The sequence below is a fragment of the Kutzneria buriramensis genome (assembly GCF_003387475.1).
GTDB classification, from domain to species: domain Bacteria; phylum Actinomycetota; class Actinomycetes; order Mycobacteriales; family Pseudonocardiaceae; genus Kutzneria; species Kutzneria buriramensis.
In genome coordinates this window covers 114262-171932 of record NZ_QUNO01000022.1, presented here as the reverse complement: position 1 = coordinate 171932, position 57671 = coordinate 114262, and the positions used below count along the sequence as shown (strand labels likewise).

Annotated in this window: 54 protein-coding genes (1 of these 54 running past the window's edge); 22 read left to right on the top strand and 32 right to left on the bottom strand. The window is 70.2% G+C overall.

Translation table 11 applies throughout. The features are described from left to right. Positions 1-762, bottom strand: the 5' portion of a protein-coding gene (locus BCF44_RS46425) for a UDP-N-acetylglucosamine--N-acetylmuramyl-(pentapeptide) pyrophosphoryl-undecaprenol N-acetylglucosamine transferase (protein WP_116180957.1). The gene continues 426 nt to the left of window position 1, outside the view; the window shows 762 of its 1188 coding nt (coding positions 1-762); its start codon is at positions 760-762; its stop codon lies off the left edge, out of view. 148 nt (positions 763-910) lie between these two features. Then, a complete protein-coding gene (locus BCF44_RS46420; RefSeq protein ID WP_170218123.1) occupies positions 911-2233 on the bottom strand; it encodes a helix-turn-helix domain-containing protein in 1323 nt (440 codons plus the stop codon). Positions 2234-3192: 959 nt separating this feature from the next. Between BCF44_RS46420 and BCF44_RS46415 the strand changes: the two genes are divergently transcribed. The 6 genes from BCF44_RS46415 (at position 3193) to BCF44_RS46390 (ending at position 8208) form a co-directional block, all read left to right on the top strand. After that, positions 3193-4188, top strand: coding sequence for a S1 family peptidase (locus tag BCF44_RS46415; RefSeq protein ID WP_170218122.1), 996 nt, complete (start codon positions 3193-3195; stop codon positions 4186-4188). Positions 4189-4535: 347 nt separating this feature from the next. Continuing rightward, on the top strand, positions 4536-4721 hold the full coding sequence (locus tag BCF44_RS46410; protein ID WP_116180954.1) for a hypothetical protein: 186 nt from the start codon (positions 4536-4538) through the stop codon (positions 4719-4721). Between the two features lie 296 nt (positions 4722-5017). Then, positions 5018-5983: an NUDIX hydrolase gene (locus BCF44_RS46405; protein WP_147328918.1), complete on the top strand. Its 966-nt coding sequence runs from the start codon at positions 5018-5020 to the stop codon at positions 5981-5983. An 11-nt stretch (positions 5984-5994) separates the two neighbouring features. Continuing rightward, on the top strand, positions 5995-6429 hold the full coding sequence (locus BCF44_RS46400; RefSeq protein ID WP_147328917.1) for a hypothetical protein: 435 nt from the start codon (positions 5995-5997) through the stop codon (positions 6427-6429). Then, positions 6426-7763, top strand: coding sequence for an AlbA family DNA-binding domain-containing protein (locus BCF44_RS46395; RefSeq protein ID WP_116180951.1), 1338 nt, complete (start codon positions 6426-6428; stop codon positions 7761-7763). Before BCF44_RS46400 ends, BCF44_RS46395 begins: the two co-directional genes overlap by 4 nt. Before the next feature lie 94 nt (positions 7764-7857). After that, positions 7858-8208, top strand: a complete 351-nt coding sequence (locus tag BCF44_RS46390) for a hypothetical protein (protein ID WP_147328916.1) — start codon at positions 7858-7860, stop codon at positions 8206-8208. A 7-nt stretch (positions 8209-8215) separates the two neighbouring features. On the opposite strand, the gene BCF44_RS46385 is transcribed toward BCF44_RS46390, so the two are convergent. Genes BCF44_RS46385 through BCF44_RS46375 form a run of 3 tightly spaced genes read right to left on the bottom strand, consistent with a single transcriptional unit; the run spans position 8216 to position 13418 of the window. Further along, complete coding sequence (locus BCF44_RS46385) at positions 8216-8920, bottom strand: hypothetical protein (RefSeq protein ID WP_116180949.1); 705 nt, start codon at positions 8918-8920, stop codon at positions 8216-8218. Then, positions 8917-9606 carry a hypothetical protein gene (locus BCF44_RS46380; protein ID WP_147328915.1) on the bottom strand — a complete coding sequence of 230 codons (690 nt, stop codon included), beginning with the start codon at positions 9604-9606 and terminating at the stop codon, positions 8917-8919. The genes BCF44_RS46385 and BCF44_RS46380 overlap by 4 nt, the downstream gene beginning before the upstream one ends. Further along, positions 9603-13418, bottom strand: coding sequence for a hypothetical protein (locus tag BCF44_RS46375; protein WP_116180947.1), 3816 nt, complete (start codon positions 13416-13418; stop codon positions 9603-9605). Before BCF44_RS46375 ends, BCF44_RS46380 begins: the two co-directional genes overlap by 4 nt. Positions 13419-13823: 405 nt before the next feature. Here BCF44_RS46375 and BCF44_RS46370 point away from each other — a divergent pair, with 405 nt between their 5' ends. The 4 genes from BCF44_RS46370 (at position 13824) to BCF44_RS46355 (ending at position 17502) form a co-directional block, all read left to right on the top strand. Continuing rightward, positions 13824-15092: a hypothetical protein gene (locus tag BCF44_RS46370; RefSeq protein WP_116180946.1), complete on the top strand. Its 1269-nt coding sequence runs from the start codon at positions 13824-13826 to the stop codon at positions 15090-15092. Positions 15093-15244: 152 nt separating this feature from the next. After that, positions 15245-15829: a hypothetical protein gene (locus BCF44_RS46365; protein ID WP_147328914.1), complete on the top strand. Its 585-nt coding sequence runs from the start codon at positions 15245-15247 to the stop codon at positions 15827-15829. A 77-nt stretch (positions 15830-15906) separates the two neighbouring features. Beyond that, the gene (locus BCF44_RS46360) at positions 15907-16545 is read left to right on the top strand and encodes a PDDEXK family nuclease (RefSeq protein ID WP_116180944.1); all 639 of its coding nucleotides are present in this window, start codon (positions 15907-15909) and stop codon (positions 16543-16545) included. Positions 16546-16716: 171 nt separating this feature from the next. Then, entirely contained in the window at positions 16717-17502 is a 786-nt protein-coding gene (locus BCF44_RS46355) for a hypothetical protein (RefSeq protein ID WP_147328913.1), read from the top strand. A gap of 72 nt (positions 17503-17574) precedes the next feature. Here the strand turns inward: BCF44_RS46355 and BCF44_RS46350 are convergent, their stop codons facing one another. Then, positions 17575-18192: a hypothetical protein gene (locus BCF44_RS46350; RefSeq protein WP_147328912.1), complete on the bottom strand. Its 618-nt coding sequence runs from the start codon at positions 18190-18192 to the stop codon at positions 17575-17577. Between the two features lie 432 nt (positions 18193-18624). Here BCF44_RS46350 and BCF44_RS46345 point away from each other — a divergent pair, with 432 nt between their 5' ends. Next, positions 18625-19326 (top strand): hypothetical protein, encoded by a 702-nt coding sequence (locus BCF44_RS46345; RefSeq protein ID WP_147328911.1) that lies wholly within the window; start codon positions 18625-18627, stop codon positions 19324-19326. A gap of 51 nt (positions 19327-19377) precedes the next feature. On the opposite strand, the gene BCF44_RS46340 is transcribed toward BCF44_RS46345, so the two are convergent. The 4 genes from BCF44_RS46340 to BCF44_RS46325 all read right to left on the bottom strand — a co-directional run bounded on the left by BCF44_RS46340 (position 19378) and on the right by BCF44_RS46325 (position 23906). Further along, positions 19378-20229: a hypothetical protein gene (locus BCF44_RS46340; RefSeq protein WP_147328910.1), complete on the bottom strand. Its 852-nt coding sequence runs from the start codon at positions 20227-20229 to the stop codon at positions 19378-19380. A 148-nt stretch (positions 20230-20377) separates the two neighbouring features. Beyond that, a complete protein-coding gene (gene ligA, locus BCF44_RS46335) occupies positions 20378-22366 on the bottom strand; it encodes an NAD-dependent DNA ligase LigA (protein ID WP_116181006.1) in 1989 nt (662 codons plus the stop codon). A gap of 104 nt (positions 22367-22470) precedes the next feature. Next, entirely contained in the window at positions 22471-22755 is a 285-nt protein-coding gene (locus tag BCF44_RS46330) for a hypothetical protein (RefSeq protein ID WP_116180939.1), read from the bottom strand. A gap of 149 nt (positions 22756-22904) precedes the next feature. After that, positions 22905-23906, bottom strand: coding sequence for a hypothetical protein (locus BCF44_RS46325; protein ID WP_147328909.1), 1002 nt, complete (start codon positions 23904-23906; stop codon positions 22905-22907). A 175-nt stretch (positions 23907-24081) separates the two neighbouring features. Between BCF44_RS46325 and BCF44_RS46320 the strand changes: the two genes are divergently transcribed. Beyond that, the gene (locus tag BCF44_RS46320) at positions 24082-27615 is read left to right on the top strand and encodes a ThiF family adenylyltransferase (RefSeq protein ID WP_116180937.1); all 3534 of its coding nucleotides are present in this window, start codon (positions 24082-24084) and stop codon (positions 27613-27615) included. A gap of 231 nt (positions 27616-27846) precedes the next feature. On the opposite strand, the gene BCF44_RS46315 is transcribed toward BCF44_RS46320, so the two are convergent. From BCF44_RS46315 to BCF44_RS46305, 3 genes are all read right to left on the bottom strand, one after another. Continuing rightward, positions 27847-28617, bottom strand: a complete 771-nt coding sequence (locus tag BCF44_RS46315; RefSeq protein ID WP_116180936.1) for a hypothetical protein — start codon at positions 28615-28617, stop codon at positions 27847-27849. Positions 28618-28643: 26 nt separating this feature from the next. Then, a complete protein-coding gene (locus BCF44_RS46310) occupies positions 28644-29357 on the bottom strand; it encodes a MerR family transcriptional regulator (protein ID WP_147328908.1) in 714 nt (237 codons plus the stop codon). Positions 29358-29517: 160 nt separating this feature from the next. Then, positions 29518-29850 carry a hypothetical protein gene (locus tag BCF44_RS46305; protein ID WP_147328907.1) on the bottom strand — a complete coding sequence of 111 codons (333 nt, stop codon included), beginning with the start codon at positions 29848-29850 and terminating at the stop codon, positions 29518-29520. A 510-nt stretch (positions 29851-30360) separates the two neighbouring features. Between BCF44_RS46305 and BCF44_RS46300 the strand changes: the two genes are divergently transcribed. Next, positions 30361-30930: a hypothetical protein gene (locus BCF44_RS46300; RefSeq protein WP_116180933.1), complete on the top strand. Its 570-nt coding sequence runs from the start codon at positions 30361-30363 to the stop codon at positions 30928-30930. Between the two features lie 74 nt (positions 30931-31004). Here BCF44_RS46300 and BCF44_RS46295 read toward each other — a convergent pair whose 3' ends face one another. Beyond that, positions 31005-31772, bottom strand: a complete 768-nt coding sequence (locus tag BCF44_RS46295; RefSeq protein WP_170218121.1) for an SAM-dependent methyltransferase — start codon at positions 31770-31772, stop codon at positions 31005-31007. Between the two features lie 438 nt (positions 31773-32210). Here BCF44_RS46295 and BCF44_RS46290 point away from each other — a divergent pair, with 438 nt between their 5' ends. The 4 genes from BCF44_RS46290 (at position 32211) to BCF44_RS46275 (ending at position 35325) form a co-directional block, all read left to right on the top strand. Then, positions 32211-33473 (top strand): NsdA family TPR-like regulatory protein, encoded by a 1263-nt coding sequence (locus BCF44_RS46290; protein ID WP_116180931.1) that lies wholly within the window; start codon positions 32211-32213, stop codon positions 33471-33473. Beyond that, positions 33470-34183, top strand: coding sequence for a 2'-5' RNA ligase family protein (locus BCF44_RS46285; protein WP_116180930.1), 714 nt, complete (start codon positions 33470-33472; stop codon positions 34181-34183). The genes BCF44_RS46290 and BCF44_RS46285 overlap by 4 nt, the downstream gene beginning before the upstream one ends. Before the next feature lie 207 nt (positions 34184-34390). Then, entirely contained in the window at positions 34391-34588 is a 198-nt protein-coding gene (locus tag BCF44_RS46280) for a hypothetical protein (RefSeq protein ID WP_116180929.1), read from the top strand. Beyond that, a complete protein-coding gene (locus BCF44_RS46275; protein ID WP_116180928.1) occupies positions 34585-35325 on the top strand; it encodes a hypothetical protein in 741 nt (246 codons plus the stop codon). The genes BCF44_RS46280 and BCF44_RS46275 overlap by 4 nt, the downstream gene beginning before the upstream one ends. Before the next feature lie 142 nt (positions 35326-35467). On the opposite strand, the gene BCF44_RS46270 is transcribed toward BCF44_RS46275, so the two are convergent. The 4 genes from BCF44_RS46270 to BCF44_RS46255 all read right to left on the bottom strand — a co-directional run bounded on the left by BCF44_RS46270 (position 35468) and on the right by BCF44_RS46255 (position 39457). Beyond that, complete coding sequence (locus BCF44_RS46270) at positions 35468-36013, bottom strand: RipA family octameric membrane protein (RefSeq protein WP_147328906.1); 546 nt, start codon at positions 36011-36013, stop codon at positions 35468-35470. A gap of 187 nt (positions 36014-36200) precedes the next feature. Further along, positions 36201-37127 (bottom strand): hypothetical protein, encoded by a 927-nt coding sequence (locus BCF44_RS46265; RefSeq protein WP_147328905.1) that lies wholly within the window; start codon positions 37125-37127, stop codon positions 36201-36203. 27 nt (positions 37128-37154) lie between these two features. Then, on the bottom strand, positions 37155-38084 hold the full coding sequence (locus tag BCF44_RS46260) for a hypothetical protein (protein ID WP_116180925.1): 930 nt from the start codon (positions 38082-38084) through the stop codon (positions 37155-37157). 59 nt (positions 38085-38143) lie between these two features. Further along, positions 38144-39457, bottom strand: coding sequence for an L-tyrosine/L-tryptophan isonitrile synthase family protein (locus BCF44_RS46255; protein ID WP_116180924.1), 1314 nt, complete (start codon positions 39455-39457; stop codon positions 38144-38146). Between the two features lie 96 nt (positions 39458-39553). On the opposite strand from BCF44_RS46255, the gene BCF44_RS46250 reads away from it, so the two are divergent. After that, positions 39554-40474: an ROK family protein gene (locus BCF44_RS46250; RefSeq protein WP_116180923.1), complete on the top strand. Its 921-nt coding sequence runs from the start codon at positions 39554-39556 to the stop codon at positions 40472-40474. A gap of 16 nt (positions 40475-40490) precedes the next feature. Here the strand turns inward: BCF44_RS46250 and BCF44_RS46245 are convergent, their stop codons facing one another. The 14 genes from BCF44_RS46245 to BCF44_RS46180 all read right to left on the bottom strand — a co-directional run bounded on the left by BCF44_RS46245 (position 40491) and on the right by BCF44_RS46180 (position 51906). Beyond that, positions 40491-41174: an SMODS-associated NUDIX domain-containing protein gene (locus tag BCF44_RS46245; RefSeq protein ID WP_147328904.1), complete on the bottom strand. Its 684-nt coding sequence runs from the start codon at positions 41172-41174 to the stop codon at positions 40491-40493. A 58-nt stretch (positions 41175-41232) separates the two neighbouring features. Further along, positions 41233-42201: a LysR family transcriptional regulator gene (locus BCF44_RS46240; protein ID WP_116180921.1), complete on the bottom strand. Its 969-nt coding sequence runs from the start codon at positions 42199-42201 to the stop codon at positions 41233-41235. Continuing rightward, entirely contained in the window at positions 42195-42404 is a 210-nt protein-coding gene (locus BCF44_RS46235; RefSeq protein ID WP_116180920.1) for a hypothetical protein, read from the bottom strand. The genes BCF44_RS46240 and BCF44_RS46235 overlap by 7 nt, the downstream gene beginning before the upstream one ends. 26 nt (positions 42405-42430) lie before the next feature. Next, on the bottom strand, positions 42431-42808 hold the full coding sequence (locus BCF44_RS46230) for a hypothetical protein (RefSeq protein ID WP_116180919.1): 378 nt from the start codon (positions 42806-42808) through the stop codon (positions 42431-42433). 127 nt (positions 42809-42935) lie between these two features. Continuing rightward, a complete protein-coding gene (locus BCF44_RS46225) occupies positions 42936-43541 on the bottom strand; it encodes a DUF6879 family protein (RefSeq protein WP_116180918.1) in 606 nt (201 codons plus the stop codon). 243 nt (positions 43542-43784) lie between these two features. Continuing rightward, the gene (locus BCF44_RS46220) at positions 43785-44453 is read right to left on the bottom strand and encodes a Scr1 family TA system antitoxin-like transcriptional regulator (protein ID WP_116180917.1); all 669 of its coding nucleotides are present in this window, start codon (positions 44451-44453) and stop codon (positions 43785-43787) included. Positions 44454-44491: 38 nt separating this feature from the next. Beyond that, the gene (locus BCF44_RS46215; RefSeq protein ID WP_116180916.1) at positions 44492-45145 is read right to left on the bottom strand and encodes a DUF5753 domain-containing protein; all 654 of its coding nucleotides are present in this window, start codon (positions 45143-45145) and stop codon (positions 44492-44494) included. An 83-nt stretch (positions 45146-45228) separates the two neighbouring features. Then, positions 45229-46464: a tetratricopeptide repeat protein gene (locus BCF44_RS46210; RefSeq protein ID WP_170218120.1), complete on the bottom strand. Its 1236-nt coding sequence runs from the start codon at positions 46462-46464 to the stop codon at positions 45229-45231. 101 nt (positions 46465-46565) lie between these two features. Beyond that, complete coding sequence (locus BCF44_RS46205; protein WP_116180914.1) at positions 46566-48713, bottom strand: tetratricopeptide repeat protein; 2148 nt, start codon at positions 48711-48713, stop codon at positions 46566-46568. A 286-nt stretch (positions 48714-48999) separates the two neighbouring features. Beyond that, the gene (locus BCF44_RS46200; RefSeq protein WP_147328902.1) at positions 49000-49515 is read right to left on the bottom strand and encodes a hypothetical protein; all 516 of its coding nucleotides are present in this window, start codon (positions 49513-49515) and stop codon (positions 49000-49002) included. Next, the gene (locus BCF44_RS46195) at positions 49508-50398 is read right to left on the bottom strand and encodes a hypothetical protein (RefSeq protein WP_116180912.1); all 891 of its coding nucleotides are present in this window, start codon (positions 50396-50398) and stop codon (positions 49508-49510) included. Before BCF44_RS46195 ends, BCF44_RS46200 begins: the two co-directional genes overlap by 8 nt. Further along, the gene (locus BCF44_RS46190; RefSeq protein ID WP_147328901.1) at positions 50391-51137 is read right to left on the bottom strand and encodes a DEAD/DEAH box helicase family protein; all 747 of its coding nucleotides are present in this window, start codon (positions 51135-51137) and stop codon (positions 50391-50393) included. The genes BCF44_RS46195 and BCF44_RS46190 overlap by 8 nt, the downstream gene beginning before the upstream one ends. Then, positions 51134-51568 carry a hypothetical protein gene (locus BCF44_RS46185; protein ID WP_246016205.1) on the bottom strand — a complete coding sequence of 145 codons (435 nt, stop codon included), beginning with the start codon at positions 51566-51568 and terminating at the stop codon, positions 51134-51136. The genes BCF44_RS46190 and BCF44_RS46185 overlap by 4 nt, the downstream gene beginning before the upstream one ends. After that, positions 51565-51906: a hypothetical protein gene (locus BCF44_RS46180; protein WP_147328900.1), complete on the bottom strand. Its 342-nt coding sequence runs from the start codon at positions 51904-51906 to the stop codon at positions 51565-51567. Before BCF44_RS46180 ends, BCF44_RS46185 begins: the two co-directional genes overlap by 4 nt. Positions 51907-52077: 171 nt before the next feature. Between BCF44_RS46180 and BCF44_RS56160 the strand changes: the two genes are divergently transcribed. From BCF44_RS56160 to BCF44_RS46155, 4 genes are all read left to right on the top strand, one after another. After that, positions 52078-53664, top strand: a complete 1587-nt coding sequence (locus BCF44_RS56160; protein WP_170218119.1) for a helix-turn-helix transcriptional regulator — start codon at positions 52078-52080, stop codon at positions 53662-53664. 4 nt (positions 53665-53668) lie between these two features. Then, a complete protein-coding gene (locus BCF44_RS46165; RefSeq protein WP_170218118.1) occupies positions 53669-54577 on the top strand; it encodes an aminoglycoside phosphotransferase family protein in 909 nt (302 codons plus the stop codon). Between the two features lie 163 nt (positions 54578-54740). Next, a complete protein-coding gene (locus tag BCF44_RS46160; protein ID WP_116180907.1) occupies positions 54741-55976 on the top strand; it encodes a hypothetical protein in 1236 nt (411 codons plus the stop codon). Between the two features lie 239 nt (positions 55977-56215). Next, positions 56216-57400: a tyrosine-type recombinase/integrase gene (locus tag BCF44_RS46155; RefSeq protein WP_147328899.1), complete on the top strand. Its 1185-nt coding sequence runs from the start codon at positions 56216-56218 to the stop codon at positions 57398-57400. Positions 57401-57671: the final 271 nt, after the last annotated feature.

The following is a 57671-nucleotide window of genomic DNA, read 5'->3' as shown; positions in this document are numbered from 1 at the left end:
GCCCCGACCGCACTGGTGGATCACGTTCGCCTTCGCCAGCAGCCACGGCAAGCCGTCGCGGATCATGTCGTTGATCTGCTTGGCGCCCTGGGCGCCGCCCGTCACGTACACCGTCGGCAGGCCCGCCGAAAACCCATGCAGCCCTAGCGCCTGCACCGCCTTGTCCGGCTGGCCGTGCAGCAGTTCGGGGCGCACCGGGTTGCCCGTGACCACTGCGTCTTCTGCGATCCCTGCCGGCAGCAACGGCAACGACGACTCGGAAGAGAGCGCGACACGCGTGGCAACACGGGCCAAGAGACTGTTGGTCAGGCCCAGCCGCACGGTCTGCTCGTGGATCACCAAGGGCCGGCGGCACACCTTGGCAGCCAGACCAACCGGCACCGCCACGTAGCCGCCAGTGGCGAGCACGGCGTCCGGGTGGAAGTCTGCGACCAACGATCGCGCCTGCAGCACGCCCAACGGCACGCGCCCCATGTCCGTGACGTTAGCCTTGGATATCATCTTCAGTGGATTCTTGGCGCGCCGGATCTTGCCGGTCGCGACCGGGGCGAACCGGATCCCTTCGGCTTCAGCGACCTGTTGCTCCAGCCCGCCGGCCTTGCCGATCCACAGCACGTCCGTTGTCCTGCCGGCGCCCGCGAGACGCGCCTGCAGCGTGCGGACCGCGGTCAGGGCGGGGTAGGTGTGGCCGCCCGTCCCGCCGCCGGTGACGAGCAGTTTGAAGGCCCGGTCGGGCCTTCCCGACCGCTGTTCGCTGTTCACAGAGACGTTCTCCACTGTGCGTTGTGGGGGTCGGAGCCGTTGCGCTGCAACGACCAGAATGTCGCATCGCTGCCTGCACACCCGTTAGGGGAAGCGGGCGTTGACGCGATGAACGGGTTGCCTGTGAGCCTGGAGATGTCGTATGGCCTCACGAGGCGGCACCGGAACGTGCCGCCCGGATGCTCTCGCACAAGCCGGCCACCTCGGAACGGCGAAGGAACGGTCCCGCGGCATCGGCGATCGGCTGCAAACGGGCGAACGCACGCGGCGAGTTCAGCCTGCTGATCGCGCTGACGGCCGCTTCGCCCGTGGCGACGGCCGCGTCGATGTCGCCGGCGTAGAAGTGGGCGGCAGCGAGGGATGCCTGGTTGACCGCACGGCTGCGCGCGAACGGTTCTCCGTAGCCGTTCACAGCGTGATGTAGTTGATCGACGGCGCCGGCCGCGAAGCGGGGGTGGATCTGCGCGAGTAGAAACAACGCGTGCCCCTGCTGGGCGGCGATCTCGGCGTCGTTTACGTGCCAGGCCCACGACGGTGTGGTGGCGGGATCGGCGGCAGCGAGGGCATCCAGGGCCTCCCCCATCGCTCGCCGGCAGGGCTGGGCCTGCCCAAGTGCTGCCCGGCACCAGCCCAGGCTGACCAAGATGTAGCTCCGGGTGATCGCGCTGATGGGCTGCTCTCGGTCCGCCGCGGTGTTCTCGGCGAGCTGGACTAGGCGCAGCGCCTCCTTCGGCCGCTGCCGGTGCAGGGCCTGGTGGGCTGCATCCAGCAGCACGTCCACGGCGAGATCGGTGCTGCGTTCATGGCTGCGAGCCTGCCACGCGGTTTTCAGGGCGAACGCCCACGCGCGTCGAGCCGCAGCGTGCTCGTCGACGTCGTAGGACATCCAGCCGACCATCATCGCCAAGTCCGCTGTCGCCATCAGCAGCCGCGTGCGCACCGGATCGGCGCATCTGGCCTTCTCCAGCTGTCGGACCTGGTGCAGCTGTGCGATGGCGGCCGCCCGGCACACGCCGCCACCGGACGCGAAATCGGACCGTCGGAACCCGTCGGTGATCGCCTCGATCGCGGCAACATCGGCGTTGCCGATGTGCAGGCGCCGAACCGGTTCTGCGCGGACGGGCAGCATCGCGTCCAGCCTCTCCAGCTCCGGGTACAAGCGTGACCCTGTCGCCGCCGCGGTGACGATGGCGATGTAGTCGCTTCGTTCGGCCCAATCCTCGTCGGAGTCCACCGAGGCGGACTCCGACGACGGCTGGCTGCGGCCCAAGCTAATCAGCCCGGGCGGGACGTCCAAGCCCGCCGCCACCCGAGCGATCACCTCACCGAAGCGGAGATGGTGTTGGCCGCGTTCGACGTCGCTGACTCGGCCTGCGCTCAGACCGCACCGGATGCCCAGTTGCTGCTGCGTCTCCCCCGTCGTTGCCCGCACAGCGAGGAACAGCTGACCGAACTCGTGGCTGGCCAGCATCTCCCGGATTTGAGGGATATCGAAGAACCCGCGCGGCAGCGCCGGGTGGCTAACAGCCACTGCGCGGCGGCAAGGATCGCACATTTGTTCGCAGTTGGTGGATCTCAGCGAACAGCCACAGCGGCTGCATTGTCTGGCGGCGGCCAAGGTTTCCTCCGTCACCGGGTGTTCCAGTGCGGGGTCAGAGCGTAGCCCCGTGCGAAAAGGCGCTGTGCCGCAGGTCACTGGACGCCCATACGTGCAGGTAGTGATCCACTTTTCGGCAACTACCCAAGTCGGGTACCCGACTCGGGATTTGCGCGAGAGACGCGGCCCGCCACGGTTGGTGACCGCATGAATTCCTGGCTCGACCAGTGGTCTTGGAGGCCCTGATGAGCTCGACCGCCGTCGACATCGGCGAGAGCGCGACCGCAACAACGTCCTCGGAATGCGGGCGTTTCCGGCCCGCCGGAAATGCCGACGGCAAAGTCGTTCGAGGGATCCGCTACAACGGGACTAATCGCTCCCAGGTCTACGACTTCCTCGGCCTTTGCGCCGTAAATCGGCCCGAGGTCACCGGACTGGTTGTCTGGCAACCCGAGGGCCTCATCTCGGTGAAGCCGGGAACCTGGGTCCTGGGATCCGATGGGGGTGGGCCCCTACGTCTGCTCGACCAGACCGAATGCTCCGCTCGATTCGACCGCGTCGACTCAGCGGTCTCGCGATGGACGTCGTGCCAGAGCCGGCACTCGGCGACGACCACCGGACCGCCAACACTCTGAGCCCTCGCGATGGAACCGACCCGTCCTCGTCGGGAACTCATGCGCACACAAGGAAAGGAGGCGCATTCATGGACATCACCGTCCGGGCGGCCAGCCAGCGCTGACCGCTGCTCGACGCCACAACGAAGGCGATTCCGTTACACACCAACAATTCGCGATACGAGAGACGAGATCGTGCGAAGAATTATCGCGGCAGTCGTGCTCGCGGCCACGGCCCTCGTGGGCCTGGGCGGCGCCCCCGCGAACGCCACTCCCACGCCCGCCGACCGGCCAGCGGCAACCACGCAGGCAACGCCGAACATCGTCGGCGGCCGTCCAGTGGCCAACCCCGAGTCCTATCCGTGGTTGGGCAACTTCCAGCTTCTCTACCAGAGCAACCCGAATTTCCTCGACTGCACGGCGTTCGAGGACTCGCCCTACAACGTGATCACGGCCGCGCACTGCGTCACCTACGACGACGGCACGCCCGCCGACCCGGCCCGGTTCGGGATGCACGTCCGGATCGGCAGTAACGACTACACCCGGGGCGGTGTCGACACCAAGGTCACCAAGATCACGGTGTTCCCATCGGCCCCGAACGGCGGCTTCGGGTGGCTCACTCCGGACGCCTTCTACGAGATCGGCGATCTCGCCGTGCTCCAGACCGCCGACCAACTGCCGTACGAGCCGCTGGCCAACGGCGTGCACAACCTGCCCGTGGGCGCCTCGGTGCGCCAGATCGGCTGGGGCCGCACCGACCCGAGCAACCGCGGCGACGTGCCCCACATCGCGCACTACGTCGACACCACCATCGACCCGGCAGGCCCGTGCAATACCAACTCGGCGTTTCCGATGGGCGTCGACGAAGTGTGCGTGCACAACGCTGATGGGTTCCGGGGCGACTGCGGCGGGGATTCCGGCGGCCCGCTGATCCACGAGGTCGAGGGCGAATGGCAGGGCTACGGCGTCGTCTCGCGTTCGCCGGAGCTGCTGCCCGGCTGCGGCGGCGAGGACGACATCTACGCCTCGACCGTTTACTACCTGGGGTGGATCAAGGCGGTCGAACGCGGTGAGAATCCGGTGTCAGCGGAGCGATACCTGCCGCGACCGGTCGCACACCACGGGCCCGGCCCGCAGACCCTGACGCCGGCGGTCGCGCAGCAGCGCACCGCAGCCATCGAGCAGTGGAAGAAGAACTACGCCCTGGCCGGCTGACATAGGGCCAGGACCGCAACCGTCAGCTTCCCGAGCCCACCCGCGCGCACTCCTGAGGGGTGAGTGTGGCCGGGAGGAGTCGCTGACCTTCGGCGGGTGACCGGCGAAGGTCCGAGCCGGACCGTTCTGGTCTGTGGCCCGAACGGCATTTCACGGAGCGACTGGTGGTGCGGGTACGCCCTGGCCGGAAACGGCCAGGGTGTACCTCGGATGCCGTGGGTGTTGGCTCTCGTAGGAAAGCCAACACCCACGGTGGCGATGACATCTGCCGCCATTTGTACAACCGCCCTCGGCGGGACATCGAGAATGGAACCGGAGCTATAAGCATGAGGATTGTTTTGCGAGCCGTGGGTGCCGCGGTCGTGATGGGGGCGCTGACCGTGGCATGCGCCGGGGCGGCCGAGGCCGCGACGGTGGCGAACCGGCCCGACGCGGTCATCATCCTGCCGCTGGACAACACCCACCCGGCGCCCGCGGTCGTGCCCGCGTGCGTCCCGGTGAAGGACCGCTGCCCGACCGGCGCCACGAACTGACCTTCGGTTCGGTTGCGCAGCAGCCGTGAGTTGTGTTCGGCGGTCGGGGCCGCAGGGCACCACTCACGGCGCCACGGCGGCGGCCGCTCTCCATCGCGATCGCCGCCGTGAGTGCGGGTTCGGACTGGTCAAGAACTGGGCGTCTGAGACCGAAACTGGACAATATTTGGAAAGCCCCGTGTCCTTCCTAGATTGCCGGCATTGACGTCGGTCACCATTGCGCACGTCACGCACCCGCATGGTGCGTATCCCAACACTGGATTGCGGAAAGGATGCGGACCACGGTGTTCGGTCGCATGTCGTTCGACTCGGCGTCGGTGCGCGCCCAGGACGTCGCTCTGGTGCCCGATGAGGCCGCATGGGCGGCGGGATTCGCCACCACCACCGGCTACACCGAGAACGCGCTCGACGAGTTCGGCCAGAACGCGGTCCCGGACTGGCAGACCGGCAGCGGCCCGCGGTTGCACGCCTGGACCCGAGGCCTGGAGCGGATCTCCCTGGGGCGGTGGGTTGTACCGGGCGGGTGCGACGCCGAGACCGTCATCCCCCCGATGGGCCACCACGACATCTCCATCCCCACCAGCACAGCCCGTCGCCCCCGACAGGTCCCGCAGCGCCTCCAACAGCTGTTCGCCCACAGAGGATGGGCCCGTGACCAGCACGGTCGTTGCCTGCACCCGTTCTGGGAGCAGCTGATCCAGGACGCGCGCATCGGCCTGCATACTGGGCTGGGAAGCAACCGAAGCTGGGGCGAGGCCGTGGTCGCCAACGCGGTCGTGGTCGACCGCCGGGATCAGGTGCTGCTGATCCGCCACAGCAGTCCGCCGGACTCCGCGACGCGACTGGCGTTGCCCGGCGGCTACGCCCTCCCCGTTGACGAGGGTGTCGCGCCGGCGCGCTGGTGGGCCGGCCAGCGGCCGGTGACTCGTGCCGGGATCCTGCGCGCCGCCAGCCGGCATGTGGCAGCCGCAACAGGGCAGGTGGTGCCTGCCGACGCCGCCATGGCCATCACTGCGGCAGCCCGACCAGTGACTTGGTTGCAGACGACAGCCAACGCCTGGACGGTGGAGTTCACCGTGTTGATCCTGCTGCCTCGCGGGGTCGCGCTTCAGCCCCGGGACGGCGCCGGCGCGTGCGTGCGTTCGCTGGCCGACCTCGGCGATCGCGTCGGCCTGGTCGACCCTCGCCACCGTCGATCGCTGCTCGCTGCCGTGACTCGGATCGGGCCCGGTATCGCCAACTGCACTGCAGGCCAACGGTAGAGTTCGCACATGTGAGCGACGGAACAACACCTACCGCAGTGTCCTGGACGACGACGCCGGCGGTGACGTCGGTGACCGCGGAGCCGCTTGCTGTCCGCGACGGCCGATTGTTGCTCGGCCGGGGCACCGCGCCGGAGGTGACGATCGAGATGACGCCGACCTCGAGCACGGAGGGCGTGTCCGTCGCGGCCGCCTTCGAGGCCGTCGGGATGAGGCTGTCCCTGCCAGCCACCACGGAGGTGTCCGGCCAGGTCGTGACGGTCACGATCGAAATCAGCGGCGGTCTGGCCCCGGAGACGCCTACCGTGCTCCACCTAACCGGCGTGAGTCCCGCCGGCGAAGAGGTGTTCGCCATCAACGCGCCGGTCGTGTTGGCAGCACTCGAGAGCAGCATGGAGGCCGCCATGGCGGGAGCGGAGTCAGCAACTCCGGCGGAGCAGCAGTGACATCGGTCCAGACGCTGGCCGCCTGCGCCGCCGGCGACGTGACCTGGGAACGCGTTCGCGCCCTGGTCGATCTCGGACTGCCGGAGAGCATCACGCTGGAGTACAAGAGCGCCTACTCGCCGAGCCTGGTGAAGACCGTGGCCGCGATGGCCAACGCGTACGGCGGGCTCGTCCTGGTCGGTGTCGCCGACGCCAAGCAGGTCGCCAAAGACCCGAGCGCGGACCGCGTCGTCGGTGTGCCGGGCGAGACCACCACGAAGATCGCCGAAGGCTGCCGCCACGGCCTGGAACCGCCGTGGCAGCCCGAGATCGTCGAGGTTGCCGTGCCGGGCCGGCGCGACACCTACGTCCTGGTCGTGCGCGTGGACCCGGCACGTGCCCCACGGCCGCTTCTGCATGAGGGGAAGGTCCCGTTCCGGCTGCACGGCGCTAACGCCACCGCCGGCCGAGACCGGCTCATCCAGCTGTGCACGGAAACGACGGCGCCGATCGGGAGCGCGTGGTTGGCGCTGCCGCGCCCGCAACTGCCGGAAGGCGACGGGATGGCGCGCCCGGACTATGTGCTGCGTAGCGGCATGCATATCCCGGTCGACGCCGCGGAGGCCTGGCGGCATCTGTCCGAACGGGGCGTCGACGCCCTCGCCGCGGCCCTGGACGACTCGCCGTTGCAGCGGGCGTTGCTCGCGTGGTGCGCCGAGCTGGGCATCTCGGACTTCAGCTCCTTCCGACGCCGCGGCTTCAACCGCGCCCGGTATGCCCGCCTGGTTTGGCAGGCCGTGAGCGAGGACCAGGTGCCCATCGAGGTCGTAGCGGAGGCCAAGCTGCCTGGGGCCTCGGGCGTGCCGAACGACCACTTGCAGTTCACCCTCGACGTTATCCCCCGCGTGCAGAGCTACGTCGCCAGCCGAGCTGCGGCGCTGCTGCCCGCCGGCGGCAGCATGCCCGACGCCCTGCTGCAGGTTGACGGGCTCCACCACCTTCTGGACGCGCTGCTCGCGACGCTGACCACAGCGCCGATCATCAACGCCCTGGCCGGCCTGACCGGCATCGATCCTGTGCTGATACCGCAGCCGGCGAGCTTGGACCTCCACAGCGGGCGGCCAATCAACGAAGTCGTCAACATGGCCGGCCTGAACCCGATCGACGGCAGCGGCCGCTCGTTCGGGGCCAACCTGCGGGCCCAGCCGGTCCTGGATCTGCGCGACGGCGCCGACCGACACCGCCAGGTTGACGACTGGCTGGTCGAGATGGCTCTGGACGCAGGCGTGACCGGCATGGAGGCCCTACTCGACGACCTTCACCTGCGCCAGCGGAAGCAGATCGGCGGCCAGTAGACCGGACGTGCCGATATCAGCGCTGGCATCCGGCTCGTGGATCCGTCGCCGTCGCCGGCTGGCAGGGCGGACCTGTCCCGGAGATCCTGGGGGGATGGACACAGCGCAACAACTTGGCCCGCGCCACGAGATCGGCGCAGTGACCTGGAGGTCGGCGATTCTGCTGGGCATCGGTGACGACGACACGGTCGAAGCGGTGGCCGAGTCAGAGCACGACAGCGAGCAGGCTGCGCGGGCATGGGTCGAGGAGCACCTGCCGGACGCGTCGTTCCCCGAGTGGGTGGCCCGGCGTCAACACGGTACGGCCGGCGCGTTCTTGTTCGGGCAAGTCCAGCGCGGCTACTACAGCGGCGAGAACGACGACGACTGGGAACTCGACCACGACGCGTCCGGCTGGGACGCCGACCTCGTGGACGGCGTGATCCGCTGGCGTGCGGCCGCCTGACCCCGGCCTAGCCGTCCTTGGCGACGGCCGCTAGGCCCTGGGGCGTCCCGCCGTCGTCGAGACGAGACGGACGGCATGCGGCGGCCAGGGCGTCGGTGCGTTCGGTGTGGTGGACCGCTAGATCGTCGCCGTACCGCTTGAGTTGGTCGGCGAGGCCGGCCAACTCAAGGGCCTGAGGATCAGGGTGAGACAGGCGCAGCGCGGCCGCGACCGCGTCTCGGATCTCGTCCGCCGCGGTGGCCAGTTGGCGAGCGTGCGCGGCGAGTCGATCCCGGGAGATCCTTCGCGAGCCCGCCTCGGTGGCGTAGTCCAGCCGGGGTATGGCCTGCGGAACAACTGCGGCGATCTCGGCGGTGCGGGCGAGCAGCGCCTCCAGCTCATCCCAGCGGGCCTGCCGGGGCCAGCGGTCCAGGGCGACGGTGCTGCACGCGCCGCGAAGCAGCCCTCGGGACTGGCGAGTCAGTTCAGCGAGCAAGTCGATGGTCCGGAACCGATGGGTGCCGTGGGGCTCGTCGGCCAGGGTCGGGTCCACCACAAACACGGTCGCGGCAGCTCGGCAGTGCTCGGCCAGCTCGGCCAGGATCTCCCGCGCCCGCTGATGATCAGGGTCCTCGCCGGGGAACTGCGCGAGATCGCGATGGCAGCGCGCGATCTCCTCCAGCAGGAACTGGTGCTCCCGACAAGTCGCCCCGCTGGGCGCGTCGGGCGTCATGCCTGTTCCTCCGGCGGCGGGCTGACCGGCAGCACACCGCCCGGTCGGTGGCACCACCGTTCGGTGCCGGCATAGGGGTACCCGGGCTTCCCCCGGCCGGGGACGCCGTTGGCGCCGGCGTTGTTGATCGCCCATCCGTCCAGGGCCTCCGCCGCGTCGCGGGCGTCCCGCCAGACCCGAGCGAGCGGGGTGCCGCCGTAGAGGTCCACGCCGTGGGCCTCGGCGGTCGTCTCGGCTTCGCTGAGGTGCAGCAGCGCCGCCTTGGCGTGCCGGGCGATGCCGGTCGCGGCCGCGACCGGCATGGACACTGTCGCCGCGAGCCGGTCAACGTCCGCCGCGGCGGCGCGCCGGACCATGAGCTCGTGCCAGTGCCGCGCTTCGTCGGCGCGCCCCCACAGCTCCACGGTGCGCGGTTGGGTATTCAGCCAGGCGATCTGGTCGCCGAGCCAGTCGATCCACCGGTCCACCTCCTCAACGCCGGTGTCCCGCGCCGTGGTCGCTCGCTCGGCCTTCAACTGGGCCAGCAGCGCCTGCGCCTGCAACGCGCGCCCGCGGTCGTAGTCGTCGCCGGCCGGGTCGAGGCTCGCGTGTGCGAGCACCATCGCGACCCAGTGATCTCGTTCTCCTCGGGCGCTGGCCTTCGGTGCCTCGTCGGCGTCCGGACGGGCTGCGCGTCGGGACGTCATGAGCGATCCTCGCTGTCTTCCGGACCGGCAGGCAGGGGTTGGTCGCTGCCGGTGTCGTTGAAGGTCTGGACCCAGCAGCGCACGTCGTCGATTCGGTTGAGCAGCAACCATTGCACGTCGGGCTGCAGCGCTACCGGCACCGTGTGGCCGCCGTCGCGCAGCAGCGTCGCGAACTCTGGCAGCGACGGGACCTCGTCGGTGTCGCCGAGGACCTCGAGGCCCGCGCGCGCCCCGGTGACCAGGTCCCGGATGTCGGGCATCGCCAGGACGGCCGCCAGTTGCCCGGCCCGGTGGAACTCGGTGATCGCGGCGGCCAGCAGCTCGAGCCGGACATAGCCCCACTTCCGCTGGTGCTGCACCGCCGCGGGCACGCCGAACACGCCGAACACCTCGGCCAGCGTGGTGTGCAGAGCCTCGCGGGTCCGGACAGAAATGTCGACCTTGGCCAGCTGGGCCTGCACCAGCGTCCAGGCCAGGTGTCGCTCGCGCGGCGACTGCATCGCGGCGGCGAGCACGGCGGTGGCCACGAGAAGATCACGCGGCACTTCGCCATCCGGCCTGGGCTGCTTGGCCACGGCGGTCACGCGGTCCGGTTGCGCCGAGTCCTTGTCCTGGACGTGCTGTCCCGTGGCGCTCGGCGAGGCGGCGCCGGCGGCCAGGCCGTCGATCCAGCGGCGCACGGCGTCGAGCCTGTTACGCAGCAACCAGGCGACGTCCTGACGGATCGCTCCGGGAACCTGTTGGTCGGGCTGGTTGAGCAACGACTCCAGGCGCCTCTTCGTCGGCACCTCGCCGCCCTGGGCGTCGACGGCGGCCAGGCCGACCGGCAGCGCGTGGACCAGGTCGCGCAGAGCGGCGAGGGCCAGCATGGTGGGCAACTGCCCGGCCCGGTCGCAGGCGTCGATGGCGGCGGCCATCAGCTCCAGCCGGACGTAGCCCCACTTGCGGCTGTGCTGGGTCTGCGCGGGCACAGCGTCCGCGCCGAACGCGGCCGCCAGAGCGGCGTGCGCGGCTTCGCGGGTGGGGACGGTGATGTCGGCGCGGGCCAGGCAGTCCTGGATCTTCCGCCAGGGCACGTGGTGGTTCGACTCCGGAGGCAGCGTGGCGGCCAGCACGGCGCCGGCCACGACCAGTTCGGTCGGCGGGACCGTGTCCTGCGCTGCCGAACCGGTTTCGGGCTCGGAGCCGGGCTCAGCCAGTGCCAGGAGACGGTCCCGGACGAACCGCCGCCGGCGGACTGCCTCAGCTGCCAGGTGCCTTCCGGCGGCGGTGCCGGCCAGGCTGACCCGCAGGGCGTCGCCGGGCCGGTTGAACCGCGCGCTCAGCCAGCTGCGGGCGCAGGTGAGGCGATGGGTGAGCAGCCACACCAGGTCGGCGCGGGTCGCGTCGGAGATGCTCGGGTGGCTGGCCAGCCGCTGGTCGAGCTCCTCGGCTGTGTCGAGCTGCGCGGCCAGCTCGACGGCGGTCTCGAAGTGAACGTGCTGCACGATTTCGGCGGCCCCGGGCAGGATCGCGCGCAGGTCGCCGACCTGGTCGTGCCAGTCCAACGCCGCGGCCATCAACTCCCGGCGCGGGTAACCGGGGACACCGTCGACGTGGACCAGGGCGGGCGCGGCGAACCCGTCGAGCGTGGCGGACAGGACCCGGTCCAGTTCATCAGCGTCGGGCACGTCGAACCCGTCGTACTCCAGGGCGGCCAGCAGCGCGGCCGCGGGCACGTGCGCAGCCTCGACTTCGTCCACGGCGGCCAGAGCCGCGTAGGCGACCGCCGTGGACAGCGTCAGCTCGGGCGCATCGGCCCCGGCCGGCGGAGGCGCCGCCATCGGCGCGGTGAGAGCCGGGGAGGCAGCGGGAGCGTGATCGAGCCCGCGGTGCGGGGCCGGGGTGTAGACGACCGGGGCCGGGACCTCCGATGTGGGCGCGGGTGCGGCCGGAGCCGTGCCTGGGTGGCCGGCCAGCCAGCGGCGGGCCAGGTCCACGTGGTCGTTGACCAGCCAGGCCGCCGCCACGCGGACCTGCGCGGCCAGGCCGGGCACGCGTTCGTCGATCAGCTCGGCCACTTCGCCCGGCCCGTACATGGCCCCGGGCTCGTCCACGATGGACACCGCGGCGCGCAGCGCGGTGATCAGCGAGACCAGGTCGGGCGACAGCGGCGCGGGGGGCAGCGCGCCGGCGTGGTCGAGGACGCACAGGGCCGTGATCACCGCGTCGACACGGTCGTAGCCGCGGGCGTCGATGTCCGCGGTGAACGCGGCCAGGTCCTGCGCGCCCACGGCGTTGGCCAGTAGTTGCCGCGCCTGGCGGTCTGATATCCCGCCGGGGAGGCCGGCCTCGCGCAGCGCGTCGCGAACCTCGCTCCAGTGCAGGCGTTCCGGCATCGGGGACGGCTTGGCGGCCACGGCCAACAGCGTCGAGGCCACCGCCACGGCCTCCGGCTGCGCGAGCGCGGCTGTGTCCTGCCTGGGGCTGTCGGGCTCGGCCGCCACGAGGCCGGCGGCGGTGAGCCAGCGGTGGACGTCGTCGAGGTTCTCGTGCAGCAACCAGCAGGCGTCCAGGATGACAGCGGGCGTGACGGTGTGGCCGGCGTGGTCGAGGATCTCGGCCAGCCGCTGCGGGTCCGACACGGCGCCGATGTCGTCCACAGCGGACAGTCCCTCGCGCAGGGCCGTGAACAGCTCGCGGATGCCGGGTGTGGGTGGCTCGCCGCGCAACGCGTCGGCGTCGGCGAGCACCCGCAGCGCGCCGGCCAGCACGGTGAGCCGGTTGTAGCCGAGGACCCCGTCCACCTCGGTCGCGCCGCGCGGGCCGCGCTCGTCGAGGATCTGGCCCAGCACCTCCTGGGCGTCCCGGTTCGTCATGCGGCGGGTGACGCCGGCTCCGGTGAGGCTGTCGCGGATGGTGCGCCAGGGCAGATGGGGCTGGCTTGCGGGAGCGCCGGCGGCGGCGAGCGCGGCGGTGGCCATCGCGATCCGGTCGGCGGGCTCCAGCGGCGTGAGGGCGGTCAGGCCGAGGTCGGCGTAGCCCAGGATCGGGTGCGGCATCAGGGCGTGCACGGGGTGGTCGGCCGGCAGGTCGCGGGCCAGCAGCACGGCGGCGCCGGTGGTCTGGGCCAGGGCGAGGGTGAGCTGCTCGTCCATGCGCAGCCGGGGCGCGTGCTGGGTCGCGGCGTGCACCGGGGAGGAGAACTGGGCGGCCAGCGGCGGCTTGCGCCGCATGCCCAGCAGGTCCAGCTCGTCGTGCAGGTGGGCGAGCAGCGCGTGGGTGTCGGCGTCCCGGGCGTCGGGTGCGACCGCGGTTGTCACGGCGGCCTCGATCAGTCCGACCGCGGCCTCCGACACCGACCAGAAGCCGCCTCGGCCGCTGGTGAGCGCGGCCACGAGCGCGACGGCGTCGGTGTCGGTCAGGGTGCGGTCGTCGAGCAGGTGCAGCACCACCACGCCGTCGACGACCAGCGCCGCGGTGCTGGTCGGGGGGTGCAGGAGGAGCCTGTCGCGGGCGAGGGCGCGTCCGGGGATGCTCGGCTCGCCGGTCATGGTGTCCAGGACCGCGGTCAGGGGCCGGCGCACGGCGCGGGCTATCGTCGCGCGCAGCGCCAGGACGGTGGTGGCCAGGGACTCGAGGGTGATCGTGCCGTCGGGGTGCAGGCGGGTGATGACCGTCCCGCCGGCGTCGGCGATGCCGAGCCGTCGGCGGGCGGCGCTGGGCAGGTTGAGCTTGCCTCGGGCGTCGCAGTGCGTCGCCACCGCCACCGAGGCCGCAGTCGAGTCTGCCGGCGTGGACGACGACGCGTCGTAGAGAGAATCCGCGGTCACCTGAGCAGTCTCCCCGTCAGCAGCAAGACGACGCAAGGCAGCTCACGCCGTTCCACCCACTTGCGTCGGAAGCAATCTCTCCGCCGAAGCACATCACCACGGCTATCTACACGGGCCGTCGGGAAGCACCACTACGGGGCACAATGAACTCCGGCGCAGATCTGATTTACGGGGGACGCGGAGCGTGACGTCAATGTCACTGTGGGACACCCGTATCTTACTGCGAGTAGGGAACGGCAAGAGAATCTTCTCGCTCGTTACTCGCGAGTAACTACCGCTCGACGTCGCGGGTGGCAGAAACCTGGCAGGTTTCGTCACCGTCGACGTTTCGTCACGCGTGACACCTTGGAGTGGAACACGTGTTACACGCTGGACAGGTGCATGCGTTGGTGGCACCGTTGTTCCATGCGAGTGCAGCTGTGTCCGCCGGAGGGCGACCCGACCGCCCTGATCCCGCTCGACTACCTCCCCGGCCCCGTCCGGGCCGACGGCGGCAAACCGCGCTGGGCCGGCTGGCGGCCCTGCGTCGTGCTGTCGCTGGGCGACGGGGAGCTGACCGCCGAGCCCGCGCCGGCCAGCTGGCGCTCCGCGGCGCCGATCGTCGACGCCGACGAGATCCGCTGGCCGCTCCCCCGCCCGCTGACCACCACCGCGGCCGCCGCCCTGCTCCCCGAGCTGGTCGAGCACGCCCAGGCCATCCTCGACGACACCACCGTCGAGGCCGAGGAGCCCCACCGCCTCACGTGCGCCGTCGGCGACCTCGGCCGCACGCACGCGCCCCTGATCGAGCAGCACATCGCCCTCCGCAGCCAGGAACTGCCCGCCTGCCAGACGATGCCCGTCCAGCAGTGGATCGAGACCGAGATCGACAGCGACGACGCGCTGCACCCGGCTTGGTGGCGCATCGACGCCGCCGACACCGACGACGACCTCGTCCGGCAGGCCCGCATGATCCTGGCCGGGCTGGCCGACCGCCGTCCCGACCCGCCGCTGTTCCCGGTCGGGCTGCTGGCCCACATGCAAGCCATCCGCGAGCACCTCCGCGACGCCAAGCGCGCCGAGCTGCGCCGCTACGGCGACGAACTGCGCGCGCTGCAGGACCGCATGGCCTGGCTCACCGAGCAGATCCTGCCCCCGCTCGTGCACGAGATCCACGACTTCGGCGACGACAAGACCGACAGCAACCGCAAGCTGGCCGAGGCCGCCGGCGTCTCCCACACCGAGATCGGACGCTGGCTCAACAACCCCCTGGGCGTCAGCCGCACCCGCGCCGCCGAGGGCAAGACCAGCGCCGCGGTGATGCTCGGCGACCTGGCCCACGTCCTGGAGCGGCCGGACGAGATGTTCGACGCGACCCCGGGCACCGACCTCGCCGCCGTGCTCCGCAAGCACGCTGCCACCTTCGACACCGTGCTGATCGACCCCCCGCCCGCCGACGTGCCCGGCACGGTGCTGCCGTTCACGGCGGATCGCCAGCCCCAAGCCACGTCGCGGTTCGTCGACGCCTCGGGCGAGGTCGCCGGCTCCGGCGTGCCGGCCTCCAGGACGAACGACCTCGGACAGCTGGCGCGGATGCTGCGGGAGAAGTTCGGCGACATCGTGACCGTCGACACGGAGCCTCCGACCAGCGCCGGCTGGCCTGCCCGGCCCCCTCGGCCAGAAACGTCACGGTGACGAAGCGGATGCGTCCACCGAGGACTAGCGGCACGCGGGGATCGCGATCGCGCCGTGCGCTTACCGAGGAGAAACAGCGGGAGCTGACCGACCCGCTCACGCGGACCAGGACGAACTGGCTAGAACCCCGTGCACCTGAATGGAGAACCATGATGAGCGATCAGTCGGTATTGCCGGCCGGCGGCGACGCCCGCTCCCGGTCCGAACTCATCGCCGCCGTGCCCACCATCCGCCAGCTGATCAAGCAACTGGACGCCGCGATCAAGCCCGCGGTCGTGGCCGAGTGCGAAGCGCCCGAGGCACAGGCCATCTGCCAAGCGATCGCCGCGATCAAGTGGATGGCCGACGCCGTGGACGCGCCCGACCGCGCCGCGCGGATCGAGCGGCTCACCGAGGTCGGCAACCGGGCCGACTACGTCACCCGCGCTGCCCAGCAGCGGCTGGCTGAGTTGCAGAGCATGGCCGAGCTGGCCGCCGACGAACTGCACCGCCGCGTCATCGGCCTGGACACCACGGCGATCATCGATCGCGCCCAGTTGGACGTCGGGCTGCCCGGCGGTGCCACCGCCACGATCACCGTGGCGGTGGCGGCCGATGGGCGGGTCGCATGGGAAGCCCCCACGATGGACCTCGACGCGGTCGACGGATCCACGCAGCTCGCCGTGACCACGGCACTGACCCAGCTCGGCGAGACTCTGACGAAGGTCCTGCCGGACTCGGCTTTCACCGAGCAGTAGCCCGGCGAGCCGGCTGGGGCGCAACTCCCCCACCACGTCCACATAGGAGTGTCAGGGGTCGCCGCTACCGTGAGCGCATGACCGAGCAGCCGGGCGAACAACGCGACGGCGGCTGGCGCCCTGATCCCCTGGCCGCGCCCGCGAGCAACCTCCGGAGCTGGATCGTCGGAGATCCGAGGCTGCGGCGGCCGCGGGAGTCCGACGTGACCCGCTGGCTGGCCGACCACCTCGACTGCCTCGCTCCGCACCTGGGCGTGCGACACCTGGAGGTCATCGGCCGGGAAGTGGTGATCGGTGAACGCTGGTCGACGCCGGGCCGGTATGGCATCGAGCAGACGGTCGGCGGCCTGCGCCTGGATCTCGCCGCCCGCGACGAGCACGGCCGACTCGTCATCGTCGAAGTCCAATTCGGGCCGGCCGACCACAAGCACGTCGGCCAGCTGATCACGTACGCGGTCACCGCCGACGCCGCGCTCGCGGTGTGGGTCGTCGCCGACTCCGATCCGGTGTTCTGCGGCGATCACCTGGCCACGTTGGCGCGCCTCAATACAGCTTGCACCGGCCGCCCGGAGTTCCGCGTTGTGGGGCTCACCCTGGAATCGCACGGGACCCTCGTTCCCGGCGCCGACGTGCCGTGGGTGCCGACGCTGCGCGGCGTCGATCCCGGCACGCAGCGGTACACCGACTGTTCGACCGCCGGCCCGGTGTTGCTGTGACGCCTGGCGGCGGCCAGCAGCGCGGTCAGGGAATCAGAGCGTCGAGTCGCAGACGGGGAGCTGGTCAGGATCCCCGTAGTACTCGCCGACCCGACGCGACGTCCGCTGCGTCCAACTGTCCCTGGGCGATCAATGACTACGACGCGGCGATGGTCGCTACGCTGGGTCACTGTGGCAGGTGATGTGGACAGCGAGCTTCCGCCGCGCCGGGCCGGTGAGATCTGGACCGACGGCGAACACGAGCAACTCGTCGAGTGGCTGCGCGACGGTGTGGCGTTGGACGAGATCGCCGACCGGCTGGGCCGGGGCATCAGCGCGGTCGAAAGTCGCTGCCACCGGCTGCTTCCTCCGGACGTGCAGTGTCGGCGCAGCGAGGCCGACCTGCTGCTGCGTCAGTTCCTCGCCGAGGACCCCGACTTCGACTGGCGTGCCGGCCTGCGGGCCGCGGCCGAGCGTGAGGGTGGCTTCTACTGGGATCCCTCGCTTGACGCTCTGGTCCGCCACGGCTGGGACACCCAGCAGCCGTTGGCCGAGTTGGTCGCCGCTACCGGAGCCTCCGAACTCGAAGTGGCCCGCCGGTGCCTGCACCTGGGCCTGGCCCCGACCGTGATCACCGTGGCGCAGCGGTTGGGTTGTGCACCCGATGGCACGCTCGCGGTCCGGGTCCTCATGGCCGAGGACCGGGCGGCCGCCGCGGTGTGGGTGCTGGTCGTCGACGGCGCACGCACCACCTCACGTGCCAAGGGGCTGGACGCTCCTGACGGGCCCAAGGCATACCGGCACGTGTCGATCCACGCCACCGCTGAGGACGCCGACGACACCCTGCACGACCTGCTCGACCGCCACAACGAGCATGGTGGGGACCCCGAGGAGGTCTCGGTCACCCTTGCGCAGCGGGCCGTGGGCGACCTGGTGGGCGGCACGACCACCCACGGCCGCCCACTGATTCCCTCATAGCTCCTGACCAGGGGTTTCAGGAGCTCATTGCCCCGTTCTCCCGTACCCCGGAACCGCCCCTTACCGGTGGGCTCACTCCGGCATCTCGGACAGTTCGACGCTGTGTCCCTCGGCCAAAGCCTCCGTGGGATCCGCCCAGCCGTCCTTGGCCGCCGTGATGCCGTGCTCGCGCAGATGCCCCAGCATCGCGGCGGCTGTGTTGTAACGCAGGGGGTAGCCGCTGTCCATGATCTCGCTGCCCGCGAAATCCAGTGTCGTCACGCCACGTTCGACCAGCACCAGTGCGGTGCCGTCCTCGATCTCGATGTCGTAGAGGAGTCGGCGGGCCTTGTCCTGCAACGATTCCAGGCCGAGCAGGCGGCGGGCTGCCGGCTCGGACATCACATCCCGAACCTCAGCCACCAGCGTAATCGGGTCGACACCGCGGTCTTTGGCTGCCAGCACTGCGTTCTTGAAGGTGCGCCGTGCCGCGAGCATGGCGGCTTTCGCGGCGCGGACTGCTGCCAGCGGGTCCTGGTCCCCAGACGCCGTGGTCGGTTCGGTGTCGCTGGTGTCCTGCTGGGGTGGGTGCCATCCGGTCTTCTCGCACAGGTCAGCCAGGGTGATGGCGTGGTCGCGCCACGCGATCACGTCGTCGAAGTGCTTGGCGACCTGGGACACCGAGACGGTCACGCCGGCGTCGGTCAGCATGCTGTGGATTCGTCGCGCGGCCTGCTGCTGCCGCGTGGTCAGCTCGTTCCACGTGTAGGTCATGGGCACGTATGGGCTCCCTGGAGTGGACGCGTTGCGGCGCGTGGGTGATGCGGGAGCCCTGATAGGGCCGATGAATGGACGGCGTAGCGACCTGCCCGTCGTTGGGCAGTGTAGCCGAAGAGTCCCGGCGCAGAGCAGCCGGCCGGGGCCCATCCTCTCCCGGCATCATCTCGAGCTGTAGTCCGCGATGGAGGGCAACCAGCCCGCCCGGCTCGTACGTGACGCTCGACCACGGGCCGCCGACGGCACGGTACGAACTCACGGTCGGAGGCGGCTTCGGCGGCGGTCGGGATCGGCCAGCGAGGTAACACCGTTCACGCAGGAGCCGAAGTACCAGGGACAGCGGTGTCCACAATGGAGGGGGAGGCCATGGCCCGCACACCCACTCTCGCGCCCCGCGTGCTGTACGTGGCGATCCCGGTGATCGTGACCATCCTCTTCGTCGCGGCGCTGGGATCGATCTTCCTCGCCTACGGACGCCACGAATCCGTGCTGCTCACGGTCTTCGTGGTCGAGGCGACGCTCGCGACCGTCGCCGGCGGCATCTGGACCTGGCTGAGCTGGTGCTGGGGCCACAGCGCGACCCGGGCGATGGCCGCCCGCTACCGGCAACTGCGCGAGCTGGTCGATGAGGCCGGCGACCAGTCCCACCTGGACGCTGCGGGCGTGACGCTGCTGATCCACCACGACTACAGCAGCGACGACGGCGGCGACTGCGACGTCCTCGTGCGCGTGCCGGCTCACCTGCCCGACGAGCTGGAGTTGGTAACGCGGCTTCCCGCCGGGGCTCAGGCCGGCGAGTTGTTCGTGCTGCACTCCTACCGTCAGGTCGTGCGCCACCGGTTCGCGCCGGTGCTGGTCACGGGCGATCGGGTGGTCGTCGACCGTGGCCAGCGGCGACGCCGAGAACCGGGCCTGCGAGCCTTTCTCGCTCGCGCGCGGGCGGCCCGCGCCGGCGCTGGCGCTGGCGTCGCCTCCCTCGAGCAGCTCGACGAACTGCTGCTCCAGCTGCGCGCCGCGCTGGACAAGACGGGACTGGCCGACGTGATTCCGCTGCGCCGGCGGGGCTAGCCGCGATCAACGTCGGCCTACGCCCGGGCCCTCGCCCAGCCGCACGTGCGGTCACACTGGCCCGGCTGCACGGTCCCACAAGCGGTCCGGGTCGTCGGTCTCCGGCAGCCACACGCGGGTGATCTGCGACGGCACGATCCCGAAGCGGCGGTCCGAGTCGGCTTCGGCGGCGGTGGGGACCAGCCGCTCCCGGGCCACGCTGTCCCCGGCGAGCAGGTGCCAGACCCCGGTCAGGGCGGCGAGCGCACCACGCGTCTCCGGGCCCGCTTGGTTGGCGTCGTGCAGGTATTCCCCGCCCCAGCCGCCAGGGGCCGGCCGGGCCCGGATCGTTTCGGTGGCGTGGATGTAGTGCAGCAGGCCCAGGTGCCCGACCGACGTCGTCCACAGGTCGGGTTCCGGGTCTTGCTCACGAGTCCAGGCGACGTAGGAGCGCATGTCGGCCCACCAGGTGATCCACCAACCGCCGCCGACGGCAGGCCCCCAGTGCGCAGCGACGAGCTGCATGCCGTCGGAGGTGTAGCCCAGGCCCGACGGGCACAGCACCAGCCCGTACGGTGTCGGCGCCCGAAACGAGTCGCCGATGCCCCGAGTGCGCAGGTTCGCGCCGACCTGGATGGCCAACTCTCCCACTGGAGGCTCGAGATAGGTCAGCCGCGCCCGGGCCACGCGTTCGGCCTCGGCGCTGGCCAGCCAGTCCCCGAACGCAGGAGTGGCATCCGAGCTGCAGATGCCGGCGGAGATGGCCTCGGACGGCACGAAGTAGGGCCTGGCGCCCAGGGCGATCTCGGTGCGAAACAGCTCACCGGCGACTTCGGTCAGGAATCGTTTCGCGAGCTGCCGGGTGAGGTGCAGCTTGTCCGCGCTCCACGAGAAGCCCTCGTCCAGGACCCAGTTGGTGGTCACGACGACGGTTGTACCGCACCGGTTTGCGCGCAGCATCTGGCCAAGCAGACGCCCGGGACGGTGACCGCGACCACGGCGAAGGCGGCCCGGCAGGGCCGCTGCTCTGCGCAGTGTGTCCACCCACGGGGCTGCACCGGGGCGCTCGAGCTCACGCGATGCCGGCGTCGATGAGCTGGGGCCAGATCTGGGCCTGGTCGGTGACCTGGACGCCGAGCTTTTCGGCCTTGGCCAGCTTGCTCGCGCCGACCTCGGCGCCGGTGATGAGCAGGTCGGTGTTGGCCGACACCGACGAGGCGATGGTCGCGCCGGCCTTCTCGCACAGCCGCTGGAACGCCGGGCGCGGCACCTTCTCGCCGGAGCGCGGGTCGTTGATCGCCCCGGTGACCACGACGGTCTTGCCGGCCAGCGGCGCGCCGGCGGCCACCACCGGCGGCAGGTCCTCTTCGCGGACGTCGAGGGAGACGCCGCGCTCCCGCAGCCGCTTGAGCTCCGGACGCAGCCGGGTCAGGTGCTCGGTGAGCGAGGCGGCCACCCGGGGGCCGATGTCCTCCACGGCGACCAGGCGCTCTTCGCCGGCGTCGGCGACCTCCTCCAGGGTCCGGAAACCGGCGCGGCACAGCCGGCTGGCGGTGCCCTCGGAGGCCATGGGGATGGCCAGGCCGATCAGGGCCCGGCGCAGGCCGACGTTCCGGCTGGCGGCGATGGACTCGATCATGCGGGCGGCCGAGGTCTCGCCGATGCGGTCGAACTCCAGCAGCCGCTCCTTGGTCAGGGTGTAGAAGTCCGGCGGGTTGTCCAGGTCGCCGGACTCGGCCAGCCGCTCGATCCACACCGGACCGACGGCCTCGATGTCGGCGGCCGCGCGGGAGGCCCAGTGGATCAGCCGACGGGTGGTCTGCGCCGGGCAGGAAGCGTTGGTGCAGAACAGTTCCCGGCTGTTGCCCTGCTCGGTCAGCGGCTGCTGGCAGGACGGGCAGGTGGTGGGCGGCACGATCTCCCGCTCCGCGCCGGTGCGCTTGGACTCGTCCAGCACGCCGGCCACGAACGGGATCACGTCGCCGGCCCGGCGGACCAGCACCGTGTCCCCGATGCGGATGCCGCGGGCGCGGATGACCTCCTGGTTGGCCAGGGTCGCCCGGGTGACGGTGGTGCCGCCGACGAACACCGGCTCCAGATGGGCCACCGGGGCGATCTTGCCGGTCTTGCCCACGTCCCACACCACGTCCAGCAGCACCGTGGTCTTCTCCTCGGCGGCGAACTTGAACGCCAGCGCCCCTCGTGGCGAGTTCGAGCGTGTGCCGGCGGCGGCATACGCCTCCCGGTCGGCCAGCCGCAGCACCGCGCCGTCGAGGTCGTAGTCGCGCTCGTTGCGGCTGCGCTCGATCTCGGTGATCGCCGCCTGCGCCTGCTCGGCGTCCGCGCAGACCTGCATGTCGGCGGCTTCCAGGCCGAGCGCCCGCAGCGCCTGGCCCAGGTCGGCGGCGGCCTCAGCCGAGGTGTCCAGGTCGAACCCGAAGAACTGCAACCGCCGCTCGGACACCGTTGCCGGGTCCTTGGCCCGCAGCGTGCCGGCGGCGGCGTTGCGCGGGTTGATCAGCGGCTTGTCCGGGTGGGCGGCGTTGTAGGCGGCGAAGATGGAGCGCAGCATCACCGCCTCGCCGCGCACCTCGACCCGGCCCGGGGCGTCGATGCGCTCCGGCACGCCGTCGACCAGCGCCCGGACCAGTGCCGTGACGTCGTCGCCGGTTGTGCCGTCGCCGCGGGTGACCGCCCGCACCAGCCGGCCGTCCTCGTAGACCACGGCCACCGACAGCCCGTCCAGCTTGGGCATCACCGCCACCGGCTGGCCGGGGAACCGGTCGAAGAACGCCGCCACCTGCTCGGGCTTGGTCGCCTTCTCCAGCGACAGCATCGGCCGCGAGTGCCGGACCGGCGCGTGCAGCACCGACGGGGCGCCCACCTGCTCCAGCGGGTTCGGGTCCGGCGTCAGCCCCGGGTTCGCCTCGATCAGGGCCCGTAGCTCGTCCTCGATCGCGTCGTACTCGGCGTCGGCCACCAGCGGCGAGCCCCGGTAGTAGGCGTCGCGCAGCGCCACGACCTGGTCGGCGAGTTCCTGGATACGTTCCCCGGCGTTCACGGTGGTCAAGCTACCGACACCCACCGACAACCTGGTGGGGCACGGTGACCATGCTGCCGCGGGCCGCCGCCACGTCCGCACGGCCCGGGCAGCCGTGACGGGCATCAGGGGTTCTCCTGCGATGGGTCTTCGACCGGCGGCAGCCCGGCCTCGTTGGCGCGAGCGCCGGGCAGGTCACGGCGAGGGTGGTCGGCGGGCTTCTCGTTGCCGGAGTCGCGCTCGCGGTCGGCCGAGCCGTTGATCGCCCGGACGATCCCGGCGACCGCCCACAACACGGCCGGCACGCCGACCAGTATCCAGGGGCTGATGGTGATGAACACGAACACGATCACGACAAGCAGCAACGCGGCGACGGCCGATATGACGACATTTCGCGAGTCTTTGGTCATGACACATGGAATACACGGTGAAATCGCGCGACAGAAACGTTAAGCATGACCTCGGAGAGTGTTACGTAAAGCGTGATTCCCTGGCGCAGGTCGTGAACCGTTGACCGTCAATCCGGCACGTAAAGCGTGAAGCGTGAACCGCCTAGACGTCACGACAGGCTGAGCACCGTCCGGAGAATTCGGTACAGGTCAGCGAAACGATCTTGTGCATAATTCTTGCCTGCTTTGCCTTGCGGGCAGTGAAACCAAGGGTTGTCGCGGACCAGCTCCTCGACCAGTTTGCGTACGACCCTTGCTCCGCTAGCGCGAAAGTTTTCGGCCGCCTTCTTCTGCTCTTCGGCGGTGCTGTTCGGATCAGGGAGAGGTGTCTCCTCGGGGCGGAACAAGAGCAGATCCAGGCGGTTCATGTCGAGGCCCAGGATGGGACGGTGCAGTGTCGGCTTCTTGGGATCGTGGTCGAGCTCGTCGCGCCGGTTGTCCACGCCGGTCTTGATGACGCGGGCCTTCGGGATGTCGCTGATCCCCCAGGCCCGGAGGACCCGCCAGTTGTCCGAAAGGGCCGCCGCGACCTCGTCGTTCCTCACGATCTGGGCCATGCCGGGCTGGAAGATCCTGAAGACGTCGCCGGTGAACGGGACGCCCTCACTGAAGGGGTGGCGGTCGCAGGCATCCTTGATCAAGTCCGTCACGGCAGGGTCCGCCAGCGCGTCTTCGGGATACACAACCTGCAGGACTCCGACCTCATGCCAGCAGGTCGACCTCGGGAAGAACCCCTCCGCGGCCGGCAAGTTCCTGTTGCGGAAGTCCTCGGCGAGCGTGCGGTAGTCCTTCCATCTGGGGTCCTGGCCGCGGGGCGGCGGCGCGGACGGCAGCACCAGCACCAATCCGGTGTACCTCTTGATCGAGATCGTCAACGCCTCGTCCAGGGTGTGCAGCCTGGCACGGACGCAGCGCACGGCGCACGTCTGCTCAATGGTCACCGCGACCTCTTCCGAGGCCGTCCCTGGGCCGTAGACCACGAGCCAGGGCATGGCCGGCCCACCAGCCGCGCTGAGCCACCCGCATTCGTGCGGGGGATGGGTGAAACCCGTGTCATCGCTGCCGTCGCACGGGTCGCTGCCTGAGCTGGTGGGGTCCGACTCATCGGTCACGCTCGCGATTATGGCCGAGGCGCCGCACGCGCACTTCCAGGGTTGCGTGAACCGTCCGGGCCATGCGTGATTCACGCTTCTGTCGTCGGGTTCACGCTTCACGTTTCACGGACTTCGCGGGCGGTTAACGTTATTTCACTTGTGAGACCGGGTGAATGGCGGCACGCTGTGTGGCGTGAGCGACCAGGTTGCAACGCGCTATGGCGTGCTCGGCAGGGACTTGTCCATCGCCGTGCTCCAGGTAATCGTTCTCGCGTCTCGCGACGCTGTCAACGCGCTCAACGACGTGTGCCTGCATGCCGCCCGCGTGGACGCCCTGCCGCCCGGCTACAAGAGCTCGCCGCTGAGTAGATGGCAGGAGTTTCTGGGGAATCTGTTCCCAACGGAAATCCTCATTGTGGACGGTGCTGGTTCACCCTCGCCCTGCCTGGTCGAGCTGCCAGAGACGGAGACGGAGACGGAGCAGCGTGCGATCCGCCGGCTGCTTGGTGCCGCCGCGGCGTTCCTGGTCTCCGTTTCCGCCAGAGTCGACGAGGTCTGGGCTCTGGCGGAGGCGACTATGGCAGCGCACGCCGCCTTCGCGCGTGAGGCGCGGTCGCAGGCGCGGTTGGCAACCGCGGCCAGCGATCTCCTGCTGGACCACGCGGAGGCCGGGAGCTGGCGCGCTCTGCTGGCAACCTTCGTCGGGGACCAGACGCTGGCGGCTCAGGAAGTGCCGGCCGCGGACGTGCTGCCCCGAGATCGCGAATTTCCGCCGGTGGTCGTGAGCTTCGACGAAAAGCCCACCGAGGAAGACCTTCGCAGGTGGTTCCAACCTCCGCGACTCGGGGTCAAGATGGCCGGGCTGGGCGTTTCCGGAAAGACACGGCTCGTGGTGGCGCTCAAGGTCATCGCGCGCGTCCGGAATGGCTGGGAGCTCCGGCTGTTGGGGGAACCCGAGCTGGACATGCCGCCCCTGCATGATGCCGCGCCGCCCACTGAGACATGGGCGAGCCGCCCTCTGCCATGGGACGCCGCCGTGGAGACGCCTCCGACCACGTTCCTCGAGTGGTTGCAAACTCAAGAGGCTACGAACACGCCGCAATACCGAAGCCGCGTCGCCGCAGCTGTGGCGATGGTGCGACGTCACGACCTCACCGCGCGAATCGCGGACTTGGTGGTGCGCGTCGGCCCGGACATCGCCCCTGCGGTGGGCACTGCGTTCCGAGCTCTGGCCACCGCCTCCATCGGAGGCGACGACGTGGTGCGCACCTCGTGTGGGGCCGCCGGCCGGGATCCTGAAGCGATGTTGGCGCGCGAACTGACACCGCTGCTTCAGCTCGTCAGTCACGACCATCCGCCCGAGGAACGCCGAGGAGTCAGCCTCCCTAGCCTCTTCTGGCTGCTGCCCGAAGACAAGGCAGCCGCCTTCCTCATCGCCACCGCGTGCCTTTCCACGGAATCAGTCGCGAAGCAACTCGAACACGCTCCAGGTCCGGCGGACGTGTACGAGGACGCCCATCGAGCCCCGTGCCCCGTCGCGGACGGCAGTCGGAACGCTGACCGGATTCACCTCGGCCTGTGCGGCCATGAGTTCACCGAGCGTTCCCGCCTGCGGGTCACGCGGAAACCTTTCCTGGCCGGACGATCCGACGGCTATCGAGTCCAGTGCGGCGCGGTGTCGTCAAGGATCCAACGAAACGTCTCGGATCCGGATGGGTGGGCGTGGGAGCTGCTGACAGCCCTCGACGGCACCCGGACACTCGACGAAGTCGTTGCCACGCTAACCCGCAGCTTTCCCGACACAACCACTGACGAGATCCGTGCGGCTATCGACGAGATGGTCCGCGGCGGCTACGTCGAGGACGCCGGCGCTGTCGATGCGTTGACCGCGCGGGAGTCAGAGCGGTACAGCCGCAGCCAGGAACTCCTTCGATGGATGGACCGAGTGCCACGACGCTCGGGGTGGGACACCCAGCTGTTGCTGCGGCAGGCCCGGGTGGTCGTGGTCGGTGTCGGCGGGGTCGGTTCCTCTGCCGCTCTAGCTCTGGCCCAGTCGGGCGTCGGCGAGTTGCACTTGGTTGAGCCGGATGCGGCGACGGCGTTCAACCTCAACCGGCATGCCCTATTCCACGAGTGGGACCTGGGCCGGCCCAAGGTCGACGTGATGATCGAGCGGGTGCGTGAACGCAACTGCGAGATCACCGTCACTGGCGAAACGGCGGCCGTTACCGGGCCGGCGACGTTGGCCGAACTTGCAGCCAGGTGCGACCTGCTGGTGCTGGCCGTGGACCATCCCCAAGGCATCCGGTCCTGGACGAACCATGCCTGCGCCCAGACGAAGACGCCGTGGGTGTACAGCGGCCATCACGGCACCCATGTCACCGTGGGCCTGTATCTGCCGGGCACGGGGCCCTGCTACGACTGCACCTCCCTCGCAGAGCACGACCAGCGAGACGAACTGCCACTTCGTCCCCCGGCCTACACCGCCCCACCAGCGGCGACCGCGGCTGTGGCTGGCGTCGCTGGGCACATGGCCGCGCATGCCGCTTGCAGCCTGCTCTCCGGTATGCCCGAAATGCCGGCCAATCGGCAGTACGGATTCGACCTCGCCACTTTGGAAAACAACATCCGCAGCCTCGACGCATGCCGACCTGACTGCCCGACATGCGGTCAGAACGCTCGCTCCATCCCCGAGGCCGGTCCCCGTCCGCCAGTGGTGAATCCGGCGGACGGGTCGGCCGACGGCCTTGCACGCTCCGCGGCCCAAGCGGCTACGCCGCGCGATACGAGCCGGCCCGCTACGACGGGCACCATCAACTGGAATGCTTACACACACGAGCAGCTGTACGAATGGCTGCAGACCCCGGGGGCTTCGCAGGTCTCGTCGATTGCGGACGATTGGCTCTGGCAGAGCACCGAACTCGCCGACATCGCGTCTATCTTGGATGCCCTGCTGACAGCGTTGCTACAGAACTGGTCTGGGCCAGCAGCAGAGCTGGCCGGGAACCGGCTGGTTGCGCTGGCCAAGCGCGTGTCTAACTGCAGCGACCGCGCGGCGAGCACGGGGCACACCATCCAGTGGATAGCGGACGCGCATTGCCAGGCTCGCAACACCATGCCCCCGCCGGTGCGCCAACCCGACCAGGTAGCACTGATAAGGGCCGCGATCACCGGCGGCGGTGACAGCGTGTTCTGGGCCAGCGCCGCGGCGACCGCAGGAAAGGCCCAGGCGGTGTCTGTGATGCAGCAGTACGAAGCCTCACTGGCCGATGCGAATCCGCCAGACTTCGGTGCGAGCGTCGCAGACGATGAGCGCATCAACCGGCTGTCTGACGTCGACCACGACCTCGTCGACAACCACAATGACGCGTCCCCGGTCACTGCTCGGGTGCGAGGGCGCGATGACCCACGTGGTGAAGTGATCGTGTTTCGGGCCGAGGAAGTGAACGCCCAGATCGCCAAGCTTGCAGCGGTCCGAGACCGGATCGGCACCCTGGCGGACTCGGCTCACCGACTGGCTCAGCAGCAGCTTCTACTCGGCACCGCGCCACCTGCGGTGCACCTGGCCAGTCGGCTGCAGGAAGCGGCCGGCCCGTCGGGGCTATGCGGAGAGATCGGGGCCGCCAACACTGAATTGACCAACTTCGTCGCAGCGCTGAAAGCCAGTGTGGCCATGTACCTCGAGGCTGATGCGGCTTGCGCACCGTTCACCACTCTTGAGCGCTGATATCGAGCTGAATCAGCTGGCCGATCCTGCCGGGTCGAAGGGCCTGGCCGGAGCCGCATGACGCTGTTTGTGTGCCGGAGCGAACCCCGTCAGGCGCACCTCGACGACACCACTTGACCGCGTGCGGAGAGCGGCGCGAAGACTACCAACCGGCGCCGCCTCGGCATCCCGGCCGCGGCTGGTCCCGCAGCCGCGTGCGCCAGGCGTGCTGGCGAACGCGGCCTTCTGTGATCACGCCTCCACGATCCCGCGCAGTTCCGCCCACACCAGCCGTGCGTCAGCGAGAGCTTGACCGGCGGTCTCCCAGCAGTGGTGGTTTGGGTCGTCCAGCACAGCAGCCTGGTCGAAGTGACCCTCGGCAGGCGGTGGGCCGAGCGCGTCCAGCAGCGCATCGAGGTCGTCGACCGTGGTCAGCAGATACACCAGGTCCTGCAAATGCCGTGAGTTGAACGACGCGGCGGGCCCTTTCCTGCTATCCACACCGTAGGCACTCGCCTTGATCAGCATGGCGCGGCCGAGATCCGGCACAACCACCGCCGCCGACTGCCCGTCGTAGCTGGCCTGGATGACCACACGGTGCTGCAATGCCTTCCTGCCGCCGAAAACCTCGATCGTGGTGCCGGGCGGTGTCGTGACCAGATCGGGTCGCGGCTTCACCCCCGCGGGGGCGAGCACGTCGATCACCTCGCCTGCCGGGCCGACGTAGCGGTGTGCCAACCCCGCAGGACTGTCGATGGCAAGGTGGTACCCGAGCTCCTGCTCAAGCACCGCCACAGCGGCCTGCAAGGAGCCGGGCATCACTTCGACGTTGAACAGGACGTCGACATCTCGGGTCACCCGGGCCGGCGGACGGCGGCCGGCGGCCAGACCGTGCAGCAAGACCATGACGCCGCCGATCACCGCGTGTTCAGGCGGCAGCCGTCGCGACATCTCCAGCAGCGGCGGCCACAGCTTCTGATCGGCCTCTCCGGCCAGTGCAGGCAGAGCGACCCGGCCGAGCACGGGCAACTCCGCCCACGCCGCTGGGATCACGCGCCGCGACCGGGCAGTAGTCGGATCGCCGCCTGAGCGGCGCGCTCGTCGTGCTCGTCGAGCAGGTCCGCCGCCGCGACGGCGGCCGGGACCACCTCGCCCTTCAGCAGTTCGGTCAGGGCCGCCTCGCTCAGGTTGTGCGGCTCCACCAGCCGGATGCTGACGTTGGCGTCGCGATCGCCCCAGCGAACGCCCCGCAGCCCGCGTAGCCGCTCGTATCCGTGTGGCGATGCGTAGAAGATCGTGGCCACGTCGTCGGGCACGACGAGGTCGGCCCCGCGGGCGATGGCGGCATGCGCTCCCCCGACGGCGACCTGTGACAACGTGCGGGCCTGTTGCCGGGCTGACGAGAGCATCCTGGCCGGGATGTGGTCCGCGCGCCGCGCCAGCAACTGCGGCAGTTGACCGAGTGGGCGCTTCGCGTAGTCACGCACCCGCATCAGCTCCGTGGGTGAGACCCAGCTCGGCCGGTGACCGCCCAGCAGCCACAGCACCGCCCACGCCATCTTCGGCGACAGAGGGCGCCGGCTGCCCTGCGCCAACGAGCGGGCGCGATGACGGACCGCGACGGCGTCGACGAGCACCTCGTGGCCGGGCTTACGCGCGGCTAACTGGTCGGCGTTGACGAGCTCGCGCACCCGACGCCGGCTCACGCCCAGCTCGGCGGCCGCCTGACTGACGGGCATGACGCCTCGCATCTGCTTGTCCATCATCACCTCCCTGACCAGCTCAAATATACACTGCCCCCTACATATGCGCGAGGGAAGTGTATAGCGCCTGGTCGGCCGGGGATCGGGACTGACGCGGCCGCATGCGCGCGAGAGGCGGCTTCTTGGCCCGCCCGGGCTGGCGTTGCCGCGCCGATGAGGGTCAGGTGGCGTCGTCGTCGAGGTAGCGGCGGTAGACATCGAGCACCATGTCGGTCAGCCGCCGGCGCAAAGGCATGGGAGCGCCGCCGTCCCGGACGGTCAGGACCTGATTGTTGGTGGCGGCGACCAGCAGCTCGACCCATTCCGGTCGGCCGATTACCCAAGCCCGAGCCGGGTCGCTAGTCAGCGGTGCGCCAGCGAGCACGAGCGCGTCGTACAACCGCGGCCCAGTCTGACCAGAGGCCGGCAGGGCCCAGCGGCCTTGCACCGCACCGCCGTCGTCCAGCAGTAACACCCCGTCAACGATGACCACCAGCCGCTCCCACACCTGCACGACCACATCGTCACAGGTCAGCGCGCTTCAGACAGCGTCGCCTAGCGCGAGCCGTGGCACCGATGGCGGGTCACCCGGTCGAGAGGGGACTAGGGCGCTAGCGTGCCAGGTATGGCCACGCCGACGCCCACCGTGATGCCCGCACGCCGCGATCCGCACCTGGCCGCCAAGGCCGCACCAAGCCCGGCCGGGGCAGGGGAAGTAGTGTTCACAGACCTCGCGACCGGACTGACCGGTGTGGTTTGTCAACGTCCCGGTGACCGCATCTTCGTCTTTCACCCCACCGCGCCTGGTATGCCAGTGGAAGTGGTTGAGGAACCTGGTCGCTTCCGCGTCCTCCGCCCTGGTCAGGCTGGCCACAACGCTCACTCCGGCGACCACAACAACCGAGAGAGCGAGCAAGACACGACCGGGCAGCGCCGGCGCCGAGCACACCCCCGCGGACATCGCGGCGGTGGCCGCGGTCGTCGACAGAAGCGCTGACCAACTGCCCCGAGGAGAATCGCTGCAGTGACGACATCGTCCCGCGCTGCTGCCCTGCCCATCGCCCGCAACGTGGTGGAACGGGTCGACCGGCGCCACCGGTCGTCGCTGTGCACCGCGCCCGTGCTCAACGACGCCGGCGCTCTGTTGGACGCTTGGTGCGTCACCGCGGCGGACCGCGGCATCGACATGTCCGGGGGCTACCCGGGCGGCGAGTGGGCCGAACGGCTCGCCGTCGTCGCCCTGGAGATGGCCACCCGCCAGGTCCGCCAGCCTTGTCCGTCCACACCGGAGGAGGCAACCGCGCTGCTGGACACCGTGGTTGACCGCCTGGCCGAACGCGGCATCACCACGCGCCGGGACGTGCTGTACGTGGCCCTGCCCCGCACCAGCAGCACCCCCGCGTGGGGTGCGTTCGAGCGGTGCCGACTGGCCATCACCATCGACATCGCGTGCGGCTGGAAACTCGTCATCGACCAGCCGACCGGCTCACCAGTCGTCGAACTGGTCGGCCGCTGCGACGAATCGGGGATCGACGCCATGCTCGACCTCGCGACCACGGTCAACACCGGCGCTTACGGCAATATCTTCCGTTGACAGCAGGTGATCGACGGCCCAGCCGCTCACCTGCGGATCTCGAGATCACGCCGGATACCATTCGGGCGTCGTGGCTACGGCTTGCGCGCCAGCGCGGCGTACGCCCCGCTCTTCGACGCGCGCGGCCCGTCCGGCCGCCACAACTCCGTCGGCACCACACCGGGCTCCACCAGCTCAAGGTCGTCGCCCATCAGCGCCGCAACCTCCTCCCGGGTACGGGCAAAGACCCGCTCTAGGCGGTCGTTGTCCTTCTCGTACGCGGCGATCGCGGCGGCCATCTGCTCGGCATCGAAATCCCCGGTGGCGTGGCTGAGTGCGTGACAGCTGCCCGACGGAAGCGCGGAGTGGTAGTTAGCCAGCAGCGCCCTGGGGTCGTCGGAATCGGGGATGAAGTGGAGGACGGCTACCGTGAGCAGCCCGACGGGTTGGCTGAAGTCCAGAAATTCCGCGGCCTTGCTCAGGACGTGGTCCGGGAGGCGCAAGTCGGCTTGGACCGCGAGCACGTTCGGATCGCCGTTGAGGATGGTGTTGGAGTGGTTGACCGCGGACTCGTTGTTGTCGACGTACAGCACGCGGACCCAGGGAGTCACAATTCGTGCGACTTCATGGACGTTGCCCAGCGTGGGGATGCCGGAGCCGATGTCGAGGAACTGCGTGATCCCCTCGCCGACCATGTGTCGGACGGCCCGGCGCAGGAAGTTTCGGTTGCTGCGAACGTAGCCATGCGTGTCCGGCGCGGCTTCGCTGATCCGGTGAGCCAGCTCGCGATCGATCGAGCTGTTTGAGGCCCCGCCGAGAAAGTAGTCGTAGAGCCGCGCGGCGTTGGGCGTGGCGAAATCCACGGGCAAGTCACGAGGTCGCACGTCGGCCTCCAGACACACCGGTGCTGAACGAACGGTGTGGCCGGGTGGTCTTCACGGCGCGTCGACCTGAGCTCGAGGCGGCACCGGTTGAGCCGCGGCCGGCGTGAGGGCGGGGCAATGCGGTAGGTCGCCGGCGATCACGTGAATGGCCCGTGGCTATGAGGGCGACGGTCAGAGCGCCAGCGACGGCGCGCAGTCGAGCCGTCTCGGACATCCAGGCCGCCGACGCCGCTGGGCGTTGTTCGGACATTCCTGGGGCTCCCGTCAACGAGATCCTGCACGGCAATGGTCAACTTCCACGACCTGCGGTGATCGTTAGCGACCGCGATGTCCGGGCGCCAGGAGCGTTGGGGGAAAATGGGCTTTCGAGCAACGCTCCCGCTCGAATGGGTGATCGGCGGCGATCAGGAGGCGTAGGTGGCCACGGACCACGGTCCCAACGAGGCGCTGATCCACGCCCGAGAGGGCGTCATGGGCCTGACCGTCCCGGAACTGGTCGCGGCGGTCAACGAGCGGTTGGCCGAAGTCGGCGTGGTCCTCGACGACGCCCTGTACCGCAAGTGGGAGCGCCTCGGCTGGCGCCCACGGGATTCCCGGATCTCCGCCGCGGTCGCCGCGGTGTTGGGCGCTGCGGAGACGGAGTTGTTCCCACCGGCGCGGCCGCGGGGAGCAGCCGCGGTGCCGGCCTTGGAGCCGACAGCGCGGTGGGAGAACCCGCAGGCCGCGGCGGCGCGGCTCACCCAGTTGACTGCGGACACGACCTCGGCGCTGACCATGCTCGACGACAGGATCGACGGCGTCGTGGACCGCTACGAAGCCGCGGGCCCGTTCCGCCTGATTGGCGAGGCCCGGGCGATCCACAAGTCGGTCATGAGGATGCTGGCCGGCGGCCACACGCCGAAGGTACAGACCCAGATCTACCTCCGCGCCGCCCGCGTCGCCGGGTTGCTGGCCTACATGGCGATCAACGCCCGCCGGCCGGCGCTGGCGGACCTGTACGGCGAGGAGGCGTGGTTCTACGCCAGCGAGACGGGAGACCAGGACCTCCGGGCCTGGGTTCGCGCCACCCAGGCTCAGGGGGCCTACTGCGTCGGCGACGCCGAACTGGCGCTGGAGCTCGCGACCGACGGGCAGCGCTACGCCCGCCTGGACGGCCAGTTGGTGCGGCTGCTCGTCAACGGGCAGGCCCGCGCGCACGCCAAGCTCGGCAACGCCAGCGAAACCTACCGAGCGGTGGACCAGGCTCTGGCGGCGCTGGATGCCCACCGCGACGCGCCGGCCCAGCTGACCTCCTGCATCTCGTTCGGCGCCTACGGCCTGCCTCGGGCCGCGGCCAACGCGGCAACCGCGATGCTCGGCATCGGCGACACCGCGCAGGTCCGGGCCTACTCCGCCCTGGTGGACACCTCGACCAGCATCTGGTCGCAGTCGCTGGTGGGTCTGGACAACGCCGCCGCGCTGCTGCTGGACGGCGAGGTCGAAGAAGCGATGAAACTCGGTAGTGAGGCCCTGGCCGCTTCCGCCCGACACCCGATCCGCAGCGTCTACGACCGGGCGCACGCGCTGCACACGGACGCCGCCGGTGTCGCGCCGGTGCCCGCTGTCGAGGCGTTCGCCGCCACCTTGACCAGTTGGGCCTCGCGCCGCGAGAACCGGGTCGCCGCCGGACTGGCCGCATGAGTGGCCGCAGCGCCCCGTTTCCTGCGACTCCTCCCGCGTCCCTGACCGACACCGACGTGATCCACGAGCACGACTGGGTCTCGTTCCAGCAGGTCGAGACGATGGTCGAGCACTGGGACCGACCCGGCTGGTGGACCGGCCGCGCCAGCTACCACTGGATGGTGCTGACCCGACCGAACTCGGCCGTGCTCAACCTCGTGTGCCAGGCGCAGGCCGGCCTCGCCGACCACTCCGGCCTCGACCTGGTCGCGCCGGACGCCCTCCACCTGACGGTCAGCCGCGTCGGATGGGAAAGCGACGTTCCACTCGATCACCTCCCCCGCCTCGCGGCCGCCGCGCGCGCTCGTTGCGCGGATCTGAAATCGCTCGCGCTCGAAGTGGGCCCCTTGGCCGGATCACGTGGCGCTATTCGGTTGTCCGTCGCCCCGTGGGACGACTTGCTGCGGCTGCACGACCGGCTCCGAGCCGCCACGATCGACGTGCTCGGCGAGACCGCCACCCCGCCGCCGCGCAGCGCGTTCCGCCCGCACCTGGGTGTCGCCTACAGTCGCCGCGCTCAGCCGGCAGGACCTCTCGTGCAGGCCGTGGAGGCCCTGCGACCCCTCCCCCGAGCTCTGCAGGTGGTGTCGACCGCCGAGCTGGTGCGGCTCGAACGGGCCGACCGCGGCTACCTCGTGCAGCCAGTGCACACGGTGCAGCTGCAGGGCTGAATCCGCCGCCTCCGCCCGCACGAGCCGAACCGCTTCACGGCTACAGAAAGGCGCCGTCGATCCTCGGTGTTCGCGCGGGTTTCGCCGCTGCTGTCGCCGCACGCCGGCCGGCGCCGCCTATAGGCAACGCCGGGAGCCAACAGCCGCACGGATCGGCAGCTCCGGGCAGTACCTGCTGCAGCCAGATCGCGCTTCAAGGAGGCACCTATGGCGGTCGGTACCGTGGTCACGGCAGACCTCACCGTCGCGCTGGACGTCGGCTCCCGCGCGGTCCCGTGGACATCGTCACGCAACGCGTCCGCTGCCCGGATCGAGGCGTCGACGCTCGATGTGGAGGCCGGGCAAGCCGTGCCACGCCGGGTGCTTGTCGAGCATCACCTCGCGGTCGATGGCGGCAGGGCATGACCGAGTTCGGGGAGGATGCGGACAACCCGGCGCACTTGGCGGACGTGCTCAATCGCTGGAACAAACGGCATGACGCAGAGGCGATGCTGTGCCCGGCGGGCCCGCACGGGCTGATGGAGGCCGTAGACGATCCGGAGACCAGCGCCTTGTGGTGGATGTGCGTCACGTGCGAAGACATCCAGCCCGTCACCGAGGACCAGGTGACCATGGCGCTGGGGTGGATGGAGCTGCCCGAACTGGCCGACCGACCGGCGGGCGGCGAGGTGGTGATGCCGGACCGGATGCCGGGAGACCGCGGCGACGGAACCGTGCGGGTGCCGGTCGACGTCGTGGAGATCGGCGGAGACAGGACAGTGCACGCCACGTCCGCACAGCTGCTGGGCGTGATCGCGGGTGCACTGGTCAGCGCTGCGGTGTACTGGCAGACACAGCCCGTCGGCTGGTGGCTGCTGATCCTGGTGGTGGCGCCGCTGGCGGGCTTGCTGATCGCCACCTGGCGGTTTCCCAGCGCGACGGTGCTGAGCGAGGAGGCGGTATGGGCGACTGATCTGCAGCGCGGGCAGTGGGTGCGGTTGGCCGCCGGCGGTTCGGCAGCCGGCCTTGCCACCCGGATAGTGCGGATGCGCGGGCTGCCGGCCAACCATCGGTACTTCCCCGGCGTGGAGGTCCATCTGCTCGACGGCGCGGTGGTTGAGTGTCGCCACGACGACATCTGGTTGGTGCTCCGACTGGCCTGACCTCAGGTGAGCCGACCACCCCGACCAGGCCCGCGCACCACCTCCCGCGCGTTGCAGGTGGTCGCGGCCGCCGAACTGGCGCGGTTCGAAGATCGACAAAGCATTGCCGCCGCCGGCTGCCAGGCAGCCACTACCAGCGGGTTCATAGCAGCCACACCGCCCCGTAGGCGCCGAGCCACACCAACGACATCAGCAGCGGCATCCCCAGCTCGGCCACCCATCGCGGTAGGTAGCTCAGCAGCTTCTTGCCCCTATCGGCGAGTTCCCACTCGGCGGTGTATGGCCGGACCGGAAGGGTGGATTCCATGGACTCGATCACCCTGTACTTGCGCTCGGCCTGCCGTGTGATGGACAGGATGTTCCACGCCCAGCTGATGTTGACCAGCAGCATGACCACCAGCCCGAGAGCGCCCACCTTGAGGACGTCCCCGCGGCTCGGTGTGATGCCCAACTTCAGAAACAGCGCGATGCCGGCGACACTGGCCATGTGTATGCGCAGGAAACGCCAGTTCGACCGCACGCGGGACCGAACCAACTTTTCCGCCGTAGGCGCGTAGTCCCGGTACTGCTGGGCGGCGACCTTGACCAGTTCCAGTTGTGTCGGGTCTGTCGGGTTGAAGTCCGGATGCCGGATCGACACTTCACGTCCCTTGTGCCGGGCCGGGATACCGCTTCCGAAGACTGTCATGACAGGTCAGCCCTCCAGGCTGTACGCACCGAAGTACTTGTCGTCCGTCCCGTCGACTGCGTAGCTCGCCGAGCTCCGCGCGGTTAATCACCGTGTCCCGCAGCTCCGTCTGCGGGTCCTCGACGCGCATGTCCAGCCACACCAAGGCGAATCGCCTCGTCGAGGTGCCTGCCGCTGTCCTTTTCGGTCAGGTGTGTGCCGGCTCGTGGCACCAGCACACGCCGCAGCGGAAGCCCTGTTCCGGGTCGTCAAAGCGCGCTCGGACCTCGTTCGCGCCGTCCAGGGCCAGCATGGACCCGGCCGGCGTGGTCGGGTCCATGCGCCACACGGCGGCCGGCCGGCGGCCGGGGTCGAACCGGACCCTGGTCTCCACCAGCGCGAGACTGGCTGCCGGGGTGACCTGGTAATCCTCGGCGATCGGGTGGCCGTCGAGGGCCTGGTGCACGATGGTGAAGGTGTGCGTTTCGTTACGCGTCAACGGTTTAGGCAGCGCGAGCAGGTGCCAGAACGCGGCTGTGCCGAGGCGTTTCGAGGCGACGATGCGTGCCCCGTAGTCGATGTCGGCGTCCACCAGGCGGTCGGCGTTGTCGTGCCGGGGCGGCACATCGAACGAGACGGCGAGGTGCGCGAGGCCATCGCGGCTGGCGACGATGGTGTACTGCTCGACCACCTCCGGTGTGGGGCGGTCGAGCCGGACCAGCGCCCGCAGCTCGCGCACGGCCCAGCCCCGCTCCGGGTCGTGCCAGCCAGTGTTCTTGGCGACGGCGCGGGCCAGGGTGACGAACGCTGCGTCAACGCGGCGGCGCGCGGTGCGCTCGCCCAGCTTCTGGTCAGCGGCGATCAGCGCGGTGCGCCCGAGCAGCGTCACGGCGCCCAGGTTCGGCTCCAGGCCGAGCGCGGCCAGGACGATCCTGCGATCGGCCGCCGGCAGGTCCGCGTCCGGGATCTGGCCGACGGCCGCTGTGATCAGTCGCTGGACCTCCGCACTGCCGCAGCCGGGCGGGATGTCGGCCCAGCGGGCGACCCCACGCCCGACCAGCTTGTCCACGTAGGACCGGTGCAGGCCCTCGCCTCGGCGCAGGACGATGAACTCGTGAACCAGATCGTCCTGCATCGTGGTGATGTTGTTGCGCCGCAACAGTCAGCCCACCCTGACCGTCACGCTCAGCCGCTTGTGATCGCTGTCGGGATTGTCCGGGTCGACGGGCTCGTGGATGCAGCCCGAGCCCGGCACCACTCGATTCGCCAGCGCGGGGCTGAGCAGGATGTGGTCGATCTGCGTGCCCTGCCGACCGGACGGCTTGAGGAGATTGGTGCTGGTGAAGATCCCGGCCTGCTCCGCCATGTCCACGAACCCGATCCCGCCCGTGCGGCGACCCTCCTGGTCGTTCCACGCCCCGCACAGGAAGTCCAGGGCGCTGGTGGTGCGCCGGTAGGGCCGGTCGGGGATGCCGGCGGTGTGGCGCATGCGGTGCAGGAAGCGCGCGGGCTGCTCCACGAGGGCGCGGTCTTCCAGGTCGGTGGGCTCGCGCTTCGGGCCGGACAGGTGCTCGTTCATGTCCAGCAGCGCCGCGCTGAGCCGGTCGTCGTAGGCCAGCCACCGCCACCCTTTCGCGTCGGCGGTGCGGTAGACGTCCTCGTTCAGGTCACCGTGGCCGGTGACCACGTGCAGGATCTCCTCGCCGTCCACGGGCCGCACCTTGAGCAGGTTGCGGTTGCGGGCGGCGAAGTCGGGTGCGCGGTGGTCGAAGAACCTCTTCACGATAAGGGTTTGCGCGTCGAAGAAGATGCATGGGGCGAACGCGCCGCCCTCACGCGGCAGCTGGCAGGGCAGCGGGATGTAGGCGCGGCCGCCGGCCTCGCGCATCGCTTCGGCCGCGCCCCACATGCCCGCGCCGCCGAAGTACTCGTACAGGTCGCCTTCGCCCATGACCAGCACGTGCGGCCAGCGTTCCCGCATCACCCGGACCAGGCCGGTGAAGTCGTAGCCGCCGGGCGGGTTCTCCCCGCGTGAGGTGGGGTTGGTCAGGCCCCCGTGGGCATAGTTGAAGTACGCGAGGTCGATGTCCACGCGGTCCCCTCTTTCGGTCCTGTTGTGGCTGGTCGTAGCGGTGGCTGGTGTCGGCTTCGTCAGCGGGATCGGAGCCGGATCCGGTCGATGAGGTCGGTTCCGACGCGTCGATCACCGCCGTGCCGGACGGTGCATTCGGGCGGGATCCACAGGAACGGCTGCGGTGAGCCGTCGCGGTGGACCGGAACGAGGTTGGAGGCACCCAGCAGCAGCGAGAACGCGACGCCGAGCCGGCCCGAGGCGTCCACGCACGCGCTGCCGTGCCACGGGTACAACAAGGACCCGCCCAGGTACGAGAAGCCGATCTTGCCGGGGCCCGGCAGGCTCGTGCTCAGGTGCAGACCGTCGCCGAACAGGGCCTCGTTCACGTTGTGTCGCGCGTCGGCTGCGCAGGTGCCGAGGTAGCTGGCCGTGGCCAGCCATGCCCGCCTGATCAGCTCCTGCCTGGCGGCCCGGACCGCCGCTGATGGCTCGTCCGTGCGGCTGAACGGGTCGGCCAGCACCAGGCGCGACCACTCGGCGTCGCCGGGGCCGGGCACCGCGACGGAGTACAGCAGCGATGCGAACAGGCTGGGGAACGAGGGGACGGAGCCGTCGGGGAGGTCACCGGTGAGCGCCCGGACGGGCAGCTCCGCGCCGTGGGGGTCGCAGGTGTCGGCGGCCGCGCTGGTCGCCTCGACGATCGCCGCGCGGTATCGCTCGACGTCGTGCCTCCAACGCGCTGCCCGCTGCGGCCCGAGGCTGCTCCGCGCCGCCTCGAGCTTGCTCACCCATCCCATGTCTGGGTCGCCGATCTGGGCCCACAGCGTGTCCACCGCCGCCCGGTAGACGGCCAATTCCTCGCTGGGGCGGGGGCGGTAGTAGCCGCCGTCGCGCATGACCGTCAGCCACACGCCCGGCGGGTAGAGCTGGCGCAGCGCCTGCACCAGCTCCCACAGCCGCAGCATCGCCCCGAACTCCGCCAGGTCCGGCAGCGGGCCACTGGCTTTGAGCAGGTTGTCATGCTGCTTGAACGGGAAACCTTGGATGGTGATGGGGACTGGGGAGCCGTCCTGAACGAATGGGCGGACCTTGTCGGCGACCTCCGCCACGGTGGTGTACCGCCTGGGCCCCTGCCGGTAGCGGTTGTGGGTGAGGACCGGGTGGAAGCCGGTGGCGACCTCGTCCACCGTTGTCGCTGTCGGTGTGCCCATCTGCGTGACCGCGAACTGGGCGACCTGGTCGGCTGCTGCCGCTGACCGGTCCCGCAGCGCCAGCAGGAGCCTCGTGTGCTGCTGGTCGGTCAGCGTGACCGCGTGGCCCAGGCGGGTGTCGGTCTTCACGGCGGCCAGGTCGAGCGCCGCCAGTGAGCGGGCGCTGTTGAGTGTGTGCATTGAGTCGATCCCCTTGCTGTGGCTGGGAAAGATCACTGGTTCGCTGGCTGATCGCACCGGCGCGGCGGCGCCGCGCCGGGTCGGTACGCTGCGCGGATGACGCAACGGTCAGGCGGCGCGAACGTCGCTGCGGTGGATGTCGGGGGAACCCAGATCAAGGCGGCGCTGGTCGACGAGGACCTGACGGTGACCGCCGAGCGTCGGTGCTCGACTCCTGTGGCCGGCCCAGACCGGGCCCGTGAGGTCGCGGACGCGGCCGCGCGGCTGGTTGCCGAACTCGCCGACGCCACGGGCCGCAGGGTGGACGCGGTGGGCCTGGTGGTGCCGGGCATCGTCGACGCCGAACGTGGCGTGGTGGTGCGCTCGGGCTCGATGGGCTGGCGGGAGGAACCGCTGCGGGACCTGGTCGCTGAGCGCACCGGGCTGCCCACTGCGTTCGGGCATGACGTGCGGACAGCCGGCCTCGCGGAGTACCGGCTGGGCGCGGCGGCCGGGTCGCGCAGTGCGATGTTCCTGGCCTTGGGCACCGGGCTGGCGGCCGCCTTGGTGCTGGACGGCCGGTTGTTCGAGGGTGGCGGGTTCGCGGGCGAGCTGGGGCACGTCGACGTCGGCGTCCCCGAGCCGTGCCGCTGCGACATGTCCGGCTGTTTTGAGGCCGTCAGTTCGGCGGCCGCGATCGCCCGCCGGTACACCGCGCGCACCGGGCGGCCCGTCGACGGCGCGGCCGAGGTCGCCGCGCTGCTCGAGACCGATCCGGACGCGGCGGCGGTGTGGGCCGACGCCGTGCACGGGATCGCCGTCGCGTTGGCGTGGAGCGTGAGCCTGCTCGCGGTCGACACGGTCGTGATCGGCGGTGGGCTGTCGCTGGCCGGTCCGAAGCTGCTGGAGCCGGTGGAGAAGGAACTGGCGGGGCTGCTGACGTTCCAGCGGTCGCCCACGCTGGTCGCTGCGGCGCTGGGTGACCGGGCGGGCTGCCTCGGTGCCGCGCTGCTCGCGCTCGACGCGCTGGCCGGGTGAGTGACCACCTGCGCCCTCACCATCCGTGCGCGCTGGCCAGGGTGGTGGCGCCGGGCCGATCGACCCAGTCAGTGGCCAGGTAGGCCGCCTGGGTCTCGATGCGCGTGGTGCCGTGCCAACCCTCCGCGATCGCGGCTTCCGACACCGCGTGGACGGTCGGTACCGCCGGGTCGAGCGCGAGCGCGGCCAGCGTCTCGGCCAGCGCGCCCGGCAGCAGGTCGTATACCGCCAGCCGGCGGGTCTGGAGCATGGTCCCGACCAGCGTGGGCGCGGGCCCCTCGACGACCGTGCGGACGTGTTCCAGGCGGGCGGCGTCGACGAGGTCGACCAGGCCGGGCATGCCGACCTCGCCGAGTTCCTCGCGGATCTCCCGCAGCAGGCCGTCCTGGCTGGTTTCCCGGTCGGTGCCGGCCTCGAACCACCTGACGAACTCGGGGAACCTCCGCACCGGCAGGGTGCCACGCAGGTCCACCTCCGGGCCGATCGTGTCCCGCTCGGGGCACCAACCGATCCCGGCCAGCGTCGCAGTCGCGGCGCAGTGGTAGGTCAGCGCGCCGCCGGGCGGCCCGATCACCGCGCCGTCGCCGGTGTCGAGCAGCACGAGGTCGTTGTCGACGCGTGCCCGCAGCAACGCCGCGACCGAGACCCGCATCAGGGCACTGGAGGAGGACTCGACAACGGGCGCCTGCTGTAGGCTCACGCGAACTCCTTGTCGGATAAGGGAATTGACAACTCGGGGTAGTGGTAGCGACGTCGGTTCAGCTTGAGGCCGTGACGGCTGCAGACGACGCGAGAAGGTGGTCGTCGAGGGTGTTTTCGTTCCAGCGTTGGGCGATCGCAGCGCACCGGGCTTGCAGCGCGTCTAGCACGATCGGCAGCAACGGGTTGAGGTTGCTGGGCCGGTGTACGGCCACGATGCGGCGGAAGACGTCGCCATCGATGAGGTTCAGCACACCGAGTCCGGCGCCGCTGCCCACGGCCAGCCGCGGTGCCAGCGCGATGCCGAGCCCTCGATGCACGAGCGAGCAGACGACGCCGTAGTCGTTGCTGCGCATGGTGATTCGGGGGGTGAACCCCGCGGTGACGCAGAGGCGTTCCATGGCCGTGGAGCCGGCGGTGTCGCCGCGGGTGCAGATCCAGCGTTCGTCGGCGAGCTCCACAAGGGATACCTCCCCGCGGGCAGCCAGCCGGTGTGCGGGTGAGGTGACCAGCACGAGCGGTTCGTCCAGCAACGGCGTCGCGACGAGTTCCTCGGGCCAGGCACGGGGATCGAGGTCGTAGGCGAACACAACGCCGGCGTCGCGGCCGCCGTCGAGCACGCCGGCGACCACCTCGTCCGGGTCGCCTTCGTCTAACAGCACATCCACGCCAGGCCGCTGCTCGACGACCGCGGTCAAGGCGGATGCCATGATCCGGGCGTTCGCGGTGGCGAAGCTGGCTAGCCGCAGGGTGCCGGTGTCGCCTCGGGTCAGGGCCTGCACCTCGCGCTCCAGTTCGGAGAGGCCTGCGAGTGCGTCCCGACTGAGCAGGGCCATCCGCTCAGCGACGGCGGTCGGCCGCACGCTGCGGGCCGAGCGCTCGAACAGTTGGGCACCCACCGCTCGTTCCAGCATGGCGATCTGTTGCGACACCGCTGAAGTGGTGTAGCCGAGCAGACGTGCGGTCTCGGCAAACGAACGGGCCCGGACTGCCTCGGTCAAGGTGCGAAGGTGGATGGGGTTCAGCATCGGGGCGCCGACGTTGGTCTGGTGCAGGCCGGCTCGGCAGGGCGCTGCACGCCGGCGGACGGTGACGGCGGAAACGGCGTCAGGTATAGGTCAGCCGAGGTGATGGTCAACGTCGGGGTGACCGCGGCGAGCAGCACGGCGATGCCGGCGGCACGCTGTTCGGTTGCCGAACAGAGGTGCGCGATCAGCAGCGCGGCCAGCACCGTCGCTGCGATCGATGTCGTTACGGTCAGGGGTGTACCCACGGCGTGCTTCCTTCGGAGTTGGGCTGGCTCGTCGACGCTCGGCCGGTGGCGTTCTCAGCCGTGCTGGGGTCGCGGGCTTGAACGTCTTGCCGCGGGGCCCCGGTCCAGGTGGCGACCGGCGGCGCCGGCCTGGGTCGCGGTTCGGGGTGGTCAAGGCCGAACACGTGGGCCAGACCGGTCACCACGATCATCGTCACGACCACGGCGAGCAGGGCGATGCCCACGCCCCTGACCGGGGCTTGGTCGGGCAGCGCGTGCTGCGAGCGCACCAAACGGTGTCGGTCGGGCTGCTGCTCGGGTGGGGGGAAGGCCACGTCCGGAACGGACCTGGCGTGGTCGGGCGGCGCTGTCGGGACGTGCACGCATCCTCCGTGCTCGGGTGCGCAGGGACGGGGTCGTGGGGTTGTGAAGCCGGGTGTTGTCCATCGGCTGTTCGGCGTGATCCGCCGCCGGTCGAGGTCGATCAAGCGTTGGCGGACCAGCGCCGGGTCAGGCGGGCAGCAGCGGGGCGACTTCGCGTTCGTAGAAGCCGTGGATCGGCTCGCCAAGCTGGATCAAATCGGCGATGCGGTCGCGCCAGTGCGCGATCACGTCACGGTCGGTGTACCGGGTTCCGCCGATGTGGAGTCCGCTGGCGTCGTAGAGGACCTCGTAGACGGCGACCTCGCCGCACACCACGACCTCGGGCCAGTCCGCGGGGCCTCCGAGATCGGGTCGGTCGACGAGGTTGATGACGTGGGTGCGCATGCCGATGTCGTCTCGCATCCGCAGCAGCGGCAGCTCCCACAGCAGGTACCGCGCCAGCGGGGTGACGACCAGCCGTACCCGCTGGTTCGTCGAGCCCTGTTGGAGCATCCGTGCGTGCCGGCGCTGCAGTCCCGCGCGGCGATCCTCGTGCATTCGTATCGCTTCGCCCAGTCCGCCCGCGTTGAACGTCCGCCAGCTCGCGCTGCGCGGCTCCAAGAAGGTCTGGCGTGCTTCGAGCTTCCAGAACCCTGCCGGCCCGCTGCGGAAGAAGTCCTTGTCGAAGGCGGCGTGGTAGTCGGCGAGGTTCATTGTCTCGCCAAGGCCGTCGGGGAACACGTTGATCGTCATGGGAGTCCGTTCTCAGCAGGCGGTGGTGGTGTCGCTGCGGGTTTGGGTGCGCGAGTCCGGCCGCGCGTGGGTGTGGTTGTGCGCTCAGGAGCTCCGGCGGCGTCTGCATCTGGTCGAGAAGCCGTCCCGCTGGCGGCGCGGAGTGGGCCTGCCCGGGTGGCTGCGGCCGCCAGCGCAGCCACCCGCATCTCCATGAGGGCTGGCGTGCCTGTCAGCCCGGCCCACGGGCGCTGGTGCCCGCGGTCACCCGTTGAGCAGCAGGTCGGGGTTGTTTCGCCACTGCAGGAGCCGGTCGATCGTCTGCTTCGGGTCCAGCGACGCATCCCGCACGGCGGTCCAGTGGTCCTGCGCCCGCTGCCGCCCGCGGCGGCCTCGGACACGTCGGCCGCCGGTGGCGTCCTCGACGTAGACGTAGTCCCGCCGCCACCAGCTGTCGAACTGCACCTGGCAGAAGTCGCTCGGGATGTAGACCAGCTTGTTGTCCCGCGGCAGCAGCCTCAGCGTGAGGCGGTCATCGCTCACGCCGTCCTCGTGCCGGGCGACCGTCAGCATCCAGTCGAGCTGCGCCTCGGCGACGCGCCGGTCGAAGGCGGAGAACAGCTGCACCAGGGCGTGTTCGCCCAGGACGTAGTCGAGGTTGCGCATGGCCGGTCGGGTGAACGCATCGCGCCGGCGCGTGCGCAGCGCGATCGCCGTGTTCCTGTCCAGTCCGCTGCTGGGCCGCCCCGCGTGTTCCTTCTGGAAGCCGACGAACAGCTCGTCCTGCCACCCGCCGGGAAAGCTGATCAGGTGGAAGTGCTGGCCGGACACGGCGTGGTTCAACTCGTCGCGGATGAAACCGCGGGCGTACTTGGGGACGTGACGGAACTGCGCGGTGGCCGCAGGGGCGATCGGCGCGGTGGTGCTGGTCATCGAGTTCGTGTCCTTGACGTCGTGGGTATCGGCGGGGCTTAGCGCAGGGAGTCGCGGATCGTCTCGACCAGAGCCAGGGTGCCGTCGTAGTCGAGAGCGTGGGCGGCCAGTTCGTCGAGGTTCGCGCCGGCTTCGTCGAGCGCGTCCTGGCTGGTCAGGTACAGCGCGTGGTGCACGCCGTGGGGTCCGAAATCGAGCTCGAAGTAGACGAAGTCCTGTTCGCCGGCGGTGTCGTCGAACGTCAGGATGGTGAGCTCGCTGGGCATCGAGTCGGCGCTGGCCTCACGCGGCACGAGCCGGATTTCGGTCGTCTCGTCGCACCACTGCATGTGGCCTTCGATCGCGTCGGTCAGGAAGTCGAGTTGTCGCCACATCAAGTCGATGCCGTAGGCGCGCCGGATACGGTGCAGGGCCTCTTCGTAGATGAGGATCTGGTTGCTATGCAGGGCGGATGACCGCAGCGCCCTGCGCCGGTAGTCGCGTTGGGCCAGCGCGACGTCGGCGCCGAAGGGCAGCGGCTTCTTCTTCGTCGCCTTGGCGTGCTGGGCCCCGGCCAACGCGGGACAGTGCAGCGCGCCGGGCAGGCGCATCGAGTGGTACCGCCGCACGGTCCGGGCCTTGTGTTCGGCCGCGATCAGCCGATGGGTGTAGGCCGGTGTGCCGGCGAACAGGTCGACGGTGTCGGTGAGCACGGGTGGGTCCTTCCGGTGTTGGGAACGAGGCTCGAATCGACTGCGCCCGCGTGGCGGTGCCCGCGGCCGCGTCGGCGGCTGGCTCAGCACGGGACTTGCGTGAGCAGTTCGTGCGCCTGAGCCACGCCCCGCCGGTCGCCGGCGACGGTGTAGTCCTGTTGCGCTTGCTGGAAAAGCTGCGCTGCTGTCCGGCGGTCTCCGTTGCGCAGATGCAACTCCCCCAGCGCCAGTGCGGCATCTGCGACATAGCGAGGCGATCCGCTGTTCTCCGCTGCGGACAGCGCCTGTAGCAGAACGTCTTTCGCCCGACCACACTGTCCATTTAGGACCAGCGCGCGTCCCAAATAGGTGTTGCAGCGGCCCGCCTCGACGCCGTGGCCGAGGGCGAGCAGTTGGGCGGCCGCGGCGCGGTAGAGCACGATTGCCTGGTCGAGCCGCTCCAGCTCGACCAGGACGTCGCCGAGCCGGCGTGTGTGCACGGCGGCGTCGGTGGCGAGCACGTCGTTGGAGATCGCCGCCTTGATCATCTGCTCGGCTCGGTGCGGCAACCCGCTGGCCAGGGCGATCTTGCTGAGGGCAGAGTAGGCGCTGGCGCGTAGCGCCGGGTCGTCCAGCTCGTCGGCGATCGTCAACGCCCGCTGGGCGTGCGGGTGCGCGGCGGACGCGCGCCGGTCGGCGAGCATCGCGTGCACGAGCATGCAGCGCAGCCGGCCCTCCGCCAGAAGATCGCCGCACAGGTGGGCGGCGTCCACACCGATCTGGTTGACCCGGATCCAACTGTCGAGGTCGCCGTGCCGGTAGAGGCCATGTCCCCACAAGGCGACAGCCAGCCGCCACGCGAGGTCGTGCCGGCCGAGGTTTTTCATCGCCGCCTGCGCGGCGATCACGTTCGGGCGGTGCCAGTCGAACCAGGCAAGGGCCTGGTCACTGGTGAACGGGGTCCGCGTCCCGGGCTTGTGGGCGGCGTAGTCGAGGCCCGGACGCGGCCGGGCCGGCAGGATGCTGTACTCCCGCGGCGCCGCCTCCTTCAGCAGGGCGGTAGCGATGGCGATCTGGGCGTTGCGGCGGTCCTGGTCGGTGTCTAGCTCGGCGCTGTGGCGGCGGGCGCTGGCGCGCGCCGGTTCGGGATAGGTGTAGCGGTCCTGCTCGCGCTCGAGCAGGTCAGCGGCGACGAGTTCGTCCAGGTACTCGCCGGCGGTGCCGTCGTCGACGTCGACGACCGCCGCGGCGATCGAGACGGTCGCGTGCGGGCCACGGTGCGCGGCGGCTAGGAGGCGGTATAGCCGGGCGGTGGCGGGCCGCAGGCTGGGCTGGGACATCTCCGAGGCCCTGTCCGCAATCACGTTCACTCCGAGGTCGGGTTGCGATGGCCGGCCGTGCGTCGTGCGTCGCTGTTCGCGACCGCATCGGCTCGGGGCGGTCACGAGGTCGATTCGGGGTCAGGGCAGGCGGCGAGCAGGATCCGCGCCTCGGCAGCGCGGGGGCTGGCTACCGCCTCGAACAGGGCCTCGGCCGCCATGAGGTGTTCGCGGGCCACGTCGGTGTCGCCGACACGACGGGCGAGCTCCGCCCGCGCCATGCGTGCTTCAGCTTCTTCTTTCGGCGCGCCGAGTCGCTGCAGCTCAGTGACCGCAGTGGCCAACGTTGAGCCGGCGCGGTCGTACTGCCCGAGTGCCGTGTGGATCCGGCCACGCGTGATCCGGACTCGGGCCAGGTTGTACGGGTCGGGTGGTTGCATCTGCGGGCTCGCAAGCAGCTGCTCGGCGCGGGAAGCCAACGGCAGTGCCTCGCCGGCTTCGCCGACGGCCAGGTAGGTGGCCGCGAGGTTGTTCATGGTCAGCGCGATCGTGCGGTCAGAGGATCCGAGTTCGCGGTGGACATGCAGGCAATCGCGCAGCAGCTTGATCGCGTGATGCGGGTCGCCGTCGGACCGTTCGACCAGGGCGAGTTGTTCGGTGGCGCCCGCGGCTTCGGCCCAGGCACCCAGGCCGGTCCAGATCGTGCGGGCCATCGAGAGGTCAGCCTTCGCCAGCGCGTTGCGGCGGGCGCTGTGCTGGAACATGCCCCGCCGTTTGGCCGCCTCGGCCACCTTCCACGGCTCTCCCAGGGCACGGGCCGCGGACAGGAACAGCCAGTCGATGGGCTCCCGTAGCTCGTAGTGCTTGCGTTCGAGCAGCACCGGCCAGGTCGCGTCCAACAACGTCCAGCACAGCAGGTGCAGGCCGATGTCGTAGACGGCTTGGGCGGCGGCGAGCACGTTGGCGAGTTCGTCGCTCAACCAGTCCATGGCCGCGTCGCGGTCGAGCTCGGGTACGGAGTCGAGCTGGTAGTCGGGGACGTAGGTGCTCGGGCGGGTCCGGTGCGGCGTGGCGAGTTGGTCGACGGCGCTGGTCCTGGCCAGGTAGTAGTCGCCGATTCGGTGCAGCAGGTCGTGCACCTGTTCGGTCGGAACCTGCCAGGCCACGGTCCGTTCGTGTTCCAGCACCGTGGCTTGTCGCCGCCATCGGCCAGGCCCGGCCGGCTCGAACAGCTCCGCCTGGGTCAGGGCATGAAGGTGTTGTTCCGCGGTCGCGTTCGAACAGACCAGGGCCGCGGACACGACGCCGACGTCCACAGTGGCGCCCGGCCAGTGTCCCAGCAGCCGGTACAGCAGCTGCAGGGTGCGGTCGAGCGCGTTGTAGGCCAAGTCCAAAGCGGGCACGTGGGGTCCTTGAGGGGCGTGGCTGGACGTGGCGGCCAGCTCTGTGAGCAGGGAGTGCACGGATCGCTGCGGCTGCAGCACGAGGGTGGCCGCAGCCAAGCCCGCGGCCATCGGGCTTCCGCCGCAGAAGGCAATCAGCTCGTCCAGCGCCTCCATCTCGGCGCTAGCCCGGTTGTCGCCGAGGATGCCGATGATCAGGTCGCGGATGGCGCTGCTGGGCAGCGGCTGCAGCTGCAGGACGACGGCGCCGTCGAGAATGGCCGCCGGCCCGAGCGAGGTGCGGGTCGTGACCAGCACCAAGGCGTGGGCGGAGGCCGGCAGCAGGGCCCGCACGGCGTCCCAGCTGGCGACGTCCTCCAACAGCACGACCAGCCGCCGGTCGGCGGTCTGCGTCCGGTACTGGGTCGCGGCCTCGCCGGCGTCGGCCGGGACGTTCTGAGGCGGCACGCCGAGCGCGCGCAGGAACTGCGCCAGGCCGGCGTGCATGCGGTCGCCGGCGGGTTGGCGCGGCCAGCTGCCGCGCAAGTCGAGCACGAGCTGGCCGTCTGCGAACTGATCACGGTGTTCGGTGGCCACGAACGTCGCCAGCGCGGACTTGCCGATGCCCGCGGGGCCGGTCAGCACCACGATCCTCGGGCGCCGTTTGGTGTGGGGCTGCGCGACCAGGGTGCCAAGCTGGTGGCGCAGGTCTTCGCGGTCGGTGAAGTGGGCGGGCACGGGCGGCAGCTGCGCGGGAACAACGCGGCCGGGCACACCGGTGCCGTGCACGATCACGTCGCCGTAGACGGCGCCGGCTTGCATAGCCGCGGAGACCGTGCTCGCCGTGAGGGTGTTGCGCGTGCCGGGTTGCAGGCCGTGCTCGCTCATCGCCGAACTCCCGCACGGCGCGGCGCTCGATACGGAGGCCGACTCGTTCGGCCTCCGGCGTCGGGCACAGGGAACTGCAGGCTGCGCAGAAGGGCCAGTGCTTGGCGAACAGTCGCGGCAACCGCCGGGCCACCGCTCCGCACGCCGCGATCCAGTACAGCTGATCTCCGTGGCGCAGCGGCTGCGCCGACCGACTGACCCAGTGCAGCCGGTCGGCCGTGAATACGCCGGGTCCCCACCCCGAGCGGTCGGTGCCGGTCGTCGGCGGGCTGCTCACGACGCGCGGTCACGAGACCGTGGGCGGGCAGTAGCCGCCCTGGCTCAGCGCGACCACAGGGCTGCTGGGCTCGGCGCTGGCCGCGGCGAGGACGCTGGGCATGACCTGGCAATAGGCCGCGACGGCCACGATCCACTGCGCGGTGGCGTCCAGCCGGGTTCCGGTGACCGGCAGCGTGACCATGTCGGAGTCGATCTGGCAGCGCACCGCGCATCGGACTGCGCTCAGCTCCGTTCCGAGCTCGCGGAGAGCGTCCTGCACGCGTTCGACCGGGGGAACAGCAGCGGGCAGACAGAAGCCGAGGCCCAGGTCCGCGGCCACCCGGGCGACGGCGCGCAGCGCCGCCGCGAGGCGGGTCACCAGCTCGTCGCGGCGGCCGAGGTGGACGACCGCGGTCACCGTGATCACGTCGATGCAGCGGGTCAGGTCCGTCAGGCTCGCATGCACGGCGGCGGCCTGGTCCTTGTCGACCAGGGGCCAGCGAACAACTCCGACGACTGTGGGAGCGCAGGTCAGCTCAGACACGGCCGAACGCCCGCCCGGCCTCGGCAGCGTGGAAGTTCTGTGTGGCCGGCGCGCGCCAGGTGCGGGGTTCTCCCCCGGGTGTCAGCAGGCTGTGGATTCCGCCGGCCACGACCGCAAACAGCGTGCCGTCAGGTCGGATGCCGTACCGCCACTGCGATAGCGCGGTCTCCTTGCCCGCAGCGGGGGTGCGGCTTGTTGTCACGAACCGGACCTTGGCGGTATCGGCGGCCGTGGCCAGCATGGCCGGCGCGGACAACCCCGCTTGGCGAAGAAGATCGTTGACGAAGGTCCTGGCCATGTTGCCCGACTGCTGACCGTGCACCACTTCCACCAGCAGCCGCCGGCTCAGCGGGACCATCGAGTGCGGGTCATGGGCTGGCAGACCCCACAACGGGCGCAGAACACTCAGGTCGGCGGCCAGATTTTTCATGTAGAGCTGAGTGCCCCATTCCGGACCGTTCACGAGGATTCGCAGCGTGAACCGCGAGAGCAAGGCCGGCATCGCGACGAACGCGGTCATCGCGGTCCGTGCTTGCTCACGGCCTTTGCTGCCGGCGCTGACGACGGTCAGGCCGTGCCCGAGGTGGCACCGCCAGAGCCGGCCGAGATCTGCGCATGTGGCGTCGCCGTCGTTCACCGTGGCGGACCAGTACTCGAGTGGGTCCTGGCCCAGGGTGCACAACACCGTAGGAGCCGGGAAGGGCAGACCGAGGTGCAGACGAGCAAGGGCCAGCTCCGCCAACCGCTGTTCGATGACCGCCAGCGGAGCCCGCTTGGTCGGCTTGCGACCGCGATCGTGATCGCTGGGGGCGATGGCGCACACGTAGTCGAGCTGGCGTACGACGTCGCCCAGCGGAACGTAGGGCGGGGGCTGTTCAGGCATGCTGCACGTCCTCGGTTGTCTCGGTGCCGCTGAGGTCGTCGACGACGCGGCTGCGCCACCGGTCCAGGCCCACTCCCGCAGCGAGGTCGGTCAACGCGGCCGTGCAGCGCCGGACGCGGCCTGGGTGGACGCGGATCAGGTCGGCCAGCCGCGTGCCGGCATCCCGGGCTTGGGTGACGGTGGCCGACCCGAGGTGGTGCCGGTAGACCTCCAGCGCGGCCATGGCCAGCTGCGTGGTGAGCGCCCTGCAGTTGTGCGGGTCGGCGCAGGTCTGGCGGTCCGGGCACGCGAGGATCAGGTCGCAACGCCACAGCTGGGCGGTGCGCGCGCTGAGGTCGACCCCCAAGGCGGCGCGCAGGCCCTGCCGGCGCGCGCTGTCGGTGCTGCGGACGTGCAGGTCGCGTTCGGCGAAGGTGGTCTGCCGAAGTTCAGCGACGTGCTCCAGGCGGTCAACGCGGATCGACGTGGTCGCCTCCAGGGCAACCACGAAGGCGTCGTTGGTCGGTTCCAGTTGCATGTGCAGGGCCCGGTGCTCGACAACTACCGGCGCCGGGCTGGTCCGCAGCAACTGCAGGGCCTCGATCGCGGCGAGCTGGTCCGCCTCCACCGAGGTTCGCCCGGCGGGCCGGGGCATCTCCTCGGTCATCACGCTCGCCCCGAGTTGCCCGGCGACGGCGCGGGCCAGCGAGGACTTGCCGGACGCGGTCGGCCCGGTGATCAGCACGCGTGCAGGGGTCACGGCAGGACCGGCCACGGGGAGCGAGCAAGCCTCAGGCTCGTCTCGCAGTTGGTGATGAGCACGTAGTCGACGACGTTTTCCGCCCCTCGCCCACAGCCGGGGCAGGAGACCGCGACGCGGCCGTCGACGTGGTCGACGGCAACCTCCAGTTCCTGTTCACACGGCCGGCACCACCGCGACCTGGTCCAAGCATTGACGTGCAGCGGGGAACTGACGCAGTCGTGCAGCCACCGCCGGTGCGTGTGGCAGGTCAGGCGCAGGTCAGGCAGGAGCCTGCGGCCGTCCTCAGCCTCGTCCTCGGCGGTCAGGTACAGCGCGAGGCGCTGGTCAGCCAGATCGGCGTAGCGGGGCGACACCGTGTCCAGCCGCAGCACGTCGTCCGGCTCGACCGGTGACGTGGTCCAGCAGACCCGCTCAGTTGTGACGGTCACGCTGCCGCACCCGCCGTGGCATGGTGATCCCCCGCCAGCGTGGCCACCAACTCGCTCAGCGGAACGCACGGCGCCGCCACTGGTGCGCCCCAGACGTCACGGCAGGTGCGGCAGTGGCCGCGGTGGTCAACGCGGTGTTGGTTGAGCTCGTCGACCAGGTCGACGTTCTGCTGGCTCAGGGCGCGGCCGTCGCCTACGGCCACCCCGCCGGCGGCGGCCTGCCGACGCTCGATCAGCTTCTCGATGGCCGACTCGACGGCGCGCGCCGCCTGCACGCGGTGCGCACGGCGGGTGATCCGGGCACAGCGCAGACGCGCGTGGAAAGACGCGAGAGGCACGACAATCTCCGGCTCGATTCGCGGATGGCGCGGGACGGTCGGCCCTGGTCGGGGTGGACAAGGCCGACCATCTCCGCGGGTGAGCGCATCTACCGTGGCCAGCCCGCCGGAAGGAAACAATTACGCGTCGGGGTATCCCCGTGGGGATACCCCGGAAGGGGTGCCATTCGGGTGAACTCGAAGATCATGACAACACCCCCTCCGGGGTGTTCCGGCATGCTGGCCGCGCCTCATGCTCACCCTGTGCTGTTCAGCAGCCGCGGGAAGGTTGACGTCATGCTCGAACGGGACTCGTCACTGTGCCAATCGTGTGGTGCTGTGCTTCGGCAAGGACACACGAGCAGTGTCTGTGATCCGTGTGCGCTCGCAGCGCTGCGGTCCGGCGCGGCCTTGGTCAAGCCCGAGTTCTTCACCGCGCCAGGTCTGCGCGCTTCGGTGTCCCGGTTCGACCTCGAGTCGCTGTTCCCCGCTGTGCGTGGGGAGGCCCAGATCAGCCAGGCCAAGCTGGGGCAACTCCTCGGCATCCCACAGGGCCGCGTCTCGGAGATCGAAGCCGGCAAGCACCGGATCCGGGATGTCGAACGAGTCATGGATATCTATCAGGCCCTAGGGGTGCCAGCCGAAGCGATCGGCTTGTCCTCCTGCGTCCCCGGTAGCGTTGTGCGTGGGGATGACGAGGAGGCGATCTGGATGTTGTTGACGCGCCGCGGCTTCATATCCACCTTGGCTGTCATCGCGCTAGGCGCGGGGGCGGTGCCGCCGGAACTCGAGCGGCTGGAAGCGATCCTGCCGAATCCGCAGTCCCCGGACCTGCCAAGTCAGCTCGGCCAGGCCGATATCGCCGCCATCGAGGCGATGACCGAGCAGTTCAGACTGTGGGACTACGAACGCGGCGCGGGTTTGGCCAGGGAGGCCGCCGTCGCCCAGTTGCGCAGTGTGCTGGCGCTGAAATCGGTGCCGTGTCCTGAGGCGCTCAAGCTGCGGTTGCAGATGGCCACGGCTGACCTCGCCTCGATCGTGGCGTGGATCTGCTACGACTGCGAGAAGCACCAGTCGGCGCAGCAGTGGTGGGTGGTGGCGCTGAGCGCGGCCAGGGCCGCTGCCGAGCATCCGCGGAGCATGGATCTGCGCGTCGGGGTGCTGTTGGACATGGCCCATCAGAGCCTGCATCTTCGCGAGTACAAGGCCGCCCTGGACCTGGTGAACTTGGCGAACGCGGTCGCGGTGACCAGCCGGTACCCGGTGTGCGACACCACCCGCAGTTACGTGGCCACGAACCTGGGCTGGGTCCGTGCCTCACGCGGGGAGGCGGAGCTGTGCCGCCGTGCGATGGACGAGGCGCTCACCACCTACGAGCATGCCGACACCACCGGCGCGGCGCCGTGGGCCGCCCACGTCACCAGCGCGGAAATCGCCGCCCAGGTGGGGCACAGCTCGTGGCTGTTGTCCTCCTACGACCCGTCGTTCGCGCCGGAGGCGATCACGCAGTTGCAGATCGCGGTCGATGGTTATGGCGCGTCGTATGCGCGCAGCAGGGCGGTCAACCTCGCCGGGCTGGCCGGCGCCAAGTTCATCGCCGGCGACATCGACTCGGCCGTCGCTGTCGGCCGCGACGCGGTCTCGGCGATCACGGGCATGCAGTCCAGGCGGGCATATCGGCGATTGGCGGTGTTGAAGGACGTCGCCGCCCGGGTCGGACATCGGTCGGACGTCCTCGACCTGCAGGCCGAAATCGACAAGGCCCTGGAAGCAGCCTGACCGCGTGACCGCTACTCCACGCCCAGAACTCCAGCTCGAATCGGCCGCGCTGCCGGAGGTCTGCGCTCTCGCCGGCGTCACTCCTGCCGGCGCGGTGCTGCTGCATCACCGGTCGAACGCGGTGTACCGGCTGCCCGAGGCCGGCGTGGTGGCGCGCCTCGCCCCGGACACGCCGCTGCGCCGCGACCGCGCGCGCACCTCGGTCGCGGTCTGCCGCTGGCTGGCCGAGCGAGCTCCTGGCCTCGCTCTTCCTCCGATCCCTGGTGACCAGCCAGTCGTTGCCGCCGGTGTGGTCGCGACGCTCTGGCCTTTCCACGACCCCGACGGCCAGCGGCCTGGCCCGGAGGTCGTCGGCCAGTTGCTGCGGGGGCTGCACGCGCTGGAGCCGCCGCCGTTCGCCGTGCCGGAGTTTCGGCCGCTGCACCGCCTGACCGAGGCCCTCACGATGGACGACGATCGCGCCGCGCCAGCGCTGAGCGCGGACGACCGGGTGTGGCTGCGTCGCCGCGTCGACGACGTCGTCACCGACTTCACCGCGACGGAGTTCCCGCTGGGACGTGGCGTCGTACACGGCGACGCCCACGACGAGAACCTCGTGCCCCTGGCGTCCGGCTGGACCTTGATCGACTGGGACCAGACCTGCATCGGGCCGCGCGAATTGGACCTGGTCTCCGGCCTCCCGGACCACTTCCACACCCCTGAACACCAGCGGATGAGGCTGTTCAGCGCCTACGGCTACGACCTGACCAGCTGGCCCCGGTGGCCGCTGCTGCGTGATCTCACCGAGTTGCACGCGCTGGCCAGCTACATCCGCTTGGCCCCGACCAAGCCGTCAGCCGCTGAGGAACTGCAGCGCCGGGTGCGGTCGTTGCGGTCTGGTGACCGTTCGGTGGTGTGGCGAGCCATCGCATAGGCCGGCGGCGCCCGGATCCGCTGACATCCGGTGACAACCATCTGCTGACACCTGGTGACGTAACCCGGGTCAGTGACGTGACGCCGCAGGCGAGAGTCGGCTGATTCCGCGGGAGGGCTGACGCTGGTAGTAGCATTGTGAATTCAAATCACAATGCTTTGGGGTGGTGATGGCATCGAGCAAGGGCACCTTGGCGCGCAGGCTGGCGGCCCGGGTCGAGAAGAAGACCGGGGTGCGGACCGAGGCCGGGTACGACTCCAAGGGCCGCAGCACCGAGTGGTATCTGGAGTGGCGCAACGGCCCGACGAGGGAGGCCATGCGCGCGGTCGCCGAACCGCTGGCCAGGAAGGTACCCGGGCTCGACTTCACCATCGGATACAAGCGCACCAGCGACGACCGACACCTGGTCGCCGCGTGGATCCACCAGGCCACCCACGACGACGACGCGGGGCCGTGGTCGATCGACACCGCCTTCACGAAGACCGGCTTTCCCGACGACATCGCCCACGACGACCCGGTGTGGGCCCTGGTGGACTACGTCTTCGCCTCCTGCGGCGGGCCGAACGCCAGCGGGTACAACGTCGTCAAGCACATCGCCAAAATTGGCGTGCGCGGCCTGCGGATGGAGTATGTGCTCGACCAGCACGAACGCGTCGACGCGCCCGTGGCGGCGTCTGTGGTGGAACCGCTGTTGGAGGTCTCCTCCGCACTCTCCGAAGACACCCAAGGTCGAGTTCGAGGACTCGTCGACACGCTGATGAGCGAGTTGGCCGGCCGGAGCCCGCGCAGCTCCGACCCGCGGGCGCAGGTGTTGATCGCCGAAGCTGTCCACCACGTTCTCGCCGAGGCCGTCAACGAACGCCAGCGCCGCCAGGCGCTGATGAGCGTCGCCGAAGGCACGCCGCTGTACCGGCTCAGCATGATGCTGGGCAAATCAGCCTCGACGCTGAGCAAGAGGTGGCCGGCCGCCGAGTTCAACGCGGACCTGGCGCCGCTGGTCTGGTTCCACGCCCATCGCCAGGCGTGGACACGAGCATGCGCACAGGTCGTCACCGAGGTGCGCGCGCTGGGCAACGACGTCGCCCAGCACCGCGAGGTGTTTCCGCACCTGCACTGGCTTGAGCTGGACGAGCGGGACTCGGACAGCTTGCCGCGTCTGCTAACGACCACGGAGGTCGCCCGGACGTTGGTGGCCGCGGTGCCGGAGGTCGCGGAGCGGACCTGGAGGGAGCGGCGGTTGCGCCGCCAGCTGCACGGAGCCGCCCGGGACGACGACGTCCGCCCCGAGGTGCCCGGACCGGCGCTGCGGGAGCTGGCGGATCTGCTCGCCCAGTTCGACGCGCCGCCCGTCCCCCGGCGTCGCGGCGGTGCTCGAACGCCTCGATCGCGCACGCCCTGACCGACGACTCGCCCGCGTCCGGTTCCACCAGTTGCGCCTCGACGCCGCCTACGATGATCGGGTACGCCCCGGGAGCTGCCTCTGCCTCGCACGCAACCCGGGGCACCGCTCTGTCCGGACCGCGCTCCGTGATCCACACGGTTTCGTCACGCCTGCAGGTTTCGTCACGCGCGGGTGCGTTTTGTGCTGATGGGGGCCGTGATCTCGAACTGTCGGGGGTATGGGGTATGCAGGGGGCCATGACTGCTGTGCCGCCGCCCCACGAGCTGGTCGCCGTCGACGACTCCGCGCCGGTCGTCCTCGACGGTGTCCTCGTCGATGACCGTGCCGGCGCGACGCCGAGCCCGGTGCTCGACCTGCGGTCGTTCGTGGCGAGGTCCACGGTGTCCGACCCTGAACGGGTCGCGGAGCTCGCGTTCGCGCTGGCGCAGGCCGAGGGGTTCTACGACGCCGCGCTGGCCGAGTCCACTCGGGCCTCTTACGAGACGGGCTGGCGGCACTTCACGGCGTGGTGCGCGCGGTTCGGCTTCACCCCGCTGCCCGCCGAGCCCGAGGTGATCGCCCTCTACCTCGGCGCGTACGTGGAACCCAGCGACTGGAAGCCGTCCACGGTCGACGGCCGGATCGCGGCCATCGCGCATGCCCATGCCGAGCATGGCCTGCCCTCCCCCACCGCCAACCTCCCGATGCGGCGGATCCAGCGCGGCATCCGCCGCAAGCTCAAGCACCGCCCCCGCGGCAAGGCCGCCGCACGGTTGCAGTTGGCGATCACTCTGTTGAAAGCGCTGGAGCTGCCCAACGACAAGGGCCGTCTGCGGCACCCGATCGCGCTTCTGCGAGACCGCGCGCTGATTCTGACCACCTACGCGGCCGCGCTGCGGCGGGCGGAGGTGGTGGCGCTCAACCTCCCGGACATCCGGGTCACCGCAGTCGGGTTGGAGCTGGACATCCGGTCGTCCAAGGGCGACCAGGAGGGCCGCGGGTTCACCGCAGTCCTCGAGCGCACCCCGCACCAGCCGGACCTGTGCCCCGTCACCGCAGTGTTGGCGTGGCTGGACGCCATCGGGATGCGTCATCTTGTCGGAGCTGCGCACTTCCCCGAGGCGCACGTGCCGGCGTTCTACCCCGTCACGGCACACGGGACCGTCCGGTCGAGCCGGCTCACCGCCCAACACCTGTGGCGCTTGGTCAAAGCGACTGCGGAGGCTGCCGGCCTCGAGCCCGAAGCCGTCGCCGATCTCGGCGCGCATTCGCTGCGCAGGGGGTTGCCTTCCGACGCCGAAGACGCCGGCTTGAGCTGGTTCGAGATCACGCGGCTTCTGCGGCACCGCAACCGGGCCACGTCCCAGGTGTACGTCGAGGGCGGTGGCGGGGCCCATCCAACACCGTTCGGCGCCGTCGTCGCGGGGGCGGAAGCGACCTGAGAGGCCCGTGCCCCTCGAACAGGTCGGCAGCACGTAGCGTCGGCAGTTCGGTCGAGCAGGGTGGGCCGGCATGTCGGCTAGTCGCGTAGACGGGGTCGCCGGGCCTCGGCGACTGGATGTAGTGCTGACCGGACACGCGGCCGATGGCGAAGTAGTCGCCCCGCCAGCAGCGCATCCGCCCTTCTGTGCCCAGTTCCAAGCCGGTGACGGCCGACGTTTGGGTGCGACGCCCCTCGACCGGCTCCCCGAGACGACCTCGGCGCCTTCGGGC

Excerpts from the sequence above, each read along its gene's own strand:
- BCF44_RS46405 (WP_147328918.1), top strand. The coding sequence starts at position 5,018 with ATGTCGTTCGACTCGGCGTCGGTGCGCGCCCAGGACGTCGCTCTGGTG.
- BCF44_RS46265 (WP_147328905.1), bottom strand. The coding sequence starts at position 37,127 with ATGCAGGACGATCTGGTTCACGAGTTCATCGTCCTGCGCCGAGGCGAG.
- BCF44_RS46240 (WP_116180921.1), bottom strand. The coding sequence starts at position 42,201 with ATGCTGAACCCCATCCACCTTCGCACCTTGACCGAGGCAGTCCGGGCC.
- BCF44_RS46205 (WP_116180914.1), bottom strand. The coding sequence starts at position 48,713 with ATGAGCGAGCACGGCCTGCAACCCGGCACGCGCAACACCCTCACGGCG.
- BCF44_RS46220 (WP_116180917.1), bottom strand. The coding sequence starts at position 44,453 with ATGACCAGCACCACCGCGCCGATCGCCCCTGCGGCCACCGCGCAGTTC.
- BCF44_RS46210 (WP_170218120.1), bottom strand. The coding sequence starts at position 46,464 with ATGTCCCAGCCCAGCCTGCGGCCCGCCACCGCCCGGCTATACCGCCTC.
- BCF44_RS46275 (WP_116180928.1), top strand. The coding sequence starts at position 34,585 with ATGACCGAGTTCGGGGAGGATGCGGACAACCCGGCGCACTTGGCGGAC.
- BCF44_RS46195 (WP_116180912.1), bottom strand. The coding sequence starts at position 50,398 with ATGCCTGAACAGCCCCCGCCCTACGTTCCGCTGGGCGACGTCGTACGC.
- BCF44_RS46285 (WP_116180930.1), top strand. The coding sequence starts at position 33,470 with ATGAGTGGCCGCAGCGCCCCGTTTCCTGCGACTCCTCCCGCGTCCCTG.
- BCF44_RS46330 (WP_116180939.1), bottom strand. The coding sequence starts at position 22,755 with ATGACCAAAGACTCGCGAAATGTCGTCATATCGGCCGTCGCCGCGTTG.
- BCF44_RS46350 (WP_147328912.1), bottom strand. The coding sequence starts at position 18,192 with ATGCTGACCGACGCCGGCGTGACCGTCTCGGTGTCCCAGGTCGCCAAG.
- BCF44_RS46420 (WP_170218123.1), bottom strand. The coding sequence starts at position 2,233 with ATGCTGGCCAGCCACGAGTTCGGTCAGCTGTTCCTCGCTGTGCGGGCA.
- BCF44_RS46345 (WP_147328911.1), top strand. The coding sequence starts at position 18,625 with ATGGCCCGCACACCCACTCTCGCGCCCCGCGTGCTGTACGTGGCGATC.
- BCF44_RS46255 (WP_116180924.1), bottom strand. The coding sequence starts at position 39,457 with ATGCACACACTCAACAGCGCCCGCTCACTGGCGGCGCTCGACCTGGCC.
- BCF44_RS46385 (WP_116180949.1), bottom strand. The coding sequence starts at position 8,920 with ATGACGCCCGACGCGCCCAGCGGGGCGACTTGTCGGGAGCACCAGTTC.
- BCF44_RS46360 (WP_116180944.1), top strand. The coding sequence starts at position 15,907 with ATGACCGAGCAGCCGGGCGAACAACGCGACGGCGGCTGGCGCCCTGAT.
- BCF44_RS46280 (WP_116180929.1), top strand. The coding sequence starts at position 34,391 with ATGGCGGTCGGTACCGTGGTCACGGCAGACCTCACCGTCGCGCTGGAC.
- BCF44_RS46250 (WP_116180923.1), top strand. The coding sequence starts at position 39,554 with ATGACGCAACGGTCAGGCGGCGCGAACGTCGCTGCGGTGGATGTCGGG.
- BCF44_RS46155 (WP_147328899.1), top strand. The coding sequence starts at position 56,216 with ATGACTGCTGTGCCGCCGCCCCACGAGCTGGTCGCCGTCGACGACTCC.
- BCF44_RS46370 (WP_116180946.1), top strand. The coding sequence starts at position 13,824 with ATGCGAGTGCAGCTGTGTCCGCCGGAGGGCGACCCGACCGCCCTGATC.
- BCF44_RS46390 (WP_147328916.1), top strand. The coding sequence starts at position 7,858 with ATGGACACAGCGCAACAACTTGGCCCGCGCCACGAGATCGGCGCAGTG.
- BCF44_RS46270 (WP_147328906.1), bottom strand. The coding sequence starts at position 36,013 with ATGACAGTCTTCGGAAGCGGTATCCCGGCCCGGCACAAGGGACGTGAA.
- BCF44_RS46365 (WP_147328914.1), top strand. The coding sequence starts at position 15,245 with ATGAGCGATCAGTCGGTATTGCCGGCCGGCGGCGACGCCCGCTCCCGG.
- BCF44_RS46225 (WP_116180918.1), bottom strand. The coding sequence starts at position 43,541 with ATGACGATCAACGTGTTCCCCGACGGCCTTGGCGAGACAATGAACCTC.
- BCF44_RS46310 (WP_147328908.1), bottom strand. The coding sequence starts at position 29,357 with ATGGACAAGCAGATGCGAGGCGTCATGCCCGTCAGTCAGGCGGCCGCC.
- BCF44_RS46380 (WP_147328915.1), bottom strand. The coding sequence starts at position 9,606 with ATGACGTCCCGACGCGCAGCCCGTCCGGACGCCGACGAGGCACCGAAG.